The organism is Floridaenema evergladense BLCC-F167 (genome assembly GCF_041929205.2).
GTDB lineage: Bacteria > Cyanobacteriota > Cyanobacteriia > Cyanobacteriales > Aerosakkonemataceae > Floridanema > Floridanema evergladense.
Genome location: NZ_CM171625.1, coordinates 220,001 through 277,671, shown reverse-complemented (window position 1 = coordinate 277,671; position 57,671 = coordinate 220,001). Strand labels below are relative to the sequence as shown.

The following is a 57,671-nucleotide window of genomic DNA, read 5'->3' as shown; positions in this document are numbered from 1 at the left end:
AGGAGTAAATCCAATAAACAATGCTACTCCTAATAGATTAAATATTAGTTGAGCATTGGCAATTTGACGTGGTACATCAGCCCCAAAAGAAATCCATTGTGCAAGTTGCGCTAATTGAGTGGCAAATATTAGCCCTAAAGCAGCAGTAATTAAGTTAAAAAACAGGTGAAAAACACCTGTGCGTATGGCAGAACTACCTCTACCAATTGTGGCAACAATAGTATCAGAACAGGTACCAATTTCTGCACCCAACATTAAAGCAATTCCTGCTGGCAATGAAATCAAACCTTGACTAGCTAGAGTAACAATAATTCCCACAGTGGCAGAAGAAGATTGAATTAAAACTGTGAAAAGTGCCCCAATAAGTGCGCCTTGTAATGGGTGCTGTCCCAATGTTTGCATCCAATTAATGAAAGTTTGCGATTTTTCTAGAGGTTCCATTGCATCACCCATTACCTCTAGACCAAAAAATAGTAACCCTACGCCAAATGTAACCATTCCAATGTGTTTTTGACTTTCGTTTCTACCGAAGAAAATCAAAATAGCACCAATTAATAAAGCGATCGGTGCATATTGATTAATCTCAAAAGCAATAATTTGTGCACCGATAGTTGTGCCAATATTAGAACCCATTACTACGCCTAGAGATTGGACAAATGTTAATAGTCCAGCGCTAACCATTGCAATTACCATAATGATGGTAACTGATGAGGAGTCTAATATTGTTGTAGCGGCTGCACCTGTTAACACTCCAGCAAAAGGATTGGTTGTGAATCTACTTAGAATTCTTTTGGCGCGATCGCCTGTAACTTCCTTTAACCCATCAGCCATTCGGGTTACACCATACAAGAATAGCACTAGTCCCGCTAATGCACCCATGACCATTTTAGTAATATCTATTTTCTCTTCTTCTTTACCTTGTGATTCTCCATTTTCTGCCTGTTTACTCTCTGTTTGTGGCGCTGGTTGTGCTTCATTATCTGGTTTTTGTGCGTAAGCTTTCAGTTCCAAGGTTGGCGGGTTAAATGCAGTAAATTCGTGGTTTTTTACGGCAAAACCAACTACTAAAGCTGCTACCAAAATACTGGTTATTAAAAATCTTTTGATTGGGCTATTCTGATTAGAAAAAAATTGCATATATATACCTCAAACAAGGTTAGTACATAGTGAATTTATCCTGAATTTTTCTTGAGTTCAGGATTGTGTTTTTCTTGACTTGACACCAAAAATTTTCTCTGTCTTTTAAATTGCTGACTTACATCTTGAGAGGTATATTTACCTTAAATTTGTCCGGTTTAATCAAAACTTAAAATTTTATTAAATGTAAGTTAATTTATTTATTAAGAATGTTTGGGAGTAACCATTACTATGATACTGTCGTTAACGGAAAGTGACTCTATCGCTAAATTTTCCTAACTTTGACAAATGAGCAAATTTTTTAAGGTAGTTGTATTGGGTGCGATCGCAAGTAGTTTATCTTTAGTTGTTTGCCAACCTGGGGCAAATCACTCTTTTTCTGCTGATTATACTCCACTAAAACCGCAGTTTTTGGTTGGTGTAACTGCTGATGAAATCATAAATTTGGCACTCCAAAAGCCCAAAAATATCTTAGTCCAAAAAGTAGGAACTTCGGAGGAATTACGTTTTCAAAAACTGATGCAATACGCTCAAGAGCAGAACTTATCTAATCTCTCAATGAGCGAAATTATGCAGGAAGTTGCTAAATCTTTCCTTGGCACACAGTACAAAGCAAATTTATTAGATCAACAAAAGCCAGAAACTTTACTTGTCACGCTAGATAAGTTTGATTGTGTTTTATTTGTCGAAACAGTTTTAGCGATCGCTCGCGGAATAGCAGTTAAAGATTACTCTTATCAAACCTTTGTCAATCATCTCCAAAACCAACGTTATCGCAACGGAGAACTCCCAGAATATTGTCGTCGCTTACATTACTTCTCTGATTGGATTATTGATAATCAAAACCGGGGAAATGTGCAAAATATTTCTTTAGAATTAGGCGTTATCAGTCAGAACAAGACTATCAATTTCATGAGCAAAAATCGCAACCGATACCCGCAAATGGTTAACAATGATGCTAATTATCAATGTATTGTGAAAATGGAATCTCACTTAGCTGGATTCAATATTAATTATATTTATAAATATCGTATTAGTCGCGTTTATTCCCAACTCCAACCAGGAGATATTATTGCTGTTGCTACCAATATTCCTGGTTTAGATTTCACCCACACCGGATTAGTTTATCGTTATGCTAACGGCAGAGTTGGTTTTATTCACGCTTCACCAGCGGGAACGGTAACAATTGCCCGCGATCTACAAAGATATGTGAGAAACGTCAAAAATTCAATGGGGATTGTGGTGGTGAGAGCGATCGATCCACGCCATCTCCAGCACTAAAACTACATTGATTTAGATGAATTACAGCAAATTAAAAAAGCTATTGTCTGTCGAGAAAAAGAGATTCTCCTCATTTGTAAAGTCAAGGAAATAGAGGAGACAAAAGAACCAACTCAACAAAGTAAATTTCACCAAGCACTATTAAATTCTGGATTAGTGACAAAAATCAAACAACCCTCTTCCACTCGACAAACAGAACGAAAACTCATTCAGGTACAGAGTAAACCTGTTTCTGAAACAATTATTAAGGAACGTCGCTAGATAGCATTCCAGCCTCAACAGTATTTCTGAAGTAAATTTTTGTTGATGGCTTTTAATAAGATTTGTTAATTAAAATTGACAAAAAGCATTTGCTTTATAAAAGAAAATCATTGATCCCCAATAGTTGATTCTTTTGGACGGTAAGTATTATAGTTTTGTATACTAGAGTTAATAAAACGTAAAAAATAAAAGTAAAAATCGACGGGTAAAGTTAGCAAATTTTGCGGAAGTATTACCCAGAGATCATTACTATTCTTGTGATTGGGTGAAATAAAGGCGTTCCTAAAGGAAGCCATTTCATAAAAAAAACTTTTCGTTTCAACAGGCAGACATAAGCGTGAGTCAACATCAACTAGCTGAGTCAAGAAGGTATAATCCACAAGCGATCGCTAATTACTACAAAAAACGTCCTTGGTTAGCAATATGGCGGACTTTAACCGTAATCTGGATGTTTGCCGGGTTTATTTTAGGGTTAAAGTTAGATGAATGGTCGGGGCAAGTAGAGGAGAATAAGTCAAGACGAGCCTGCCAGTTACGGGAAATTCTTACTCACCTGGGGCCGACATTTATTAAAGTAGGTCAAGCACTCTCAACAAGACCAGACTTAATTCGTAAAGACTTTTTAGAAGAGTTAGTCAAATTACAAGATCAATTACCGCCGTTTGATACTGCGATCGCCTTTACAATTATCGAAACCGAATTAAAAAGACCGATAACAGAAGCATACCCAAGTATTTCACCGCAACCAGTCGCCGCCGCCAGCTTAGGGCAAGTTTATCGCGCCCGACTCAAAACAGGTGAAGAAGTAGCAGTTAAAGTTCAACGTCCTAACTTGCTTCCCGTTATAACTTTAGATTTATATTTAATGCGTTGGGCAGCAAGTTGGTTAGCACCTTGGCTACCTCTTAATTTAGGGCATGACTTAACCTTAATTGTCGATGAATTCGGGACAAAGCTATTTGAAGAAATTGATTACTTAAACGAAGGGCGCAACGCCGAAAAATTTGCGGCTAATTTCCGCGATAATCCAGAAGTAAAAGTTCCGGTGATTTACTGGCGCTATAGTTCTCATCGGGTGTTGACTTTAGAATGGATTCACGGACTTAAACTCACTGACACCGAACAAATCGAAAAACAGGGACTCGACAGCGATGCGATTATTCGGATTGGCGTAACATCAGGATTACAACAGCTATTAGAACATGGATTTTTCCATGCCGATCCGCACCCAGGTAATTTGTTTGCTATCCCGCCTCAATGTCCGGTTGATGCAGAAAGACAACCTGCTAAATGGGTGCAGGGTGGTCAAATGGCTTATATTGATTTCGGGATGATGGATCAGTTAGAGCAGGAGACAAAAGAGACTCTGGTTGATGCTGTGGTACATCTAATTAATAAAGATTACGAGCACTTAGCAGAGGATTTTGTTAGACTCGGCTTTTTAACTCCAGAAACCAATATTTGTCCGATTATTCCAGCATTAGAAGCGGTGTTGGGCGATGTGATGGGCGAAAGCGTCAGGAATTTTAATTTTAAAACGATTACCGATCGCTTCTCGGAATTGATGTATGATTATCCCTTCCGCGTTCCCGCTAAATTTGCCTTAATTATTCGTTCTTTGGTGACGCAAGAAGGTTTAGCACTGAGCATCAATCCTAATTTTAAGATTGTGGAAGTTGCTTATCCTTATGTGGCGCGAAGATTGTTAACTGGAGAAACTCCTCAGTTACGGCGACGTTTGATTGAGGTGTTATTTAAAGATGGTAGATTCCAATGGCATCGGTTAGAAAATCTAATTGCGATCGCGCGGACAGATGAAACTTTCGACCTCTTCCCCACCGCCCAACTCGGTTTACAATATCTCCTCTCTGATGAAGGTAAATTCCTCCGTCGTCAATTAGTTCTGGCTTTAACAGAGGACGATCGACTGCATACCGAAGAAGTCCAACGTCTATGGAATTTAATTAAGACTGAAATTAAGCCATCCCAAATTTTTAACGCAGCTTTAGGCGCATTGGCAGAATTTTCAACCCTACCATCTGTAGAAGCATTGGCAGCTTTTTCCGGTCGCCAAACTTTACAGTAAAACATCCTTTGCCTGATAAAATTTAATCTCAGAATTAATAGTTTCGGGAGTGATTCGTGTTCATAGTTCAAGACCCCCCCTACTTTCTGCTAGTAGCTGGAATGCTAGCAGGACTTACATCAGGTTTAGCTTTTGAAGCAACACTTAAAGAATTGGTACAAGAATGGGCGAGAACTCGTTCCTCTCGAATTATTGCCAAATTACAAGGAACGCAGTTACAATTACCTTTTTTCGGAATTTGTATCGGAGTTTGCGTTTTTCTAGGCTCTGGGTTAGAAATTTTTGGCTTTCCTACTTGGCTCTCTTACGCAATTTCTATCCCACTGACAGTTTTTATGGGTTGGCTAGTTTGGTTCCAACTTGGCAAACTTTTAATGCAGTTAAACAAGGGAGGATCGAAAGCTTTAGATTTAGATTCTTTCAGCTAAATTTTTCCTGAAAGCTTGGGAGAGAATTAGGGCTTGCTGAAAAAAGGTAAAAGGTAAGATATGCAAAAGTTTTACCAACCCCCGCTTAATAAGGGAGGGCTAAGAAAGAGCCAGACTTATAACTAGCAACTTGAGTTATTAGTCACTCAGTTAAAAAATTATTGTAAGTCAGTCATTTTAACTTGTGGTTAAGGACTGGCTTTTTTATACAAAATATTAATTTTGCAGAAAAGCTATAAGACAGCTGTTATCCTGACAAAAGATAAGAACTTGCAAGTAATCTTTATTTAGCAAGTTTTGGACTCTGCCAGTGGGCAAAAAATCAGTTTTTTAACCAGAATAAGGGATTAAAATGAAAGAAATCCTGATTTTTTTGGGTTTAATTATAGGAACAGTATTACTAAACAATATTGGTAAAAAATTTTTAAGAGAACGATGGAATTTGTGGCTAGGTTATGGAATTCCAGCTTGCTTAATAATCCTGTTTATGTGGAATGTTTCCGACCCAAAATTTCCATTTGGTGACTTTACTAAAGCTTACTATACAGCCGGAAGATGGGTAATCGAAAATCCTTTAAGTTTGTACAAAGGTAAAGGGTATAATGGGTTTGTGAATATTCCTATCATTGCCTATTTATTTATACCTTTGGCTTTCTTAGATAAATTTAATGCTCAAATGGCTATGTTAGTACTGGGCATAATAGTAGTTGTTGCAACTTACTTTTATCTAGTAAAGCAAACAGGTATTACAGGCTGGAAAAAAATCGTTTTGTTGGGGATGTTTGCGATTAACGGGCCTTTATACTATAGTCTGAAGCAAGGAAATACTACGCATTTTATGCTGTTGCCTTTGTTGGCAGCAGTTTTTTTATTGGCAGAAAAGCGGGAAATTTGGGCTGGAGTTTTATTAGCGATCGCATCACTAATAAAATTACCTTTGCTGCTTTTTGGTGGGTATCTTCTGGCGCGGCAAAAATGGCAAGCACTCGCAGGTTTTACAGGAACTATCCTAGCAGTTGTAGGAGCGTCGATACTAATTTTTGGTGTTAATATACATAGAGTTTGGTATCAAGAATCCATCCTACCTTACATTGGCAAACCAATCAGTAGATATAATGTTCAATCAGTAGATAGTTTCTTGATTCGTCTGGTAGCTAGTCCTAGCGTACTGGGAACTGGAACTCCCATAGAAGTAGATTGGCGTTTCAAAGTAGTGAGATATTTATTGTTAGTTTTACTGATAGGCGGATCGATTTGGATATGTTGGCGTTCCCAACAGCCAATTACTTCAGAAACGGCGAATCTAGAGTTTTGTATAGTTCTTTGTTTGGCAATTATTATCAGCCCAATTTCTTGGACACATTACTATGTTCTATTACTTGTACCTTTATCTTTATATGTTTGCGATCGATTACCCATTCCTCAAAATCGCCTCTGGTTAGCTTTAATGGGAATAGCCACAATATTAGTATCATTACCTGTCAAAAGTGCTGGTGGTTCCAACAACCCAGTTTTTCGGTTCTTCGTTTCCAGGCTATTTATCTCTCATTACTTCTTTGGCGGAGCTCTCCTATTGGGAATATTATTAGCTGCTAGGTGGTACGGTTGCGATCTCTTACAATTAGATCGAGCTACTATAAATTCTCCCGCTTAATAGAGATAGTAACGGCAACAGTTAACCTTCGATCCAAAAATTATTGCTATTGATAAAAAGAGAAATTCACTATGAATGAAGACTCACTATCATCTCAAGAAAAAACTCCCTCAACTGTTGACTCTAGCAATAAATTAGCCTGGGAAAAGGTTCTCCTAACTGACTTTAAAATCCCGACTTATATATATTTTTTGCTTTTATATATATCCTCATTACTGGTTACAGGATACGTTATTTACTCTAGTAACCAAGCTTTACAAATACCGCTAGTTTATCAACTCAACGATCCTACTTTATTTGCTAACGATCCCTTTGGCGATACTCTGTCTTATTACGCATCTATGCTGTGGCGAATAATTGCCTTACTGGTGCGTTTTATTCCCCTAGAACCATTATTTTTAATCTTATTTATAGCTGAAAGGCTGTTAGTAATATATGCAGCTTATAACTTAGCGAAAGCTTTTGTGCCTAACTCTCAATTAGCTGCTGTAGGTGCAATGGCGTTATTCGCCTTAGTTATTGAACCAATTCTGGGTTCTGGTACGATCGTCACAGCCAACTTTGAACAAACTGGCTTATCAATACCTTTCTTTCTCCTAGCAACTGCATCATTCTACAAATTTCAACCGATTCGTTGCGCGATTTGGACAGCAATTGGTTTTAATTTCAATAGTATGTATGGAACATACGCTCTCACATATTTTGGCGCAGTATTCCTCCTCGATTCTCAATACTTAAAAGCCTGGAAAAAATGGCTTTTAGCATTCGGTTTATTTTTAATTTTAGCTTCTCCAGCTATATTTCTAACCATTTCTGCATTCGGTCGTAGTGCTAGTGATAATAAATTATGGCTAATAGCTAGTGCAGTGCGTTTTCCTTATCATCTTTATCCCTTGACTTGGGATAAAGGAGTCTTTGGGAGATTTTTTACTCTAATTATTTTAGTAATTACTCTCCTTTATCAAAATAGAAACAAATTGCCTCAACTATTCAAACATAGTGTAATTTGGGCTGGGGTAAGTATTCTTTGGTTGGGATATGCTTTTGTTGCTGCTTACATTGCCAAATCACCTTCAATGCTGGTGATGCACCCAGCCAGGGCTACTGACTTATGGTACTGCTTTGCCGCAGTTGCTTTAGTTTCAGTTTGTGCGGCAAATTTAGCAGAAACCAAAGGTTGGAAAAGGAGAGCTATTTTAGCCGCCGCTTTTGCTGGCACTATCTTAATTTGGAATCCCATTATTGGCCCTTATATTCTGGCAGTTGGCATTATTGCACTGATTTTACACCCCGTTTCTTACTACCTTTTGTGTCGAGTAAGTGCTAATCGGATCGCTTTCTTACTAGCTATTTGGGTTTTGTTGATAGGAGTACAAAATTTCCAAACTCGCCTAGCAAAAAGCAATTCTTTTATAGGTGCTTTGATTTCTCAACCTGCACCGCCAATGCAACAAGTAGCTAATTGGGCAAATACTAAAACTTCCCCTGATGCCGTATTTTTAGTAGATCCGAGTTGGGACAGTTTTCGCGGTTTGGCAAAACGTTCAGTTTTTGTTACTTGGAAAGATGGCTCAGCAATTCTTTGGGATCGCCCATTTGTCAATACCTGGGCAGAAAGATTGAAGGCTTTAGGGCTGGATATCACCCAACCTGGATTAACTGAGGGTAAAAGTAGACAAAAACTGAAAGTTTTGTATCAGAAAATAAACGACCAAGATGTAAAGCTTCTTCAGGCACACTTCCCAATCAATTATTGGATAGTACCGCAGAAAAAAGCCTCTGAGTTTCCTACTATTTTTGAGAACAAATCTTACAAAATACTGGAAGTTAAATAGACACTATGAAAATAATTTTTTGATTCGATCGCTCATCTGTTGCCAGATATTATTTGTTTCATCGGCAAATATTTGCGTGGGTTTTGGTTCGTTAAGATAACGGTAATATTCCCACAGTTCTTGATAGGGCGCACCTGGTTTCATGGCAATACCAGCCCAATGGATATACTGTAACCGTTTTTCCCCATCATAAAGGGCGCGATCTTTTTCTTGAAAATGTTTTGAACCTGCCCAACTACCAGCCCCTCCTCCGGGAATTTTAACCAGATTAAACCTTTGGGGAATTGCTTTGAGAACTATATAATTGAGAATTGGTTGATCTGTTACTTGTCGAGAAAAGTCAAAATATTCGCGATGTTGGGAACATTCACGCAATAGATCGTACATTTGAGTTTCGGAAATTGCGCCTTTTTTGGATGCCCAAAAACCACTGTTGAAGACATCGCTTAACTGTTCTTCGGTAAATATTCCCTTTTCTCTAATGTCGGGGGAAAAAATATCTTGCAGTCCTCTACCTGCGTGGTGATAGTCACAGCAGATAAAGCCATATTTTGACAAGTAATCTAATACGTTAGCGATTTTCTCAAATACAATAATGTCTGTATCAATGTAGAGAAATTCATCTAATGGGCCAAACCATGCTACTAATTTTCGCATTTTGTTGGGTAGGGCGAGAAAGTCGCGATCGAAGATTTCGGCAATTTTATTAGTGAATTGGTTAAGAAAATCTAGGTCGGGAAAAATTTGGACGTTGTGTTTTTGAACCAGAGTTGCTGCTACATTTTGGTAATTGTCATTAAAGGGAATTAAAAATACTGGCACTTCTGGGTCGTAGTAACGGATGCTGTTTAAAAGTGCGATCGCATTTTCCCCTACTTTATCATTTGCCACAATATAAATACCACGACTCATGTTTTTTTCCTCAAGGTTTTAATCCTAATTTTCGCAATACTCTGGTTGCTAGACTAGGAGGCGGGTTGTATGGTTTTATTTTCGATGTAAACTGAGGTCGTTTTTCTGGTTCATGCAGATAACGATAATGTAAAAAAATCTCCCGGTAGGGACACTCCAAATTTTCTCCATCGCAAAGTCGATTAAATAGTTTAGTAGAAACCCCAATGTAATGTAGATAAGTTAATCGATTCCCCCGGTCATATAACACATTATCCCGAAACTCAAAGTGAGTAGAATTAGCAGCACAACCCGTTGTTTGACTCTTGGGTAAATTTAGCGATAAGTTATAGACTGGAATGTTAGAACGCATGATCATATAGTTCAACACCGATTGATTCGGCGCTGACATATACAAAACTTCCGCTTCTCCTGCGGCTAAATGTTCAACTATTTGTTGTAACTTTTCTGAAGTAAATAAGCCTCTTTTTCCAGCATAGAATCCCGCGCAAAATATCTCCGATTCCAGGCGATTTTTAGGAAAAACTTCTAACAATTTATGGCTGTTGATATTGTAGATATGTGATAGGTCTTTGTACTGAAAATCATAGACCACAAAATCCTCTTTCTCTAAGGTATTGAAAATCAAATCTAGAGAATTCAATATCAATACATCAGCATCAAAATAGGCAAATTTCTCAAAAGGTGCTTCTGGGTCAAAAGCACAGTAGCGACGATTCATGCCAATGCGATTAACGCCTTTAATTCCCTTTTTTTGCCAAATTTGCAACGCATTGGGATGAGTTTTCCATACTTGATAGGAAAAATCTTCCCAACGGGCAAATAAATCAGGGTTATCTAATAAGGTAACGTTTTCCCTTTTAGCAATTTCTGCACGTACCAGTTCCAGATTATCATCATAAGCAATTACACAAACTGGTATTTCTTTGCCTACGTTAACTTCTATACTGTTAAGCAAAGCCACCATTTGGTGATAGACTTTATCATTAGCTAGGGTATATATCCCATTTTTCATGTACTTTTCCTACTTTGAAACAACAAAAATTGCTAATTCTACTTGAGTTTTTCTATCAAATCTGATAACCAATTAAGTAGATTTAATTTGTGAAGAACGATCTGACGAGCTTCGGCTATGGCATCTTTTGCTTCATGCCAAGCATCGGGCGTAGCAGTTACCTCCTTAATATAAGCTATGCCTTTTTCGTCTCGACTTGGTAATCTGAGAAAACTTCCTGGTGGTAATAGTTTATCAGCCGCAGAGCCACCATAATAAATCGGTAAACACCAAGCTAATAAAGCATCCCAAAGCTTTTCACTCACATACCAATCATTAAGAGCATAGTTTTCGATCGCTAGGCTATAGTAATAGCCACTCATTCCATTCCATTTATTACCTATTTTACCCTGACTACCAGCCCATGCTGGTAAATCTTTGCCATAGAGATCAAATTCTAGATTACTTTCCTTTAATAACCGCAAAAAAGCTAACCGCTGACGATGTTCCGCAGTTCGAGAAATACCAGAAGTAATCCAGCTGCACGATCGCACTTTCTCTGGTGGTCCCATTTCCTCTAATTCCCGAAAAGAATTAGAATGATACCAAATTGCAGGCATATACTCAGGAATCGGAGCAAAATCATCCGGCCCAGACACATAACCGCAGTATAATTGAGCCAATTGGTATTCTGCAATTCTTTTAGCTTTCTTTTCCTCAAAGGGAGGCTCTCGCACTAAAGAAATAATTCTTTCTTTACCGAATCCTTGCAACTTTGCCTGGATTTCCGCTTGACGAAGTTCTCGCTGTTTTTCCCTGCGATTAAACCTTTGCCAAAATCCGGGTTTTTCTGGGTTTAACCTGGGAAATTCCGTAAAATTGTATAACAGCAAAAAATCAGGATTCACAGCAGTAGCCTGGATTTGAATATTACCCCATACACCAAATGGATGGGGCGATTGTTGCCACAACCAATCTGTTGGCATTTCCCCAGGATAACTAGTTAGCATCCCTACTATTTTTCTGTTCATAACTTCTATATCTGTTGTCTAGCTTAATAATATAATATTTAAACTTGCTTTCTTCTTCAACTTGAATAAGTATAAAGAAATGCTGTCGTTTATTTAAAAAAATTTGCTTCTTTAATTAAAGGGAAACCACAATCTTAGGCGTTCATACTGGAGTTTAGTTATGTTTGGAGTAACTGTCAACCATTTTTATAAAGAAAATTATCCTCCTTTTGTCAAACAATCTACTAAATTTGCCGCCTCACTTCTAAAAAACTGCCCAGAAGTGACAACGGTGATTGTAATTGATGGCTCAGCCACAGAAGATGAGGAGTTACGAAACTATTGTGAATCAATAGGTATTAACTACCTACACGGGGGAAAAATTTTATCATTTGCCGAAGCCTATAACTTAGGTGTCAGCCAATTAACTGAATCTTGGGTAGTGACAATGGCATCGGATATTTACGTATATCCAACTACTTTTACTACTTTCCGAGAATTTATAGAAACTCATAAAGACAAGGAAATCGGATGTCTCATTCCTTATTTATCACGGTGTGATTTTCCCGTCCAACGCACTACTCAGAACCAGCAAAGATATTCATGTTATTCACCAATCATGTCCCTAAATATGAATGTTTTCCCTAAAGATGTATATGAGAAATCCGGCGGAATTTCTACTAATTACACAGGTAACTTTAATGATGTTGACTTGACTCTTAAGTTGCAAAAAATGGGTTTAAATATTTTCTTAGTCGATAACTACGTTCAGCATTATGGTAGGCTAACACTCAGACATGGTACTAACGTAGATGCCCATTCTGATTGGAAAATTTTCTACGCAGATTACCCAGAACTCAAAGGCAATAGTGAACTTTGGAGTTTAAGATTGGATAAATTTTTGCGTCATCCAATCTTAAAGTTAGTATTTCGCATTGCTATGAAAGTGAAGAATAAGGAACTCAGAAATAAATTGCATAACTGGGTATATGACATGATTCCAGTACTGCAAAAGGTTTAAAGGTTAATTAACTCTCTTGCAAAGGTAGCTACTTTAAAGGTAGTTTAGTAATGTGTTCAAATAACTCAATACTATTGAGCAAACTAATTGCAGAACTATAAGACTCTTCGAGTAGTTCTTTTTGTTCTTCTGGAGTGTCTGCTAAGTCGTCTGCAAGCAAGCGCAGGGTGCCAATCATCGAATTAAGACGAGTACGCACATCGTAAGAAAGACGATTGTAGATTTCTTCATTCCGTTGTATTGCTTTTTCAGGATGTTCAGCAAATTGCATCGCATATAATTTTGCGTAGTAGCCAGCTTTATTCAAAAGTTCATCGTGGGTGCCAACTTCTACTACCATTCCTTTATCGAGTACAGCAATTTGATGCGCTTTTTGTACAGTAGAAAGGCGGTGGGCAATAACTAAAGTGGTACGATCGCGACTGAGATCTTCAATAGCTGCTTGTACCAAACGTTCTGAAACAGTATCTAACGCACTTGTAGCCTCATCAAGAATTAAAATATCAGGGTCTTGCAACAGGGCGCGAGCAATAGCAAGACGCTGACGTTGCCCACCAGATAATCTCATACCACGCTCACCAATAATTGTGTTGAAACCTTCAGGAAATGTCATGATAAAATCATAAGCATTTGCCCTTTTAGCAGCGGTAATAACTTCCTCTTCCGTCGCCTCAAGTTTGCCATAAGCAATGTTATTCCGCACTGAATCATTGAACAGGAAAGTATCTTGGCTAACAATCCCCATAGAACTGCGGAGAGATTTCAAATTATACTCTCGTAGATCCATACCATCGATCGTAATACAGCCATCTGTAGGGTCATAAAATCTTGGTAAAAGGTCTGCTAAAGTCGATTTTCCAGCACCAGAAGAACCCACTAAAGCTAAAGTAGTGCCACGAGGTAAGAATAATGTTACATCCTTGAGTACCAAGTCTTCATTACTAGGATATTTAAAGTAAATGTTTTGGAAATTAATTCCTTTTTCGATTCCCTTAAACGGTAAAGTACCATTAATCATAAACGGCTTATTATCCCGCCTCAGAAAGTCATAAACTAAATCTACGCTAGCCGAAGTATTCGCTAATTGACTTCTGGCATTATTCAATTGAGTAATATAAGGTAAAAGTCGGAAAAGAATTAATAAATAAGTCAGGACAACAGCGGAAATGGCGCTTATTTTATCAGCAAAAAATAGCCGTCCTAAAATTACAATTATCATCAGAGCAACAATCCCAGTTACTTCACTAATTGGGCCAATTGCTCCTTCATTAGCTTGGGATTGAAAATCGGCTTTTTCTCGATCGCGAATTAACCTCTCTAACAGTTTATATTCCCTATTTTCATTTCCCGTTGCCTTAACTAATCGGATTCCACTTAGAACTTCTAATACCCGAATAGAATAAGCTTTCGACATTTCCGAAAGCTGCTTACCAAAAGCTTTAGAGCGTTTGATTGAGAATTGGTTAATCAATGCAACTAATGCTAATAAAAACGTTGAAGCAATGGTTAATTGCCAGGAAATAGCTAGTAGCAATCCTACTAATACTAAAATTGTAATAACAATACTAATAACCTTAATTATTGTCCCAACTGTAGCAACCGCACGACCAATTTCTCCACCCAGACGATTGATTAGGTCTCCAACTTTACTCTTTGCATAGAATTGAAGATCCACATTTAGTAATAAATCCAATCCTTCTTCTCGCATATCAGCAGCAAGCTTTCTAGTTAGAGAACTTGATACCAAGCTTCCACCATAGTTAGCCAGATTCTTTAAAATAATCACTAACAAAATTGTTATCGCCATTATTGCCAGCCGATAACTAGCAGGCAAATTAAGATTCTCAAAAGGCGATATAACTTTGTGAATCAGAGGCGGCGCTCCCTTTAAATTTATTTCTTGACCGAGAACATTTAACAGTATTGGTACAATTAGAGTTGTACTTACACCATTAAACAAAGCGCCAGAAAATCCCAAAACAATTGTCAGTAAAATCCACAGAGGATATTTCCGAACATATCTTATAAGTAATTTATGTCTAGACATGAGCTATCCGTAATTTGATTAAATCTTGTACAATCTTTAACTGGTAGCTTACTTGATTAGGCTATTGGTTTAAAATGGAACAATTCGGTGAGGAAAGGGAACTCCTGAACTCCTGAACAATATTTTTGTTATCTTGTCCCAGGAAATCGTTGGTAGCCCTTGATTACTTGCTAAGAGCATTTTTCTTCATTAAGATTCCCCTTTTATTTCAACTTTTTCGTAGTAAACCTGTACGCTCACTTAGCCAGTTATTTTAATTGCAAACTAGCAATTAAATTGGAGAGTACAGCCGACATACTATCAACACTGTAGTAAGTTATACACCTCTCTCTTGCTTGCTTTCCCTTTTCGTTGGCTGCTGATAAATTGTGGAATATATACTCAATTTGCTGGGCAATCTGGTCTGGAGAATTTGGTTCTACAAGATAACCAGTTCCACCGAGTATTTCTGGAATATCTCCTACTTTAGTTGTTAAAACTGGCTTTGCCATTGCCATACCATCGGTTAATTTCAGTGGAAATTGCGCCCTTGCTGCCAGACTATCTCGCTGCGGAACTACTACAATATCAGCAGCAGCTAAAACTTCCGGCATTGTTTCTACAGAGCATCTAGGTAGTTTAATTATCCAACGCCCCCATTGTTGCATTAATTTATCATCATAATCATCGTAGGGGCTGCCACCAACAATTACCAATCTTAAATCTGGTTGATTCAGTTTTTCCAATGCCATTAATACATCTTCTACTCCTTTGTGAGGTCTTGGTGCCCCCGGAAACATTAAAATTCGATATTCACTAAGGTGGTAACGCTCTTTGCTAATCGTGGGATTATACTTGTGGGGGTCAAACATTTCTGTATCTTTGCCGTTGGGTAAATAGATTCCGCCAAAACGATTTTTGAGAAACTCAGTGTCTATAGTAATAGCATCGGCTTGGAAAACTAGTTTTTCCGTCCATTTGATATATAAAGGATGATCGGCATATTTCAACAACCCATCTTTTTTAAAGATATCCCTATATAAATTTTTTAAACTAAATTCATATTTCCACTCATCTCCTCCATACCAACTTAGTTCCCAGTCATCCATATCTAAAATTAAAGGACGATGTTTAAATAATCTTTTAATTAAAGCTACTCCAAAACTCGTAGGCTTCGGTTTGACTGCATATATAATATCGCCATCAATTTTTTTTAAAATTAGGGGTATTTGTTTAAATAATTCTGGATATTTGCTACCTGGTAATGAGAAAACAGACATACTTGTAGGAGGAATGGCGTACAATTCCTTCCCAAAGTTAAAACCGACAACTTCTACTTCATAATTCAGTTTTTTTAGTACTTGTCCGAGTAAAAATGCTCGGACTACTCCACCACCAGCAAGGTCACTAACAACCAAGGATACTTTTAATCCCATAAATTCCTCTTTGAATACAATGATTATTTCTGTCTTTGGGGGTTGTTATTTGAATTTTTTCCAAGTTTAGTTAGTTGAGAGAACATAGCTATGATTTTTTCTGAACGAGGCCCTCGGTATTTTTCATAAATTAAAAAGTTGGGAATTACTTGTCTAATTCTATAAATTGATTTTAGTAAATTTGGATTATTTATTTTAAATCTTTTGTCCCAAAAATAAATTGGATAATTGGTAATTTTTATCAGTCTTTCAAAGTTTTGGGTGTCTTTTTCACGAATAGTATCTTTAATGAGAAAATCTAAACCTACTTCGCAAAGCGGCACTAACTCCGGGTGTCTTTTATACACCGTTTCGTAAAATAAAATGTAATAATTTTTCATGTAAGACCATTTATTAGTTCTATTAGTCTGATGTTTGGTGTAAAATGCTCCGACTATAGGCGTGTAAATAAAATCAACTCCTGCTATTGCTAAATCTAGGGGAAAATCGCGGTCTTGCAAAGCTTTTAGGCTTTCATCAAACATCTTTTTTTGAAAAACATTTCGATTGAGCAGTAAACATTGCTGCAATACGGGAAATGGAGAATCAGCTAAAAAATCTGGAATAAGTAAACGCTGGATTAACTGCTCTCTGGTTAAAGAACCAACAATATTTAACTGTCTGTCGGTAATATTTTGTTCTTTGTCTAAATATACTCGTTCATAATCAGTGTAAAATACACTGTTGCTTTGATTTTTTCCTTCTTTATGGCTCAATTGAAACCTAATTTTGTCCTCATTAATCCAATCATCTGCATCTAAGAATTGAATCCACTCCCCTTGGCATTGTCGAAACCCGTAGTTACGAGCTGAAGATACCCCACCGTTTTCTTTGTAGAAGTACTTAATTCGGGAATCTCTGGTTACTAAATGCTCTGATACTTCTCGAGTGTTATCAGTTGAGCCATCATCTATAATCAGACATTCTAAATCTGAAAAGGTTTGATTGAGGACGCTATTAACTGATTTTTCTAAATACTTACCTTGATTGAAACAAGTAATGATAATTGATACTAGGGGAGTCATGATTCAATCCATCCTTTGGACAGAGTTTTTTTTAGTTGTGACGTTTTTGATGCCAATTCCAGGCATGGGCTATGATATCTTTGATGTTGCCGTATTGAGGTTGCCAGCCTAAAATTTTACGGGCTTTTTCGCTACTTCCGACTAACATTGGCGGATCTCCGGGACGACGATCGCACTCGATCGCTTTAATCTCTTTCCCTGTGACTTTTCTAGCAGCATCGATCGCTTCTTTTACCGAAAATCCGCTGCCATTGCCTAAGTTAAATATGTTAGAATCTCCATCATTCAACAGATACTCTAAACCTAAAACATGAGCATCTGCTAAATCACAAACGTGAATATAATCCCGAATACAAGTGCCATCAGGAGTGGGATAATCTGTGCCAAAAATTGAAACTGATTCCCGCTTACCTAAAGCTACCATTAAAACTAAAGGTAACAAGTGAGTTTCGGGGTTATGATCTTCACCTAACAAACCATTAGGATCGGCACCAGCGGCATTAAAGTAACGGAAGGAAACAGATTTAAAATCATAAGCAACATCGAAATCTGCTAAAATCCGTTCTACCATTAACTTACTTGCACCGTAAGGGTTAATTGGGTCTTGAGGATGATTTTCGGGAATCGGAATTGTTTGGGGAACACCATAAGTAGCGCAAGTAGAAGAAAACACAAATTTCTTCACGTTAGCTGCTACCATTGCTTCTAAAAGTGTCAGGGTTCCTACTACGTTGTTGCGATAATATTTCGCCGGATCGGTTACAGATTCACCTACATAAGCATAAGCAGCAAAGTGCATCACTGCGGCGATATTTCGACTAGAGAATAAGTTATCTAGTAAAGCGCGATCGCCAGTATCACCAACGATTAACTCCACCTTTAACGCATTCTCCACAATATCTCGATGTCCATAGACTAAATTATCCAAAATCACCACATCATAGCCTGAATTTTGGAGTGCTTGGACTGCATGAGAACCGATGTATCCGGCACCACCTGTAACTAGAATAGTAGGTTTGGTTTGTGACATTTTTTCCTAAATGTAACTAATCTATTAATTTCAACCGACCAGCTTGCAAATAATCAAAGATGTGATTAATTTGACGGCGATCTTCTTCAGTAATTTGTTTGTCAGAAAGTATAGCTGAGGTAAGCTGCATATACTCCTCTCGACTAACTTGACCTGAAATTAAGATCTGGTCGATTATTTGCTTAAGACTAACAGTAGACTTGCCCTGGAAGTTTCCTCTCATGTATGAAATTGACCTCTTTTATAGTTTGCCCATGTCTTGGCAGTAAACTACCACTAAGGCCAAAAAAATATTTGCAGCCGATCGATTACTAAAGCAATCATACTGCTTTTTCTTGTTGAGGCAAATTAGCTGCGTTCATTTTACTTACTACTGAGGTACCTTGGTATGCAGGTTCATCGACTCTCTGCACTTTCGGACAATTACATCTTTCTATTGCACGATCGCCAAACGAATACTGCTGCTGTAGTCGATCCAGCAGAAGCTGCGCCAGTATTGCGGGCACTGGAAACTCTGAATGCCAAGTTAGTTGCTATTTTTAATACTCACCACCATCACGATCATGTAGGTGGTAATCAGCAGTTAATAGCAAGTTTCCCCGATGCTTGTGTTTATGGTGGTGCGGAGGACAAAGGGAGAATTCCGGGACAACAGGTATTTTTAGAAGAAGGTTCTCAGGTTACTTTTGCCGATCGAGTAGCTTCCGTTATTTTTGTTCCTGGACACACTCGCGCCCATATAGCTTACTATTTTCCTCCCACTATTGCGGGTGAAGTTGGGGAATTGTTTTGCGGCGATACTTTGTTTGCTGGTGGTTGTGGCAGACTTTTTGAAGGTACTCCCACGCAAATGGTTGATTCTTTGGGGAAACTACGGAATTTACCGGACAATACTAGAGTTTGGTGTGCCCATGAGTATACTTTGAAAAATCTGCAATTTGCTTTAACTGTAGATCGGACAAATTCGGATTTACAGGCTAGATATGATGAGGTAAAAACGGCTCGCGATCGCCATCAGGCAACTGTACCATCAATGTTAGGAACAGAAAAGCAAACTAATCCCTTTTTACGTTGGGATAATCCTAATTTACAATCAGCAGTGAAGAGTCAAGACCCGATACAAACCTTTGCCAAACTGCGGGGAATGAAAGATCACTTTTAAAATTAATCAGATTTAGCGAAATGGGGAAGTTTTGCCCAATTGCGATCGTTCCCCACATTTCGCTAATATTGTAAGTTCGGATATATTTTACCCAGGCTCCACAGGAAGGCTCATGAGCAAACGAGTTCAATTAGTTTTATTACAAGATGTCAACAAGCTGGGCAGATCTGGCGACGTTGTGGATGTAGCCCCTGGCTATGCCCGTAATTATCTCATTCCCAGGCAATTTGCGACTCACGTTACTCCCGGAATTCTCAAACAAGTAGAAAGACGTAGAGAACTGGAACGTCAACGCCTTGCGGAACTCAAAGAACAAGCATTGGAGATCAAAGCTGCGATCGAAAGAGTCGGTAACTTTACCGTGCGGAAGCAGGCCGGGGAAGGAGATGCTATCTTTGGTAGTGTGACCAATCAGGAAGTTGCAGAAATCATTCAGCAAGTTACTGGTCATGAAGTCGATCGTCGCGGTATTACTTTACCCGAAATTCGCAAGACTGGTACCTACAAAGCAGAAGTTAAAATTCACCCAGAAGTATCTGCCCAAATAGAGATTATAGTTCTAGGAACTGCAAGCTAATTTAGGGTTTATCATTGGTCATTAGTCATTTGGATCTTCTTTTGCTCAATGGCTAATGGCTGACTATATAATTAGCCAATATTAATTATGGTTGACTCTATTAATTTTCCGAGTGTTGGCGATCGCTTACCTCCCCAAAATATCGAAGCTGAAGAATCGATTTTAGGTGGAATACTAATCGATCCCGAAGCAATTAACCGGGTTGCCGATCTGTTAACTCCCGAAGCTTTTTCTTTAGAAGCCCATAAAACTATTTATCGTGCTACATCAAGTTTACATAGTCAAGGTAAGCCAACAGATTTATTAACAGTAATGGCTTGGCTTGCCGATCGTAAATTATTAGATAAAATTGGTGGTCAAAGTAAGTTGGTGCAGTTGGTCGATCGCACCGTCAGCGCCGTTAACATCGACCAATATGCCAAACTCATAGAAGATAAACATATCCGTCGCAAATTAATTCATGTCGGTCATGAAATCACCCAATTAGGTTACGATACAGCTAAAGAATTACCAATTATTCTTGATGAAGCCGAAGAAAAAGTTTTTGGCATTACCCAAGAACGACCCCAACAAGGTTTAGTATCAATTGGAGAAACAGCAGGTTATATCTATCAAGAAGTAGAAAAGCGCAATCAAGACTCAGCAATTTTACCCGGTTTAAGTTGCGATTTCTACGATTTAGATGCCATGACAGGCGGTTTTCAGCGTTCTGATTTAATCATTGTAGCTGGCAGACCTTCGATGGGAAAAACCTCATTTTCAGTCAGCATTGCCCAAAACATCGCCGGAAAACATCGATTACCAATTGCTATTTTCAGTCTAGAAATGTCGAAAGAGCAATTAGTGCAAAGAATGTTATCTAGCGAATCAGAAATTGAGAGTAACCGTTTGCGATCGGGTAGAATCAGTCAAAACGAATGGGACTCTTTAAGTAGTGCATTAGGAGTATTAACCGAACTCCCAATTTATATTGATGACTCAGCCATTATCACAGTCACCGAAATGAAAAGCCAAGCCAGACGCTTGCAAACAGAAATTGGCGGAGAATTGGGATTAATATTAATAGATTACTTGCAATTAATGGAAGGAGGCGGCGATAATCGAGTCCAAGAATTATCCAAAATTACTAGAAGTTTAAAAGGTTTAGCCCGTGAATTAAACGTACCAGTAATCGCCCTATCTCAGCTAAGTCGAGGAGTAGAAGCCAGAACAAATAAACGCCCAATGATGGCAGATTTGAGAGAAAGTGGATCGATCGAACAAGACGCAGATTTAGTAATTATGCTCTATCGTGATGAATACTACAACCCAGACTCTCCCGACAGAGGCGTAGCAGAAATCATCATTACCAAACACCGCAACGGCCCAACCGGAACAGTAAAATTACTCTTCGACCCGCAATTTACCCGTTTCCGAAATATGGCTTCATCTCATCGGGGATAGGGGACTGGGGACAAGGGCGAGTTTTGAGTTTTGAGTGATGAGTTTTAAGTTATTAATTCAAAACTTAAAACTCATCACTAACGAAGGGACAAGGGGACAAGGAGAATTTTTTACCTTTTGCACCTCTGCCCTTCTGCACCTCTGCCTTAACTACTGTATTTTCAACAGTTCCACATCAAAAACCAGAGTAGCGTTAGGGGGAATAACTCCACCTGCGCCACGAGTACCGTAACCTAATTCTGGGGGAATAATTAATCGACGGCTACCACCAACTCTCATGGTGCTGAGTCCTTCGTCCCAGCCTTTAATCACTTGTCCCATACCTAATTTAAAGGAAAAGGGCTGATTGCGATCGCGCGAACTATCAAACTTCTTCCCATCCTCCAACGTGCCAGTATAATGGACGAACACCGTCTGACCAGCGTTCGGAGTAGCGCCAGTACCCTCTACCAACTCCAGATACTTTAGACCAGAAGGTGTTGTCACGACTTCTTTATCAGAATCAGCACTTGATGGATTAGACATAATATTACTCGCAAATAAAGTACCTTGAGATGCTGTAGCCACCAGCTGTTGAGTTCCCGTCAATTCATCAGCTAAAGCTGGTTTTTGAGGACTGCTAAGTTGCGCCACCAGCAAAATTAACCCACAGACCAGCATAACTACACCGCTGATCACAATTGCTTTCAAAATTCTTCCTCCCTGAAATCTTTGCAGCTGCGATCGCATCCTATCAGTTTTCTTAGCGCCACAGCTTATTTTCCAAATCACGCACCTGACGTTCCAAACGGTCAATCCTTCCCCGCAACTCATCCACTTCCGACTGACGCGCCACACCCAAATCCTGCATCATATTTCGCATCTGGCGTTGCATCTGCGCCTCAAAATTGCTACCTTGATCTGACTTCAACTGATTCATCAAATCATCAACAAACGCCTTCGCCTGGTCAGGATTAATTTTACCTTCCCTAACCCATTGATCGCTGACTTCCCGAATTTTTTCTGCCATTAAAGATGTCGTACCTACGCCTATCATCAATAGCTGCTTCAGCCAATTATTGCTGTCCATGCTCGTTTCCCACTTCCTTGCTCAAAAAAAGCAACTGAAATATCGCCAATGTAGTTATGCTGGAGTTTGTGCATTCCAACACACAATTCCATTGTGTCATCCGATTTGAGATTTGAGATTTGAGATTTCAAAACTCAGAACTCACAATTCTGTCAAGCATGAGTTAATGGAACCTTTGAGCCAGTGATTGACACTCCTGGGCTATCAAGGTACGAGGATTCTTGGTTCATGGAGGTTGTCAACATGAAGCTTAACAGTAAACTCTACCCCAAAAACAACTTATAAGCCGGATTTTGACTTTCATCCCAATAACGATATCCCAAGGTATCAAGAAATGCTTGCCACTCTAGCATCTCATCAGGTGGTACTTGAATTCCTACGACTATTCTGCCGTAATCCGATCCATTATTGCGATAGTGAAATACGCTGATATTCCAATTCGGACTCATGGAATTAACAAATTTCATCAATGCGCCGGGACGTTCAGGAAATTCAAAACGGTACAATAATTCATTGTGTGCGAGTGGAGAACGTCCGCCTACCATGTGACGCAAATGTAATTTAGTAAATTCATCATTTGTTAAGTCAATTGTTTTTAATCCATGCGCTTCAAAAGTTTCTACCATTTTGGCAGCATCGGCACGATTTTGTACTTGTACACCGACAAAAATGTGAGCAATTTTTTCATCTGCAATGCGATAGTTGAATTCAGTTAAACTGCGTCTTCCCATACATTCGCAAAACTTGCGGAGACTACCAGGAGTTTCAGGAATTGTGACAGCAAAAATAGCTTCACGATTTTCACCTAGTTCTGCTCTTTCGGCGACAAAACGTAGACGATCGAAATTCATATTAGCACCACAAGCGACAGCAACTAAAGTTTGTCCTTCAATTTGTGCTTTTTCGACGTAAGCTTTAGCACCTGCGATCGCTAATGCGCCAGCTGGTTCTAAAATTGATCTTGTATCCTCAAAAACATCCTTAATTGCCGCACAAGTATCATCAGTATTCACCAAAATAATATCATCTAAATATTCCTGACACAGGCGAAAAGTTTCCTCTCCCACTTCTCGCACTGCTACACCATCAGCAAATAAACCAACTTGCGATAATTGAACTCTTTTACCTGCTTTCAAAGACTGATACATGGCATCAGCATCCACAGGTTCTACACCAATAATTTTAATATCTGGACGAATGCGTTTTACATAAGCACCAATACCAGAAATTAAACCACCACCACCAATTGCCACAAAAATAGCATGAATTGGTTTCTGATATTGTCGCAGAATTTCCATGCCGATCGTACCCTGTCCAGCAATCACATGAGGATCGTCAAAAGGATGAATAAAAGTTAACCCTTTTTCTCCTTCCAACTGACGCGCATAAGCACAAGCTTCATCAAAAGTATCGCCATATAAAACTACTTCTCCGCCTCTAGCTTTCACCGCATCAACTTTTACTTGCGGCGTAGTTACTGGCATCACAATAATCGCTTTTGTTCCCAATTTTCTAGCACCAAGGGCAACACCTTGGGCATGATTTCCCGCAGATGCCGCAATCACACCTTGCGCTAAAATATCTGGCGGCAATTGTGCCATTTTGTTATAAGCACCTCGCAATTTAAAAGAGAAAACAGACTGCATATCCTCCCGCTTTAGCAAGATTTTATTGTTTAGTCTTTTAGAAAGATTAGGAGCGTATTCTAAAGGAGTTTCTTGGGCAACATCGTAAACACGGGCGGTAAGAATAAGTTGGAGGTAGTCGCAGAACATGGCGAAAGGGCATACAAAGGACACATAGAGTCCAATTTTACCAAATTACAGAAAGCTAGAGTAGACATGGCTTGAGGTAAAGCGACTTGGGTGCTATTTAGAGAAATTGTTTGGATCAATTAAGAAAGAGGTAATTGACGCGGAGATAGAAGAATATAATTGTTTAAAATTTTGAATATCCTACAAAAATATAGCAAGCGAGTAATTACATAAACATTTCTACGAAAGAAGGAAAATATTTATATAATTCTGCATAGGATTTAACATCTTTAAGGGGGATACAAATTCGCTGCACAGCATTGCAATCATCTGTAGGCATTTGGCTATCTAGATACTGGATTTCTTTAAGTGTAAGATTCGGTACATTTATTTCATAAGGTTCATCTAATTTGGTTACCTGAAAATTTTTATTAAATTTACATTGTTCTGCCAAATTACAGTAGCTATGCTCAAAAAGGAGCCATCCAATTGTTAACATACGAGAACCGTCAGCATAACGAAAATCAAAAATTTGCTTATAATTAAGCTTTTCATCGGCTGAACGGGTTGAGTTGATGGTAATAATACTTTGTTCTATTTGATTATGAATTATTCTCTTATACAAATTTCCAAGTCTTTTCCCAGTCAAATCAATCGATTCTAGGTTAATGGGTATTTTCTCTTTAGGCAGTCTTTCCTGTAACTTATCTTCTCTAAACTGAGCTATCTGTTCTATAGTCAAACCTTCTTCTCCAGGTCGTTCTGGTTCTGCACTAACTGTAACAATTAAAACACTGCCAGATACTAATTTGCCTATAAGAGTATCAATATCATCTAGGATTGTTTTTTCTAATGGGCTATCATAATCAAGCCATACAATAGATTTTTTATTCCATTCAATTGTCGGAAGAACTTCATAGGAAGCTCCGTACTTGATTTTTATACACCCAAAAGGTTTATTATATTCAAAACGCTCTTTAGCGTGCTGATCTTTTTCTATACTTATCATGTCTTCAATATGTAAGGATTTGTGAAAAAGAATAAAGTCACTAAAGTAAGTTGATCCAAAACCTACATATCTATAACTTGTAAGTTCTCCGAATGGACTTAAGCATCGGAGTGAATCGCAGATCATCTTTCTTTCTACTGCTTTTGCAGGACGAAGACGGTAATTAATTTTTGAATAACTACCAGCCATTATACTTATCCTTCGTTATGTAAATAGTAATCAAAGGTTTTTTCACCAACCTCTTTATAGGATGAAACATTTAATAGTTCTTTGGCTAGTTCAATTTCTTCTATTGGTTTACTATAGTGTATGTTGCCACGCTTTTGACGAAGTGGAATTGCCGATTGCTCAGGGATTTCAAAGGTAGGACTTGTATCTGCTTCAAACACAGAATGAAGTGAAGTTTGCAAGTATGCTTGATCAAGTAAGCTCTCAGGTATTTCACCACGTTCTACGCGGCTCTTTTCGTCTGCCATTTTCCTCAAAAATAGAATAACAGGAGCCGTTAGTTGATATATTTCTTGTTTGATGGATCTGTAAATTGGTGAATCGTAATCAATCCCTGTTTTTGTCGTCGTCCAAGGTAAATAAGCAGCATCATCAGACTCGAAAAAAGCATAACCTCTAAAGAATGCAAAATCAGCATGATATTTTGGGAAGCCATTTTTTGTACCCCAGCCCGTTATTTCCGTTTGGTCAGCTTCAAGAACCATACGTTCATTGCAGAATATATACCATCCACCTTCATTTAGCTTCCTATCTGATACGCCCGCATATAACCTAACCTGAACTGGTGTGTCTATTTTATGGCTTCCAAAATAATGAAACTCTTTTTCAAATTTTGCAACTTTAATCTTGTCCGAAGTACGAAAATTAAGGGGAGCCGGATGCAGAGTCTCATCATTTATACTAATGCTTAAGCCTTTTTTTATTTTTAATGAATATGCGATAGTTAATTCTTGCTTCAGTTGAGATATAAAATTTTCTAATCCTAATTCCTCCGATACGCTTTCATGCAAATTTTCAATTAATATTTGAGTTCCAACGTCACTGAATGTAGAATTGCTATTTTCTTGAACGTCTAAAAATTCAAATGTCCATTCAGGCTTATTTTTCCATTCTTCTACATCTTCTGCGACTACAAATTTTGAGCTAGAAGTAGTTGATTCAACTCTAAATTTTTTTCCGATCTTGAAAAACGCTCGCTTCATCCCAATTCCAAATCTTCCGATTGATTTTGGTGTTAATTCAGCATCACTGGGTCTTCCAAATTTGAAAGCATACTCCTCTGCCTCCTTTACCTCTATTCCTCCACAATTATCTCGAATTTCAAATTTCTCTTTGTTAGCTAAAATTTTTATCCAAAGCCCTTCATAATTTTCATTACTCTGGAAATGAGTTGCGCCATCTACCGAGTTATCAACCAAATCAATAATAGCTCGAATAAGTGGGATATCTCGCACCAACATATATATGAATAAATCTTTAGTTGGTTCGGCATGAATTACCCTTTTATGATCACTCATTTGATTTCACTTCTTTCTGAGTACGCTTTTTCTGGCGTAACTAGTTTTGCAAAAAATAATCTCCCTAGAGCAAATAGTAGTTTTTAAACATAACTTCAACGTAACGTGAACATTTATGTTCAATCTTATCTTATGCTGTCCACTTCAAGCAAATCTAAATTTTACTTAACACTTCTGCTGACAAAAAATAGTAGGGTGCGTTAGGTCAAGCCGTAACGCACCATCAAGTAACAAAATTTTGCTGCATTAACGCAATGTAATGCACTCTACAATTTATGGGGTTGCCATTAGTGCAACAGGTCGCGGAGGAATTTCATTATAGTGGGAGTCTATCCAACAAATGGGTAGAGGTTCGCTGGAAGGAAAAACCAATTCTGATTTCAGGAATATTTCCGGTTCTTGCATTTCTTCCCCGCAGTGAAATTGACCTGTAACTTCGGTTTTACAAGGGTTATAGAGATCTACGATCGTCAATATTTCAATCAAATCCCCGGTTTGCTTCTGTTTGAGAAACATAACGCCTCCAGGTTAAATACGCCTCTATTTATTAGATATCACATTTTCCATAGCAAAGATATTAAATTTTGTCAATGGTAAAAATGATGAAAAGAAAACAAATCAATTGAGTTTTTACTAAGGGTTTACACTGAGTTAATCAGGTAAGGCAAAACCTGTGCGAGGATCGCGAATATACAAACCAAGAACTAAAGAATTCATCACTGTATCCCATACTGGAATTAGCTTTTCTGCTTGATCGGCCCAAAAATCGAAGGTAATTAAACATTGCACACCAGAACCTAAACCAATGCAAATTCGGGAGAATGCTTCGCGGTTTTCGTTGGGGTCAATAAATTTAATTTCTGTCCAAACAACACGGGCAGTTTGACGTTTGAATTGGATGATTTCTCCTTGTGCGATCGGATTCCGTTCATCATCTCGAACAATCTGCTTTAATAGGTGAACTAAGGGAAAATCTGACCAATCCCCTTGAGGTAATAAATTAAAAGAAGCTTCTAAACGACAATCATCATTTGGTGGCTTTTTATCTAAAAACCGAAAAGACTTTGTATCTGGTTCAAAATGCCAATCTTCAGGAACATCGAAGCGCAACGCCCCTCTTCCAGCAACAAAGATGCGAGTTCCTGGTGTTGATTTCCAGTTATGATCTTCTTTTAACTCGATGGTTTGTTTGATCCATTGGAGATCGTGCTTTTTACCTTTCTTAGCCATAAATACTCCCTTGTTCGCTTCTCTATATTGTGCCGTAGGTTGAGCGATTCGTTTAGAATACGAGCATTGCACTACTCATTCAAAATTCTTATAGCCTCATTCCAGTCTAATATGTAACTAATAAAAATGGAAAAAACTTCTAATTTGCTAATTAAACTGAGTCGCCGCTTATTTACAGATCCTAGTTCACAGGAAGAATTTGTTACAGCATTAACTCAACCTCAACCTTTCCATCCTTGCATTCTTTGGTGTCGAGAAAAACCGGATGAAGTGCCTTTTTTAGTTGAAACTCCGACAGCTTGGCAACCAAAATTTATTGATAGATTAGCTTTAGATAGTAAACCGGGGCAACATTCTTTACACAATGAAGGTTATTATTACTGCTTAGATTTTTCTTCGGTTTTTGCTGCTTCTGTTCTATTAACAATTCCCTCTCCAGTAAAGGTAGTGTTTGATATGTGTGCTGCGCCGGGAGGAAAGGGAATTTTTGCTTGGCGACTTTTCCAACCAGAATTATTAATTAGTAATGAGGTGATTGGTAAGAGGTTGGGAATGTTGATTTCTAATTTAAAAAGATGTCAAATTCAACCATTTGTTGTTATAAATAGAGATTCTAGTGTTTTAGCAGAAAGCTTTGCTCAAACTAGCGATCTAGTGATTGTTGATGCTCCTTGTACGGGACAATCTTTGTTAGCGAAGGGTGAAAAGGCGATCGGCTGTTTCCATCCAGCTAATATTAATCAATGTGCTAATCGCCAAAAGAGAATTATTGCTAATTCAGCGAAAATCGTAGCGCCGCAGGGGTATTTAGCTTATATGACTTGTACCTATTCACCGGAAGAAAATGAGGAAGTTTGCGAATGGTTAATTAAGAAATTTCCGCAATTTGAGGCGATCGCAGTTGAGCATTTAGAGGATTATCGATCGCACTTAACTAACCTCCCCTGTTACCGAATTTTCCCACAAGATAAATTAGGTGCTGGTGCGTTTACTGCCTTGTTTAAAAACACAGAAACCGGGATAAAAAATTTGCTTAATTCAGATATTTTAGAAAACTTTACTATTATGAAACTTCCCAGTTAAGAGAATTAACAGAAAAAATTATTGACAACGTGAGTTTCGGGGAGCAATTTGGGAATACTGAGAGCAGGAGTATAAAATTGTTCAAATAACTACCATGATTCAAGTATTGCCAGCGTGTCAAAACCTCCAAGAACAAGTTGAATTAATATTACAACTGTTGCATCAGGAGGCATCTTTGCGATCGCAGGATACCACCGCTGTAGAAGCTTCCCTGCGAAAGGCGATTTCTCCCAAGTTTGAAATTGTGTTTGCGGGTGCGTTTAGTGCGGGGAAATCCATGCTAATCAACGCTTTGCTAGAAAGGGAGTTGCTTTACAGTGCGGAAGGGCACGCAACGGGAACCGAATGTTATATCGAATACGCGGAAACTGAGGATCGAGAACGAGTTGTTTTAACATTTTTGAGTGAGGCAGAAATTCGCGAACAAGCGTTAACTTTATGTAAAAAATTAAGTTTATCTGCACCGCAAAACATCAACCAACCAGAAGTAATTGATTTGCTTTGTCAAGGATGCCAAGCAATTGTTCAGCAAGAAGGTGGCGAAAGTAAATCGGAACGGGCGAAACAAGCAAAAGCGCTGTTATTGTTATTAGAAGGATATGTAGCAAATCGGGAACATATTCATACTTTGAATAACGCTACTTATTCAATGGAACAGTTTAATTTTTCTAACTTAAAAGAAGCTGCGAGTTATGCGCGACGGGGAAATAATAGCGCAGTTTTAAAACGTATTGAATATCACTGTTATCATCCCTTATTGCAAGATGGTAATGTGTTAATTGATATGCCGGGAATTGATGCGCCAGTCAAGAGAGATGCAGAATTAACTTATCGGAAAATTGAAGATCCAGAAACTTCGGCGGTTGTCTGTGTTTTGAAACCTGCATCGGCGGGTGATATGACAACGGAAGAAACGGAATTGTTGGAAAAAATGCGAGCAAATCCGGGGATTCGCGATCGCGTTTTCTACGTTTTTAATCGCATCGATGAAACTTGGTACAATAGCCAATTAAGACAACGCTTAGAAGATTTAATTCATTCGCAATTCCGGGAGACACCAAAGGTTTATAAAACTAGCGGTTTGTTGGGATTTTATGGCAGTCAAATTAAGGGAACTAGTGGGCGCGATCGCTATGGTTTAGATACCGTCTTTGTTGAAAGCGTCAAAGGTTTAAATGGACAAGAAGAAACGCCACAATTTGTCTATGCTTTTAATAATTATTGTGGCACTTCCCGCAAATTACCCAGTAATTTTCGGATTTCCATTAATGGCTATGAGTCACCCAATGAAAATTATGTGCGTATCCTTTCCGAATGGGGAACACCATTAATTAATCAACTAATTCAAGATAGCGGAATTGATGAATTTCGAGATGCCATTACTCGTTATTTGACTTTGGAGAAACGTCCTCAACTCTTTGCTAGTTTGGCTGATGACTTGCAACCTGTATGTATTAGTCTGCGAAAACACTATTTATCGCTATACCGAGAATTGGATAGTCAGCCTCGCGAAATTGAAGCGATGAAAGCGCAGGAATTAAGCAGATTAAATCAGCAGTTACAACAAATTGGACAGGAATTTCGCCAACATATAGCGGATGAAATTAACCAAGTGGTGACAAATACTTGCCAATATTTTGAAGATGATTTTAATAAGTTGCAATCACGGATGATTCGCCGTTTAGATGAGTTGTTGGATAGTTTTTCTGTGAGATCGGCTTATCAACGAGCAACTTTGAGTCATCCCCGCAATGCTACTGCGCCTTTGTTAGCGGTTTTGGTGGAAGCACTTTACTCTTTATCTAATCAATTGGAAGATATTTTAGTTGAGTCTTCCCAGGAAGTAATTGCTAGTTTTTTCCAACGTTTAGTTGAGCGAATTCGGAAGTCTGATTATTATCGCAATTTGTACCGACTTTTAGGGAATGATGGTGGTATTGAGCAACAGTTGAAAGTGTTGGAAAAACAGATAACTCAAGCTTTGATCAGTGAGGCTAAGGTGGAGTGCGATCGCTACGTGCGAGAAAGTCCTCGGTTTTACGACGAAGGAACTTTTTCAATTTATCAATTCCGCCAAACTTTACTACAAACTTCTCAAGGTTACGACTGCGAAAGCATGGTAGAAGCAGAACCAGCAATTCGTCAACTTTTAAAGTTAGACTTTGAACCCAAAGTTTCCACCACAATTAAGCGCAACTTCCGCCAAACCATCAACCAAACAATTAACACCCAATTGTTACCAATGGCGACTTACCAAGCAGATGAAATCCTACAACAATATAATCAAGCGCGTACATATTTAGAGCAAACTTTGGCGAAAGAAGCTGAAGAAAAAATCACCCGAAATAATCGATTTTTGCAAGAAGTTAAACAAAAAATCGAGGAATACAATCAAGCAATTTCTGGCATTAACGCTTGTTTACAAGCCATGCAACTGTATGAAAAAGTTCTCCCAGAAATCCGCGAAACAGATTTCATTCCCGTTGTTGTAAACGAAGAAGTTACAGAAACTTCCGAGTAAACAGTATGTAGGGTGCGTTAACTGAGATCTTGCACCAGGAGGCGGAGCCTCTATTTCTCGTTACCAGGTTCAACCTGGTAACGAGGGTTGGGAGGTTCTACCTCCATACTCTGCAAGATCTGAGTTAACGCAGTGTAACGCACCAAAACCCTAAAATAATGACCTTTTTACTGAAACAATTTGATGGTGATTATGAGTAATAAATTTCAGCTACTAGACAGAGATGATGATGTAGTTTCCTTTGAACAAGACAAAATGTTGAAAGTTGGTCAACTTAAAGAGGAAATTTGGCAAAGATTTTCTCAGTTTGCTAGAGATTCTTTCAATTACGGTCGAATGGACTTACGTTTGGAGCATTATTCAAAATTAAAGTTAATTTATGGTCTGTTCAATGAAATTAATTGGAAATGTTCGCCAAGTGAGGGAATAGATTGTGAAGTTTTAAGGCTTGGTGCTCAAAATTGGCAAAAGGGTAAACTTACAATACAGGTTGTTTTAAAATTTTTACCTCCCCTAGATCAAGAGAAATTGCGATATGTAGAGGCTAAAAAGATGGATGACAAACTGCGGGAAGCAAACGTCAAACGTTCTGAAATTATGGACATAAAAGTTATCTTAAAGTTTTGTCCAGATACTCCAGAAATAATCGAACCAGAATCGCCACTTGACGATTTAAGACGGATGATGAATGAGAATAGTAAATAGGACAATTACAAGTTCAGGAGATTAACATGGAATACAATTACTATTTGCCAAATTTTAGCGATGATGATGTTATTCAACTTTCAAATGGTCTATACAAAGTTGGTCAATTAAAAACGGCTATGGAGTTTGCAACCAATGACCAAAACAGGCTACCCCATTCACTATTTTATGCTTTACGAGACAAAGGAGTAATATTAGAAAATTTAGTTGTAACACAGAAATTGTTTGTTGATGGTTTAGATGCTGAAGCTTTAAAAGTTGGTGCTAAAGGTTGGCAAAAGGGAAAAATTCGAGTAAGAGTTACTTTAGAATTTGAACCTGAAGAACCAGAAACTAATGAACCGGAATCACCTCTTGATGATTTAAGACGAATGATGAATGATAATAGTTAGTAAGAGTAAGTAGTAAGTGCTGAAGCACTGAAGCATTAAAGTACTTACTACTTACATTTATTGTAATGGTTGATAAGATGAGTAAAACTCCTAGAATTCCTATTCCTCCAGAAGTTAGGAAATATGTTTTTCAACGGGATAAATATCAATGTCAGAGTTGTGGAAAAACTAGTGCTGAGACTGAGTTAAGCATCGATCACATTATTCCTCTTGCTACTGGTGGATCTAATGATATTAGTAATTTACAAACGTTATGTTGTAATTGCAATCAGCGAAAAAAACATCATTTCGATCCTCGGTTTCGCCGTCATTTCTAATCGGAAAATATCCCCGACTTTTTGAAAAAGTTGGGGATATTTAGGGTTAATTATCCGATCGCAACTTGATTAGTTTCTACAACAGTTGCTCCATTAACTTGACGAGCTACGTTAACCAGACTTAATTTTCAATATTAGTTGTTTGAGAACGATCGAGAATCTATAAAAACCTATTTCTCAAGAAGGAATTCACTTGGGAAAAAACGATCGCTGTTCTTTAATAAAAAAATTGATAAAGGGAACAGTTTGTTTTTTGGCATTAAGTTGCTGTTCCCTGTCAAATATTACCAAATTGGATTAGGCAACAATTCCGACCGCTCGCAAAATATACCAGAGAATTGAGTTAACAATACTTAATGCGATCGCGCCGATAATCGCACTACCAATTCCCCAACGTAAACGAAATCCCTCAACTAACCAAGCAGCTAAACCAAAGACAATAATACTGCCAATTAGAGGAATCAAACCGATGCTAACAACAGCTGTTGTAGCTCTAAACCAATTTGGGAATATACCCCAAATTCCGCTGAATGCACCAATAATTGCTCCCGCAATTAAAGCAATCCAAGGGTTGTCTACCTCAACGCCCGTAGGTAGCTTTGAGATAATTAATAAACTAACCGCAAGCACTACAACCGAAATCAAAAATCCAATCATTAAGCACTCCTTGTTATTAGCAACAGAAATCCATCATGTTAATATGAGCGACAATTTGGTAACACCTATATCTATACCTTAATTGTCAACGTTTCTTCCAACTTTCTTATCATAGACATTTCTTCATTGCTAGTCCCTACACCGAAGAAACCTTTTTCCCGAACTGCTTCTGCAACTCGGCGTGCGATCGACAAAATCCAGTTCTTGAATTCTCCTGCTTGCATCGGTGTCACTTTGGCTGCTAAAATCTTTGCCACTTCTTCAAAATAGGTTAAAGCTTGCTGACGGCCTTGAGAAGCATTATCCAAATTCTGAAGATATGACAGCAATTCTGTCTGTTTTTGTAACATTAATGCTTCACCTTCCAAACCTCTCTTTGCGTCAGCTTGGTTTAAAGAAGCAACTAATGATTTGACTAAATCATTTGTAATATCTTCCCGTTGTTGTTCCGTAACCATAATCTCCAACGCCGCCCGGAGTTCTTTTAGAAAAGAAACCGGATCGGTTTTATCAGCTAAAACCAATGCTGCAATTGCTTGCCAAGGCGCTTGCATCAACATTGACCATTCACTATCAGTAAAATATTGTTGTGCCATATTTAACCACCTCAAACTGAAAGTTTAAGTATTAGAGTACAAGCAAAAAATAGCAGAGCAAAATAAAGAAAAGATTAAGAAAGAAATAGTAAATAAATTTACTTGGTTTGAAAGATGTTTTGTACCATTTTTTTATTAGTGTTAGCAGCAGCTTTGTCAAGTTCTGCAACTTCGTTAGCATCAAGTTGCCAACCTAAAGCACCAAAATTATCCTTTGCTTGTTCCACAGACTTTGCCCCAGGAATGGGAATAGTTCCTTTACAAATACACCAATTAAGTGCTATTTGTGACATGGTTTTATTTCTACTTTCAGCAATTTCTCTTAAACAATCTAAAAGCGGTTGAATTCCTGGTAATATTTGACTAAAAGCTAACCTGCGAATTCCTTTAGGTAAAGCCGTTTTTTGGGAATATTTCCCCGTCAATAAACCCAAAGCTAAAGGACTATAAGCAATTAATTTAATTCCCAATTCATCACAAACATCTTTTAATCCCAATTCAGTAATAGGATAAGTTGATAGTAATGAATATTGCACTTGTAAACTAGTAATTGGAATTCCTCGATCGGCAAATCGCTGATGTACCTTTTTCAGTCGTTTTGAACCGTAATTAGATAAGCCAACTCCTTTAACTAATCCTTGTTCATAAAGGTCAGCTAAACCATCCAAAAGCGCCCATTCTTGCCAAGGGAAATAATTAGCTGTAGACCAGTGCATTTGCACCAAATCTATATTTCTTCCTAAACGTTTTGCCGAAGCTTTACCAGCATTAACCATTGATTGACGAGTTAATCTCCAAGGATAAGCAGCTAATTTAGTAGCAATACAAATATTTTCTTGATTGATGCCAGAATAGGTTTGAGAAAACTTTCCTAAAAGCGTCTCGCTGCGACCATTTAACTTACCAGTTCCGTAAGAATCTCCGGTATCAAATAAAGTCACGCCGTTACTAACACAAAAGTTAAAAACTTGTTGCAATTGATTATCCATGCTGGGTTCATATCCCCAAAGCAGACGATTTCCCCACGCCCAAGTTCCACAGCCCATAATTGGAAGATTCAGGTTTTGATTTTGCATATTGACTCGCTGTTGCATTTGTTAAAATATTAACTACGATCGCACCGATCGCTACTATATAATAAACTGTTGTAAACTAAACTTGGAAAAAATCTACTTTTATAGCCCTGAACTTTCAGCCAATACCCGTGAATTACTATCAAAAACATCCTAACGCTTTTTCACTCAATTACCTCAGCGATTTGCGAGGAGAAATTCTCGCTTGTCCTTATTTCGCCGTCAACAACCTCAACCGTGATTTCATTGGTACTAAAGGTTTTTCAGTAGTGTTTCATCGGTCAGAAATTGCCGAAGTTGAACAAAAATTCCCCTTTTTTAAACCTTATTTAGACCGAGCCTTAGAGCCTTCATGTAATGCTTTTTACCTGAATCCGTTGCTACTTCAGGAAGGTTCGCGTGTCGATCCACATATCGATCGCTCTCTCCGATCGTACTGCAAAACCATTGAACCGCCAATGTGTGTCAGCGTACTTTACGTACAAGTACCAGAAAATTTGCAAGGAGGAGAATTAGTACTACGAAATCATAAACAACAAGTCGGACAAATTAAACCCCAAGTTAACACATTGGTTTATTTTCAAGGAGATTTAACCCATTCTGTAAATGCGGTAAAATCTTCTGGAACTCGTTTAAGTTTAGTTTGCGAGCAATATAGTTTGAGTGAAAAAAAATTGCAAGACATTCCAGAATTTACAGTAGAATCAAGAGCAATGAAAGTGAAAAAGAAGTAATCAACAAATAACGCTAAAATTTAGTCATAGTCGCAATAATACCAAACCCAAGGCGATGCAAGATCTAAGTTAACCGTTGAATCTGTATCCAGTAATGCTTCCACATAGGGCAAAATAAATAGTTAGATAATTCTAGTCAAGCTCAGTCTGTTGTTTTTAAATCGGATAGAGCTAAACAGATAAGTGAAAACCGTTTTGTTGGAGGATTAAAATTGGCGACAGCAGCAGAATACGAAAGTATGATTACATCACTGCAATGGGATGGGTTAAGAACGCTATGGGATAACATCGAGAATCGCAACACCCCAGGATGGGAACCGGGGAAAGCTTTTGAGTACCTGGTTCTACGAGCATTTCAACTTGATGGTGCAGCGGTAAGATGGCCTTACAGAGTGAACCTTTTTGGGGAAGAAGTTGAACAAATTGATGGTGTTGTCCATTGTTCTGGACTTTCTTGTTTAGTTGAAAGCAAAGACTTTGCAGACAGAAAACCAGTTAATATCGATCCTATTGCTAAACTCCGCAATCAACTTTTACGTCGTCCCGCAGGTACAGTTGGATTAGTTTTCAGTCGAACTGGCTTTACAAATCCAGCACTTATACTATCATGCTTCTCCATTCCACAGGCAATCCTGCTGTGGAATGGAGAAGATATAAAATATGCGTTAGATAATGAAAATATCTCTGAAATATTAGTCCTGAAATATCGTGCATATATAGAAGATGTACAGCCTGATTACAACGTTAGAGAGAGATATATCCCATGATAGCTTACATTGTTTGCGAAGGGCCTTTCGATGCAGAATTACTTAAAACTGTACTGCCAAAAAAATTACTCAATGATGTGCCAGTGGTTTCGGCTGGTGGAGTATCTGCTGTTAAGTCACTTGCGCGATCTCTAGTGGTGCGTCGGCAAGTACCAGTTATCATTGTAGTTGATGCAGATTCAGTAGTACCAGAATTAGTTCAAGAACGCCTCAAAGATATTGAGGAAATAGTTGAAAGCGTAGCTATTAACACACCAGTTAAAGTAGTGCTTGCGGTGCCTGAAATGGAAACTATATTTTTTCAAGATGCCATCTTTCTTTCACGGCTACTAGGATACAGCCCTCCTCAAAATTTACTTGATTTAGCAGTTTTTAAACCTAAAGAAGCTTTAGGTCAATTGCTTTCTGAATCAGAACCAAGCAATCATATATCCCCATTAGAAATTATTGCTCGATTATCTAATGAAGATATTGATATTTTACGCAAAGCTCCGTTTATTCAAGAAATAATTAATTTTCTTGAATTTGTACGTGAAACAACAAAAGTTCCATCTTGACAATGCACCAACCTAATAACACCTATGTACTTATTCAGCGATTTTAGCCAAGGGAGATCGATCGCACTTAATTGTTCAGTTCTGTTTACCAAATGCTAGTAGAACTGAGAAATAACATCTGTATTCGGAGAATCACTTAAAACAAATACCAATGCCACTCTCATTTTGAGATCTTGAGAAGCTTGTTTACGGATGTAATTATCAAGGCTTTCTTCTCCGCAAGAGAAACTTGATCGCTTATGTTTGCGGCTATCAAGTAGTTCGATCGTTAGTGCCATTTTCCATTACTTGTTTATAACGCAAAGCCGCTGTTTTCAGTGCTTCATTAGGCGACGGAGGATTGAGCAAAGCATTGACAAAAGCTTCGCTATCTTCCAAGTTAAGTTTGAGAGTTTGGTGCTGTTCAATCACTTGAGAAGCTGCTGCTTGAACGCTGGCGATGACAAAATCTGTCAAGGTAAGTCCTTCTAAATCAGCCGCTTTTTGCCAAATAGCTTTAATTTCTGGGCTGACACGCGCTTCTAATCTGGCTGATGGTTGCGATCGGCTAGTTCTTGGCATGGCGAACTAATGGTGGTAGTTTTCTTTATTTTACGGCAAAATGCCGTATTAGAAAATTTCATCTTAATTGGTTGAGCTTAATAGTTCCATTGGTTGAGAATAACAAACTGATTTTCAATGGCATAGTTTGCTGCTTCAAGGTTAGCGATCGCCTGTATAATCGCTTGGTAGCTCATGTTTTTAACCGGATTGGGGTCTTGAAACACAGCCAAGATACCGGGATGCACTGGATTAGCTTGATGAAGTTCTTGAAAGTCACTACAGTTACGGGTTAGTAGCACTCTTTCTTGTATTCTGGCATAGTCGAGTACAGCTGAATCCTCTCGACTCATTAAATCCGCTTCATTAACAGTAAGCACATCATGACCTGCTACCCGAAGTAAATTGACTAAATATTTTGCCTGTGAATCTTCATCAAGAAGCAATGATAGGCTCAAGTGAGACTCCTTTTTCTTCCAAGCGGTAGCGTTCTTCGTCGGACTCTAACTTAATTAATTCTTGGTGAGTTTCACAATAACGAATTACTTCGTAAATAGCAGGTAGGGGTAAGTCCCAATTTTCGGCGGCTTGTTCTTTCGACATCTGATTAGCGATCGCATCTTGCCAAACAGTTGAAGCTAGAAGTTTGCGCCCTTTAATATAAAGTTGCCGTCGCCAGGGATGAGGACGTGCTACTAAATATTGCCAATCTTCCTCCCGTGCAGAAATTTGCAAAGATTGAATGATGGCGCTGACAAGTGTGAGGCGATCGTTCGCTGATAGCTTGAAAGCCTGTTCTATGAGTTCTTGTACAGACATAGGAATATTCCTGCAAATGCTAATGTTTAAATTTTAGTATGTGCGATCGCTTGACCCAAAGTAATATATACGTTACTGTAAAAAATCTATTTATTATCTAGTAATCTAGCAATCTTAATATTTTTAAAAGCATCAATGATTACAAAAAGTATTTGGTTTTATGCTTAATAAAGCCTAGCACAAGTATGAGCTCACTCTATTGATTTAGCAGGGGTTCACAAGGGCAAGGAAGAGAGCAACCGATGGGCATTACTAACTATGGTATAATGTTCCACTGTAGGAAAGTTTGAACTACAAGTACATAATCGCAGTTATGAACTTAGCCAATTTTAATCTTTTGTCTGTCTTAGTCACAGGTAGCGCTTATTAAGTATTTACTTATGATGTATGCACCATCTTTATCAAAAAATATGGGAGTGACAGTATATGGATAACATATTCCTGAAGCAAGAGGATTTTGATAGAATTTTTTCATCTCAACTTAAGATTACTACTTATTCACAAAGTATAGAAAGTTTATTTAGGGAAAGAAGCCTCAATAAAATTAAGTATGACCCTTACTATCAAAGAAATTACGTTTGGAATCCCGAAAAAGCAACTTTTTTCATAGAAAGCATTCTGCTGGGAACTGAAATTCCTCCAATCATACTATTTGACAATGGTTCTATCAAGGAGGTAATTGACGGTAGACAAAGATTTGAGACAATTCTTCGCTTTCTCAAGAAGGACTTAAAACTCACTGAAAAAGGTTTACATGAGCTTAAAGATCTCAACAAAAAAGCATTTGATGATTTAAGTAATGAAATTCAAGATATCTTTCTCGACTCTACATTAAGAGTGTTTGAATTTACCGTAGTGAATGAACCAAAATTAGATAATGATTTAGAAGATAAAATCAAAAAAGAAATTTTTTCGAGGTACAACTCTGGTATAACTCCTCTCAAAAAAACAGAACTTGATAATGCAACTTATTTAAATGACCCAGTAACTAAGCATTTTAAAGAAATGTTAAATAAAAATGTAGAGTTAACAGAAATAACGTATCAGCTTTTCTTGAAACCTGCCAAAATAGAGGATAATGATAAATCTAAAATTCAGAAAATATTGCCCTTTGTGCGTAAACAGTTAATTCTTGCTATGCTTCCTATTAGGAGTTATGCTTCCAGCCAGTCTAGGGCAGAAACTATTGATAAATTATATGAGTTTATATCTTCAAACTCTGAACCAAGAGAGGTGAGTAGTAAATTTTTCAAAAAGATTATACTTGTAAATAAAATTAATTGTTTTCTAGCGAAAAGATCCGTAGAATCTAATCGCTTGGTTTGTGAGTGTTTATTGTGGGCATTATCAGTTTTAGAAAAGGAGAATGTTCACTTAAATGAAGAAACTATTTTTTCTGATGATTTTGCAGATTTAATTGCTAAAAATTTAGACAACTTTACTCCTGAAGGTTCACATTTTTATACCCCTACACTTTTGAGATATCAAACGATAGCTGACTTCTTTAGTGAAAAATTAAATATTAATTTTAGCAACTATCTTGGAGGTGGGAAGCCAAAAATAAACGACTACAATCAAGATGCCACTTTGGTTAAGGTAAACCAACTAGACACTCTAAGGACAACAAAACCCGACCCTCAAAGAGTAACAATTGATGACTTCTTTTCAAAACTTAGAAAAAAGAGGCTTCTTCTACGCCCACCTTACCAAAGATCTGAAGTTATTAATATTCCAAAAGCATCTGCTCTGATCGAAAGTATTTTACTTGGGATTCAATTACCACCAATATTCATCTTTAGTCGAAGTGATGGAGTTTGGGAAGTTATTGATGGCCAACAGAGACTTCTCTCAATACTTGCTTTTACAGGAGGGTCTTATGTGGATGAGCAAGGTAATGAACAAAAATCTAAGAATGATAGGTTTGCCATGAGACAATTGAGAATTCTTAGACAATTAGAAAAGAAAAAATTTGAAGAGTTGGACATTAATTTACAAGACAAAATATATGATTTCCCACTTTTGGTTGTTGAAATTAATGAAAAAGCCAATCCTCAGTTCCAGCCAGTCGATTTGTTTATCAGGCTAAATAATAAGCCATTTCCCATTCCTGAAAATTCTTTTGAAATGTGGAATGCTTGGGTCAAGAAAGATTTGATTGATGAAATAAAGAAGAATACATCTAAGCACAAAAGCTGGTTCTATATCACTCGCGGTAAAAATGATTATGGGGATAGGATGTTAAATGAAGAGCTATATACTTTGCTAGTTTATATTGATTATCATAAAACAAGTGGCAAAGGCAAATCTGTTGGTGTTCTTGACATACACTTGAGGAATAATTCAATAAATGCACGGATTAAGGATAAGCGAGACGTTACAAAACTTCTTCAGAGTGCTTCTACAGATATAGAATCCCTTCAATTATTTCGAGAAAGCATTAAGCATATAGAGAGTTTTATTAGGGTATTAAAATTAATCCTACTTGATAGAGATATAGATAATGGTGATCTGAATAATTTCCTGGGAAATGAACTTAATTCAATCTTCGATGCAGGCCGAGAATTGCAAGTTCTTGTAAGAAGGTTTCAAGATTTTTATATGCTTTGGTATATTCTTTCTGACTTAAACTATCAAATGGCTAAGTTTCATAGGAAAAAAATTAAACAGCTTTTAAAGGAAATATTCATTTACATGAAGAACCCAAGCAAAGCTGATCCTGAAATAATTATGAAGGGATTTAACGAAAGATTAGAAATAATGAAAAGCGACTATACCAAAGAAGATAGACGGCTACGATTAACAGAGGAAGAAAAGAAATTACTAATTAAAAGTCAAGGAAATCGTTGTGCCTTGACAAATGCACCTATATATTATGGAGATGAATTACATTTCGACCATATTATACCCTTGGCAATAGGGGGTTCAGATACAATCGATAATATCCAGGTAACATATCCAGATGCTAATAGGCAGAAAGGTGCTAATTTTCCACAACAGTTATCATTAAAATTTGATGAAAGTCAACCTCTATAGGTCTTGCAGAATTGGCCACTAGGCCAAGAACCAAGCACAAACATTACCATTATTCTTTTCTCAACTGCGCCACAAAGCGGCTTCTAAAAGAGTAATTTCCAAACCAGTAATCACCTGATGATCACTTAAACTTTCAGCAGCCACTATCAAGCCATTTTAGCCAAGGGTGATCGATCGCACTATCACCGCCAATTAACTGGATCGTTGTAAATTGCGATCGCACTAGACAATTATTCCTCACTAAAACCACCAGTGCGAAAAGCGATCGCAACTACAGTTTTTAACACTAGTCATCACGCTTCATTTGCCAAGTCGCACCAAGTCCAGCACCCAGTCCGGCAATCAACCCGGTACTCATACCTTGGATAGTTGACATCAGAGGAGTTTGAGTTATGCACTGTTTGCTGGGAGAATCAGCTAACCAACAGCGATTGCTTTCCGCCCAGCTTGCAGTTCCCCCCAGTACCACACCAACCGTACTACAAGCCAAAATATATAAGAAGAAGCGATTAACTTTTTTAATTTGGGGGCGTTGCTTTTTTCTATCCATAGAAAGATGTAATTTTGAAAACTACTTGTCTAATCGGCTTAATATATTCTGCCCTTAAAAGCGATAAATGTTATCGTTCTTTTATTAGCAAATCTAAAGTTACAACAGTGAAAAACCGTTTTAATATAAGCAAATCTGATAAATCTCCGGTTGAGCACATGGAGGAACGACAAAAATCCAAAGATCAAATCCTTTACTGCTTAAAAATGCAGGGGTCACAAACTGCCACCACCATTGCCAAACAACTAGGAGTATCGCCAATGGCTGTCCGGCAACATTTACAAGTGCTACGTGCGGAAAAATTAGTGACATACTACGAAGAACGTCGCCCCCAAGGTCGTCCGGTTAAGCTTTGGCATTTGACAGAACATTCTACCAGCCAGTTTCCCGATAGTCACGCGGATTTAATGGTTGATTTGTTGCGAGGAGTGGAAACAGTTTTTGGCAGTTCTGGATTAGAAAAACTTTTGGCAGAACGTGCGGGACGACAAATTCAAGCTTACAGTGCTAGAAGTGTTGAGATTGCTAATGATAAAGATTGGACTCAAAAGGTAAAAGCGATCGCCCATTTGCGCGATCGGGAAGGCTACATGACGGAAGTAATTCCTCAACCCGATGATGCTTTATTGTTGGTCGAAAATCACTGTCCTGTGCGATCGGCAGCTAGTAGTTGTGAATTATTATGCCGTTCTGAATTGGAAGTTTTTCGTGCGTTATTAGGCACTAACGTTTCTATTCAAAGAGTAGAACATATTTTGCAGGGCGATCGACGTTGTGCCTATCTAATTAAAAAAATATAATTTTAGGTGATTGGTAGTGTGTGGATTACCAACTACCAATTACCAACTACCCACTACCTCTTAACTAACTAATCGATCCGCATATTGTAAGGCAATCGAGCATAAACATTAAGCGGATCGTTGAGATTTACTAAAACTTGTAATTCTCCCTGCAACTGTTGATAAGTTTGTGCAAACGGGCCAAACTTCATTACTGTATTTACAGGCTGTTCTTCATTAGAAATACCAGGAGCATAGCTAAACAGATTTTTCAAAATTCGTTCTTCTAAAGAACCACTCCTACTAAATTGTTTTAGCTCCCAATCATCACCTAATTTGGCTTCTTTAGCTGCATATTTAACAGCTTCATTGATGCCACCAAGTTGATCAACTAACCCAATTTGTTTTGCTGCAAAGCCTGACCAAACTCTGCCTTGGGCAATTTCTTGAACTCTGGTAGGTGGTAACTTGCGAGAATCAGCAACTTTGCCAATAAACTGATAGTAGATTTGGTTAACTGAGGTTTGAAAAACTGCCAATTCTTCCGGGGTTTTCGGACGAGAAACTGTTTGGGAATCAGCGAAACGCCCCGTCTTCACCACATCCCAAGTTACGCCATTATTGTTAGCTAACTTTTGCAGGTTTGGTAACAGTCCAAATACACCAATAGAACCAGTAACTGTGTTTGGTTCAGCAAAAATGCGGTTGGCATAAGTGGAAATCCAATAACCACCAGAAGCAGCATAATTCCCCATTGAAACTACTACTGGTTTGACTTGACGAGTTAATTTTACTTCTCTTTGAATAATCTCGGAAGCGCTGGCACTTCCACCGGGACTATTCACCCGTAAAATTACTGCTTTGACATCTTTATTTTGTCGCAGTTGGCGGAGTTGTCTGGCAAGGCGATCGCCTCCTACCTGCCTTAAAGTGCCTTCTCCGCTGACAATTTCTCCTTCTGCATAAACAATGGCAATTTTATTTTTTGATGAGCGTTCTTGACCGACTTCGGCATCAGGAACTCTGGCATAAGTGTTCAAACTAATTTGGCGGAAAGTTTTTTCTTCTTCCTCTTCATCACTACCAGTTAGTTTTTTTAAGTCAGTTACTACCTGGTCATAATAAGCTACTTTATCTACTAAGCGGCTTTTTTGGGCTTCATTTGGTAATAGTAAACCTTTACTGTCTGCGATCGCCTGAATTTGTTGCGGAGTTAATTGGCGACTTTTACCAACTGTGGCACGATAATCACCCCAAATATCATTCAACAATCTTTGGGTTTGTTGACGATTTTCTGAACTAAATTCTTTGAGAATAAGTGGTTCTACAGCTGACTTGTACTTACCAACCCGAAGTATTTGTATTCCTACACCATATTTCTCTAAAGCACCGCTGAGAAACATGGTTTCTGAACGTAGACCATTAATTTCTACACCACCCAATGGATTAACTATGAGGGTGTTTGCTACTGAAGCTAAATAATAATTAGGCTCATCCCAGTCTACATTATAGGCAATAATCTTTTTCCCAGTAGCTTTAAAGTTTTCTAGTGCTCTTCTGACTTCTTTAAGAGTAGCAAAACCAGAAATTCCTCCTTCTGATTCTCCATTACCATCCAAATAAATAGCTACAATTCGTCGATCTATTGCTGCTTTATTAATTGTTTTTAAAACTGTACGGAGAGTCAGTGAATTGTCTCTTTCTCCTGATACAGCTTTTTGCAACAATTCACCTGTACCTGAGCCAGGATTAGTATCAGTAATTCTGGTAGATAAATCAAAAACTAAAACTGATTTATCTTTCACTTGTGGCCCTGTATCTTTTATTGCTGCCGAAATCAGCAAGAAAATTAATCCTCCTGTACATAGACCAAAGAAAATCAGGATACCGAGGAAACTGGCAAAGGTGTATTTGAAGAAATCACGCATTTTAGTTGTCAATTGTTAGTGATTAGTCGTTAGTTGTTAGTAGTTAGTTGTTTTGCTACCAACTACTAACTACCAACTACTAACAACTATCCTAATCTTTTTAGGGATTTTGAGTGTTTCAAATCTTTGAGAGTGGCGTTACCTGTGCAAAACAACACTGTGGTGATTTCTGCGATTAACACTTGCACTAGTTCGTGTAAAGCTGCTTCTGAGACAGCCGCAGCTTGTAAAAACGGCATTGCTAGACCTGCGAGATCTGCGCCGATCGCGATCGCTTTCGCCACCTCCAAGCCATCGCGCAAGCCTCCAGAAGCGATTAACGGCACGTCAGGCGCAACTTCACGAACGTTCACAATACATTCTGCCGTAGGAATGCCCCAATCGGTGAAAGTTCGCCCCAAACGTCGCTGCATTGCATCTTGTGCCCTTTCGCTTTCCACTTTTGCCCAAGAAGTACCACCTGCGCCTGCTACATCGATCGCAGCTACACCCGCATCAATTAACTTTTGTGCCATTTCTCCTGAAATCCCATTTCCCACTTCTTTGGCGATCACAGGTACGGGCAATTTTTTACACAACTTAGCAATTTTGGCTAACAATCCCCTAAAGTTAGTATCTCCTCGCGTTTGGACGCATTCTTGCAAGGGGTTTAAATGTAAAATTAGCGCATCTGCTGCTAATAAATCGATGACTTTTTCGCATTGATCGATGCCATATTCATAGTTTAATTGTACGGCTCCCAAGTTAGCGAACAAAAGTGCATCTGGGGCGTGCGATCGGACTGCAAAAGTTTTCCCCACCTGCGGATCTTCCACTGCTACCCTTTGGGAGCCTACACCCATTGCAATATTATAATGTTGCGCTATTTTTGCCAAACGCTGATTAATTTCCCCCGCAAATTCTGTCCCTCCGGTCATCGAAGAGATTAGCAAAGGTGCAGCTAACTTCTTACCCAAAAAACTAGTTGTCAAATCTATTTCATCGCGATTAATTTCTGGTAAACAACAGTGAGTAAACTTATATTTTTCCAGACCATTAGTAGTTTGCTGAAATTGTACAGATTCTTCCAGACAGATTCGTAAATGGTCTGCTTTCCGTACCTGAGTTTCTGCCATAAATCTATTTAATCTATTTGATATAGGACAGCAGTCTTATTAATTATAATTCTTATTTATGTTAAAATTTTTGCCTTACTTTAAGGTTTAATTAACTCTACACCATCTTTACCATCCAATTCTTGCAAATAAACTTTTACCTGTTCATCTTTAGCAGTTGGCAATTGTTTCCCAGTAAAATCAGGTTGAATAGGTAATTCTCGATGTCCCCTGTCTACCAACACCGCCAAAAAAATTGATTCTGGTCTACCATATTCAATCACAGCATTTAGTGCAGCGCGAACAGTTCGCCCCTTATAAATTACATCATCTACAAGTACGATCGTCTTTCCCGAAACATCAAAAGGAATATCAGTTTTTAAAGGAGTTCGCATACCAATGCGATCAAGATCGTCTCGATAAAAAGTAATATCCAAAGCACCAACAGGCACTTCTATTTGTTCCAACAAATTAATTTGCTTTGCCATCAAATGCGCCAGAGGCACACCCCTAGTATAAATCCCCAACAAAGCCAACTTAGACAAATCAAGACACCTTTCCACCACTTGAGAAGTCATGCGGTTAACAGTGCGTCTTACTTCTTCCGCCGAAAGTATTTCAATCACCTTACCACTCATATAAAACTACTTCTCTTCCTCTTTCCTTCCTGTCCTTCGTGCCTTCGTGGTTCAAAAAATTTTTGTCCCACATCCAATAAAACTGCTATAAATTAGAGATTTTAGAAACCTCTAAAACCTCTAACTTGCCACTAATTTCGCAATTGCACAGGCATAATCAAATGAGTAGCTTTTGCACCTCCCAACGGTTGTAAAACCACCGGACTAGTAGCAATATTCAACTGCATTTGTACTTCCTGAGTACTAATATTCCGCAAACTTTCCATCAAATATTTCACATTGAAAGCAATCTCCATAGTGTCACCAGAAAACTGAATTGGAATAGTTTCTCTTCCACTACCTACATCTTTAGCTTCAATAGATAAAGTCATTTGCTGATTACCACTATTCAAAGTAGCCTTCACAATTTGATTTTTCGGATCTGTTAAAACCGAAATCCGTTCCAAAACGCTCAAAAACTGCTTTCTTTCCACAGTTAAAGACTTAGTAAATCCTTGAGGTAATAACTGACGATAAGCGGGATATTGTCCCTCAAGTAAGCGAGAAGTAATGCGTTGTTCCAGCCATTCAAAAACTACTTGACCTTGACCAAAATGGAGAGAAACAAGTTGTTCGGGAGATTCAGAATTTGCTGATTGTCGCGATCGCAAAATTCTTTCTAATTCTCCCAAAGCTCTAGCGGGAACTGTAGCACTTAAATCTAAATCTTCATCATCTATATCTGCTGCTGCTTCCGATTGATTAAAAGTCTCAACCATTGCTAACCTATGACCATCAGTAGCAGCAAATTCTAAACCTTCATTGTCAAACTTTAAATGGACTCCGGTTAATATTTGTTTAGTTTCATCTGCACTAGTAGCAAATAGAGTACCATGTAAACCTTCGATTAAAGTTTCCCCGGATAAACTAACAGTTTGGGCATCTTCAATAGAGGGTAATTCGGGAAATTCTTCTGCACTCATTCCTCGGACTTGGTAACTTCCAGAAGCACAGGTTAAAGTTGCGATCGCAAGTCCCTCATCATCACTTACGGTAATCTCACCATCCGGTAAACGGGAAACAATATCGTTTAGCAACTTAGCTGGTAGCGTAATAATTCCATCTTCCGCTACTTCTGCCGCAAAGCTAGTTTTAATCCCCAAAGTTAAATCAAATCCAGTCAAGCTGACTCGCTGCGTTTCGCTGTCTGCTGTCAACAAAACATTTGCTAACACTGGATGCGTCGGGCGCGAGGGAACTGCACGACTGACTAAGGAAAGGTGGGTGTTAAGGTCATTTTGAGAACAAATGAATTTCATCGTCGTTAGGGAAACTTTGCTCAGAACGAGATCCTATCATTTTTGGCTGATTGTTGCTGCTCTGGTTAATTGAGTAAAAATACTTACACTACTCATGTATTTTTATATAGTTTATTAACAATTCTCTGTTTAACCTGTGGAAAATGTGGAAAAACCCTAAAGATATTTGTCATCTCTATTTTTCAGATTTATGATTCTGTGGAAAACTTGTGGAAAAAACCCCTAAGTTTTCCACAGAGTATTTATACTCAAAGCTTTTTAGTCTGACATCCCGACTTTTTCCTAAATTTTCTCCAGAATAATATATGGGCGAGTTTAGCGTGATTTTTTAACAGCCCAGGAATAAAATTGATATGATCTGTGGCGGTGGAGCGATCGCCAACCTATAAATCCATTGGATCGATATTCAATTCTCGCAACTTCTGAGCTAGGCGTTCAGCCCGTTGCTCCGCTTGTTCCTTAAGTTGGCGTTCCTGTTCCTTAAGTTGGCGTTCTTGCTCTACAACTTCTTCCGGTGCGGGGATTAATTCTCCTTCTCTTGTAAACAAGCGCAGCATTGACTCATGAACCCCTAACCACAATCCCAACTGCTCGCTCCACAACCTCCCTTGTTCGTTTGGGACGAGTTCTTGATATCGTCCATCAACTAGATGAAACCCTTTGAATTCAAGCGTTTTAGGGTCAAACCAAAAATAATCGGGTGTCCGAAACGTATCCTGGTACAGCTGTTTCTTCAAACCCCGGTCAATATTTGCCGTCTTGGGAGAAAGTACCTCTACAATTACATTGGGATACTTGCCATCTTCTTCCCAAACTACCCAACTTTTGCGCGGTTTTCGCTCAGTTCCTAAAACTACGAAAAAGTCAGGCCCTCGGAATTTCTCTGATTTGCGTTGACGGGGACTATAGTAAATTGTCAGATTACCAAAGGCATAAAAGTCTTGCCTGTCGCGCCATAACCATTCCAGGCATTGAATTAACAAGATGAATTGTCGTAAATGGAGTTCGTTTTCCAAGGGTGGTTCATCACTGAGCAAGTCACCTGGAGGAAATATAACATCCTCTAGGTCATCAGATTCTAGATCGTCATCGAAGATTTCTAAGTCTTTGGCAACAGTCATGACTAGAGATAGTTGAGCAATCCTGCCCTCAGTTTAGCTGGAATTTTTGGGTTGTGCGATCGCTTATCCGCGACTTGCTAGGTTTATGCGATCGCTCAACTGCCGCAAAGTTTGTGCCATACTCGGATCTTTATCTCGCAATTGGGCAATTTTGTCACAACTATACATCACAGTTGTATGATCTTTTCCTCCGAATTCTTCACCAATTCGAGGTAAACTCAAATCAGTATGTTGGCGCATTAAATACATTCCAATTTGTCTTGTTACACTAATTTCCCTACGGCGAGAATTACCTTTTAAATCATCAATTGACACATTAAAAGCATCGGTAATTACCATTAATACTGCTTCTGGAGTTACCATTACTTTCTCAGTTGGTGGATTTAAAATTGGTGCTATATTTTCCACCGTCATGGGCAACCCAGAAATTGACATATAAGCCACAGCCCGAATTAACGCACCTTCTAATTCCCGGATATTAGAAGTGTAATTACTAGCAATATATTCAATTACATCACGAGGCAATCGCATATTTTCATATTCGGCTTTTTTTTGCAGAATTGCCATTCTAGTTTCTAAATCTGGGGTTTGAATATCAGCAATTAACCCCATAGAAAATCGAGAACAAAGTCGTTCTTGTAAACGGGGGATTTGGTTTGGTGGGCGATCGGAAGCTAAAACCACTTGTTTACCAGCTTCGTGTAAAGTATTAAAAGTATGGAAAAATTCTTCTTGGGTATATTCCTTACCTTCAATAAATTGAATATCATCGACTAAAATTACATCAGCCGCCCGATAATGTTCTCGAAAACTTTGCATACTATCTTTACGAATTGCCGCAATTAAATCATTAGTAAATTGCTCAGTGGAAACATAAAATATTTTAGAATCAGGGGCAATTTCTAAACGGTAATGACCGATCGCTTGCATTAAATGAGTTTTTCCTAAACCAACTCCACCACAGAGAAATAAAGGATTAAACTCTCTTCCGGGAGATTCTGCAACGGCTAATGATGCAGCGTGTGCCATGCGATTATTTGGCCCAACTACAAATCGAGAAAAGACGTGCTTAGGATTAAGCGTACTTGGTTTTAGTCGATGCCTTTCCACATTTTCGGCAAAAATTTCCGCAGTTTTTGCCTCATCTGGTAGAGGCCAAAAAATTTGTGAGTCACCATTAGTAGCACTTTCCTTACCTTGGTCAATAGTAAAGTAAATTTCTACCGGATGACCTAAAATGTCTTGTACCACATCTGCGATCGTCTTGATATAGTACTTCTGAAGCCAATTCCGCGCAAATGGGTTAGGTGTGCGAATCACCAAACAGTTATTTTCCAGCTGTTCAGCCGCTGCGGTTTTAATCCAAGTTTCAAAAGTGGGGCGGCTTAATTGTACCTGCAACCGTTCCAATACTTGACTCCAGAGACTCTCAAGACGAACGTCCACAAACTTTTCCCCTAGTGCTAACAAGCAAAAATTAATTATGCCATTCAGCTTAACAACTCTACAGTGACAGATCTAAGCTAACCAAGGTTAATCAGATTCGTGCAGTATAAGAATTAGATGCTTGATGTGACAAAATCATGAGATTGGTCAATTTTTCGGGAAAAAAACCAACTATTCAGCTAGTGTTGCTTATCTTAGCAACCGGGGTAGCATTTTTAACAGGTTGTTCTCAGCCTTCGGCTTTAAAGAGAGAACCTGATTTATCCGATAATCAAAATCAAAACTCTCCTTCTCCAGTTTCCCAAACAAATCCTATAACTTCCAACTTTGTGGTAGAAGCAGTGGAAAAAGTTGGCCCAGCAGTGGTAAGGATAGATTCTTCTCGCAGCGTCAGGAGAGATGTAGCTGAGGGGTATGGAGATCCATTTTCTCGCCCATTTTTCGGCGCACCTCCACCTTCTCGAAGAGTGCGACAAGGAACGGGATCGGGTTTTTTGATTAATGCTGAAGGACAAGTACTTACAAATGCTCATGTGATTGATGGCGCGGATACAGTTAAGGTAACGCTTAGTGATGGTCGTAGTTTTGCGGGTAAAGTTTTAGGTGAAGACAAAGTAACTGATATTGCTGTAGTAAAAATTAATGCTAATAAGTTGCCTACGGTTGCTTTAGGTAATTCAGAGAGGTTACAACCAGGAGAATGGGCGATCGCAATTGGCAATCCTCTAGGTTTAGATAAAACTGTTACTGTCGGTGTAATTAGTGCTACGGAAAGAAGCAGTTCTCAAGTAGGAGTTCCCGACAAACGCATTGGTTTTATTCAAACAGATGCTGCTATTAATCCTGGTAATTCTGGCGGACCTTTGTTAAACTCTCGTGGTGAGGTTGTTGGCATTAATACTGCAATTATTGGTGGTGCTCAAGGTTTAGGTTTTGCAATTCCCATTAATAAAGCTCAACAAATTGCTCAACAATTAATATCTACAGGTAAAGTTGAACATCCTTTTATTGGGGTGCAAATGGTAAATCTAACTCCCGAAATTAAAGAAAGGTTGAAAGTTGCTAGTAATGGGGAAATTAATATTACTGCCGATCGCGGAGTTTTAGTGATTCGTACTGTTAGTAATTCTCCCGCAGCTAAGGTAGGAATCAAGCCAGGAGATATAATTCAAAAAGTTGCCAATCGTACTGTCACTAAATCCGAACAAGTACAGGAAGAAATTGAGAAATATAAAGTTGGCGATCGTTTACCAATCCAAATCCAACGTAACAACCAAACTCAAAATCTACAAGTCCAGCTTAGTTCGCTTCCTGCTACTACAACAACAGAAGATGAACCTTAAAATAGTTAGTTACTTTTCTAGTAATCTTAAATTATCATGACTGAAATCTTGCAAATCTCCCAACTTGGTAATCCCATCTTACGCCAACAAGCCCAACCAATTGATGATGTTCGTGATGAACAAATTCAAAAACTAATTGATGATTTGATCGATACTGCTGTTGCTCAAAACGGCGTTGGGATAGCTGCACCCCAAGTAGCGCGATCGTATCGTTTATTTATTGTTGCGTCTCGTCCAACCCTCAGATATCCCAACGCCCCCTCAATGACTCCAACCGCAATGATTAATCCGCGAATTATCGGACATTCCACAGAGGTAGTAAAAGATTGGGAAGGTTGTTTAAGCGTTCCCGGAATTCGCGGTTTAGTTCCTAGATATCAGACAATTGAAGTTGAATATACGACGAGAGATGGCAAGTTAGAAAAACAAGAATTAACTGATTTCGTTGCCCGAATTTTTCAACATGAATCCGATCATCTCGACGGTTTGGTATTTTTAGATCGCCTAGAAACTACCAAAGATATTATCACCGAACAAGAATACCAAAAAATCATCCTCTAAAATAGGTTTGTTGTAACGACTTCAGTCATTCTCCTTCCTCAAGAGGAACACTAAAGTGTTTGCAACAAACCTGATAATTTACATCCTTTCTAACACTTGAATTCCCAGCAAAGACAATCCTAATTTGAGAGTTCTAGCAGTTATATCGCAAAGAATTAACCGCGAACTTCTTTGCGTTTTTTCTGCTTTCAATACCTCACATTCTTCATAAAATTTGTTAAACTTTTTGCTCAGTTCATACAAATACTCACAAAGACGATTAGGTAATAAATCTTGTTCAATAATTTTGAGAATTTCGCTCAGTTGTAGCAAATGTTTTGCTAATACTAATTCTTCCTCTTTTTGCAATAACACTTTAGCTTCTTTTTGTAATTGCTCAAAGTCTATATTACCCTTACGTCCAATGCTACGAATTCGCGCATAAGCATAAAGTAAATAGGGTGCAGTATTCCCTTCTAGAGAGAGCATTCTATCAAAACTGAAGACATAGTTGCTATTACGATTTTGGCTTAAGTCAGCATATTTAACCGCACTAATACCAATTATTTGGGCAACATTAGCGATAAATTCTTCAGATTCTTGGCGATTATCTTTTTTTAGTCTAGCTTCTAAGTCGGCGCGGGCGCGATCGATCGCTTCATCCAACAAATCTTTTAATCGTACAGTGTCCCCAGAACGAGTTTTTAACTTCTTGTTATCTTCACCCAAAACTAGCCCAAAAGGAACATGAACTAACTCTAAATTATCAGGAATCCAACCAGCACGTTTTGCCACTTGAAAAACCTGTGCAAAATGATTAGCTTGTCCGGCATCAGTAACGTAAATAATTCTCTGAACGCGATCTTGAAGAATCCGATAACGTAATGCAGCTAAATCAGTAGTGGCGTAGTTATAACCCCCATCAGATTTTTGCACAATTAAAGGCAAAGGTTGACCTTCTTTGTTGCTAAATCCCTCTAAGAAAACGCATTTTGCCCCTGCATCTTCCTCCAGTAATCCTGTCTTTGTCAAATCTTCTACAACATCTGCCAATAAAGGATTATAAAAAGATTCGCCTCTTTCAGTTAATTTGACATCTAACCAATCATAAATTAGTTGAAATTCTCGCCGTGATTGTTCGCAAAGTAACTGCCATGCGTGACGCGAATCTTCTACACCAGATTGTAATTTTACAACTTCTTTCCTTGCCGTTTCTTGGAAAGTTTCATCTTCATCAAACCGCTTTTTAGCCTTACGGTAGAATTCGACTAAATCCCCCAAATCAACTGCATTAGCGGTAGTCAATGCTTCCGGGCAAACTTCTCTCAAATAGGCAATTAACATTCCAAATTGAGTTCCCCAATCTCCCACATGATTGAGTCGAAGAACATCTTGCCCTTGAAATTCCAGAATCCGAGCTATACAATCACCAATAATCGTTGAACGTAAATGTCCAACGTGCATTTCTTTGGCAATATTAGGACTGGAAAAATCAACAATTACTCGTTGAGGATTTGGAGTTGGAGAAATTCCTAACCGAGAATCTGTTTGAATTGTATTTATTTGTCCTTCTAAATATTCTGGTTTAATTGTCAAGTTAATGAAACCAGGCCCAGCTATTTCTGGATTCAGACAAATATCTGCTATGTCAAGATGCTGAATTATGGTTTGTGCGATCGTTCTTGGTGCTTCTTTCAATTGCTTAGAAAGTCCCAACGCAGCATTGGATTGATAATCACCAAATTTAGGATTGCTAGCAGAAACCAACATCGGATCTACTTCAGCATAATCCTTGCCAAAAGCTGCAATCAAGGCTTTCTGAAACTTTGTTTTTAATTGTTCAATAGTAGAATTCATAGAAATTTTTGCTGGCAACCTAAGCAATTTGTCTTTTAATTCATGGTATTCATATCCAGCCTCATACTCACATCTAACCAAGTAGAACGAGTAACAGGTGCGCTGGTGGAAATATAGTCTATCCCAGTTTCGGCTACAGCACGGATATTTTCTAGAGTAATATTGCCTGATGCTTCAATTTTAATTCGCTGATTACACTGACGGATAATCTCTACCGCTTGGTACATCATATCCAATGACATATTATCTAACATGATAATGTCAGCGCCATATTCTAGCGCTTCTTTGATTTGATCGATATTTTCCGTTTCCACTTCAATAGTTAATGGGTAAGGAATTTGAGAGCGAATTTTGGCGATCGCATTTCCAATCCCACCAGCCGCCTGAATATGATTATCCTTAATCATCACTGCATCATCCAAACCCATGCGATGATTCACCGCACCCCCAAGCTGCGAGGCGTACTTCTCCAATAATCGCAAACCCGGTCTAGTTTTGCGAGTATCGACTAATTTCACTGGTAAATCGGCAATTTTATCTACATACTGTCGAGTCAGAGTCGCAATCCCACTCAAGTGCATAACTATATTTAAAGCCACCCGCTCTCCCATTAACAAGGCATCAGCAGGGCCATGTATTCGTGCAATCACGTCCCTTTTCTCGCACCAAGTTCCCTCCGCAACTATTGGTACAAAGCGAACTTGCTGACTCATAAACTGAAACACTCTAGAAGCAATGGGTAATCCAGCAATCACCCCTGTTTCTTTAGCAATCCACTCCGCCCTTCCCACTCGTACCTGTCCTGATAATAGGCTTTGCGTAGTGCGATCGCCCCGACCCAAATCCTCCAACAACCAATTCTGTAGAATAGAATCCAAAACCAACCAAGACGGTAAAACAGCAGTTGTATTAACCACTTAATTTTTCCTCTGTAACTTTTAGTCTTCTGGAGTTAACTTAACTCAAAACCCTCTCCAAAAGCCAATCCTGACCTTCCCCAAAAAAGTTTTCTCAAACGGTTGACAAACCCTGTAGGGATTGGTAGATTAGTAAAGCGGTCGAGAGAAAGCCAAACGCAAGTGAAGCACTCAAGACGCGCCCGAACCTAGAAAAAAGTATAGTTTGAAAGCCAAAAAAAGCCAAGCTCGTCAAGAAAAATATTAAAGATACGAGTCAAGAGTAATCAAATGGAGAGTTTGATCCTGGCTCAGGATGAACGCTGGCGGTCTGCTTAACACATGCAAGTCGAACGGGTACTTCGGTACAAGTGGCGGACGGGTGAGTAACGCGTGAGAATCTAGCTTCAGGATGGGGACAACAGAGGGAAACCGCTGCTAATACCCGATGTGCCGGAAGGTGAAAGATTAATTGCCTGAAGATGAGCTCGCGTCCGATTAGCTAGTTGGTAGGGTAAAAGCTTACCAAGGCGACGATCGGTAGCTGGTCTGAGAGGATGACCAGCCACACTGGGACTGAGACACGGCCCAGACTCCTACGGGAGGCAGCAGTGGGGAATTTTCCGCAATGGGCGAAAGCCTGACGGAGCAAGACCGCGTGAGGGAGGAAGGCTCTTGGGTTGTAAACCTCTTTTCTCTGGGAAGAAGAACTGACGGTACCAGAGGAATCAGCATCGGCTAACTCCGTGCCAGCAGCCGCGGTAATACGGAGGATGCAAGCGTTATCCGGAATTATTGGGCGTAAAGCGTCCGTAGGTGGCGCTTCAAGTCTGCCGTTAAAACCAGTAGCTTAACTACTGACAGGCGGTGGAAACTGAAGAGCTAGAGTGTGGTAGGGGTAGAGGGAATTCCCAGTGTAGCGGTGAAATGCGTAGAGATTGGGAAGAACACCGGTGGCGAAAGCGCTCTGCTGGACCACAACTGACACTCACAGGACGAAAGCTAGGGGAGCGAAAGGGATTAGATACCCCTGTAGTCCTAGCCGTAAACGATGGATACTAGGTGTTGTGAGTATCGACCCTCACAGTGCCGGAGCCAACGCGTTAAGTATCCCGCCTGGGGAGTACGCACGCAAGTGTGAAACTCAAAGGAATTGACGGGGGCCCGCACAAGCGGTGGAGTATGTGGTTTAATTCGATGCAACGCGAAGAACCTTACCAGGACTTGACATGTCGCGAATCGAAGTGAAAGCTTCGAGTGCCTTCGGGAGCGCGAACACAGGTGGTGCATGGCTGTCGTCAGCTCGTGTCGTGAGATGTTGGGTTAAGTCCCGCAACGAGCGCAACCCTCGTCTTTAGTTGCCAGCATTGAGTTGGGCACTCTGAAGAGACTGCCGGTGACAAACCGGAGGAAGGTGGGGATGACGTCAAGTCAGCATGCCCCTTACGTCCTGGGCTACACACGTACTACAATGCGACGGACAAAGAGCAGCTAAACAGCGATGTCAAGCAAATCTCGGAAACCGTGGCTCAGTTCAGATTGTAGGCTGCAACTCGCCTACATGAAGGCGGAATCGCTAGTAATCCCAGGTCAGCATACTGGGGTGAATTCGTTCCCGGGCCTTGTACACACCGCCCGTCACACCATGGGAGTTGGCCACGCCCGAAGTCGTTATCCTAACCCTTGTGGAAGGAGATGCCGAAGGTGGGGCTGATGACTGGGGTGAAGTCGTAACAAGGTAGCCGTACCGGAAGGTGTGGCTGGATCACCTCCTTTTTAGGGAGACCTAACCTAACTGTGAGCAGAAAAATTGTGATCAGGTCACAGATGAGGTCATACCCAGGTCGAACGAGATTGGTCAGGCTTTCAAACTATGTTCAGGTTGGGTGAATGGGCTATTAGCTCAGGTGGTTAGAGCGCACCCCTGATAAGGGTGAGGTCCCTGGTTCAAGTCCAGGATGGCCCACCTGAAACCCAAAGTGATTGTGGGGGTATAGCTCAGTTGGTAGAGCGCTGTCCTTGCACGGCAGATGTCAGCGGTTCGAGTCCGCTTACCTCCACCAAAAAAAATAGCGAAAAAAAGCGGAAAAAGACTTGTCTAAGTAAAAAAGAAAATGATAGACTAGCTCGAGTGAGTCTGCGATGAAGTTAGCACCTCCATTGGTGAAGCACCAAAGAGAATGCTGGCGACATCAGCCAGTGAGAACCTAGAAAACTGCATAGATGAAGAGAAATAGGAAACATTGTAGCAGGTAGATAATTACCAATAGTTTGTGTTACAAGGTCAAGCTATCAAGAGCTAACGGTGGATACCTTGGCACGCAGAGGCGAAGAAGGACGTGGTGACCGACGAAACGCTCCGGGGAGCTGGCAGCAAGCATCGAGCCGGAGATATCCGAATGGGGCAACCCTTGATACAACTGGTTGAATCCATAGACCAGA

51 protein-coding genes, 2 tRNA genes and 2 rRNA genes (2 of these 55 running past the window's edge) are annotated in these 57,671 nt (G+C 38.9%); 25 read left to right on the top strand and 30 right to left on the bottom strand.

The annotated features are described in order from the left end of the window. On the bottom strand, positions 1–1,137 hold the 5' portion of the coding sequence (locus tag ACE1CA_RS01240) for a Na/Pi cotransporter family protein (RefSeq protein WP_413278842.1). Its footprint begins 135 nt before the window's first position; only the first 1,137 of its 1,272 coding nucleotides appear in the window; the start codon lies at positions 1,135–1,137; its stop codon lies beyond the left edge, outside the window. A gap of 288 nt (positions 1,138–1,425) precedes the next feature. Between ACE1CA_RS01240 and ACE1CA_RS01235 the strand changes: the two genes are divergently transcribed. The 5 genes from ACE1CA_RS01235 to ACE1CA_RS01215 all read left to right on the top strand — a co-directional run bounded on the left by ACE1CA_RS01235 (position 1,426) and on the right by ACE1CA_RS01215 (position 8,682). Further along, positions 1,426–2,418, top strand: coding sequence for an N-acetylmuramoyl-L-alanine amidase-like domain-containing protein (locus ACE1CA_RS01235; protein ID WP_413277777.1), 993 nt, complete (start codon positions 1,426–1,428; stop codon positions 2,416–2,418). A gap of 598 nt (positions 2,419–3,016) precedes the next feature. Then, positions 3,017–4,765, top strand: coding sequence for an ABC1 kinase family protein (locus ACE1CA_RS01230; protein ID WP_413277778.1), 1,749 nt, complete (start codon positions 3,017–3,019; stop codon positions 4,763–4,765). 101 nt (positions 4,766–4,866) lie between these two features. Further along, a complete protein-coding gene (locus tag ACE1CA_RS01225) occupies positions 4,867–5,193 on the top strand; it encodes a hypothetical protein (RefSeq protein ID WP_413277779.1) in 327 nt (108 codons plus the stop codon). 352 nt (positions 5,194–5,545) lie between these two features. Continuing rightward, on the top strand, positions 5,546–6,847 hold the full coding sequence (locus ACE1CA_RS01220) for a glycosyltransferase family 87 protein (RefSeq protein WP_413277780.1): 1,302 nt from the start codon (positions 5,546–5,548) through the stop codon (positions 6,845–6,847). Positions 6,848–6,918: 71 nt separating this feature from the next. Next, the gene (locus tag ACE1CA_RS01215) at positions 6,919–8,682 is read left to right on the top strand and encodes a DUF6798 domain-containing protein (protein ID WP_413277781.1); all 1,764 of its coding nucleotides are present in this window, start codon (positions 6,919–6,921) and stop codon (positions 8,680–8,682) included. Between the two features lie 3 nt (positions 8,683–8,685). On the opposite strand, the gene ACE1CA_RS01210 is transcribed toward ACE1CA_RS01215, so the two are convergent. The 3 genes from ACE1CA_RS01210 to ACE1CA_RS01200 are packed head-to-tail and all read right to left on the bottom strand — an operon-like array spanning position 8,686 to position 11,619. Continuing rightward, positions 8,686–9,594, bottom strand: coding sequence for an Npun_R2821/Npun_R2822 family protein (locus ACE1CA_RS01210; RefSeq protein ID WP_413277782.1), 909 nt, complete (start codon positions 9,592–9,594; stop codon positions 8,686–8,688). A 10-nt stretch (positions 9,595–9,604) separates the two neighbouring features. Further along, positions 9,605–10,609, bottom strand: coding sequence for an Npun_R2821/Npun_R2822 family protein (locus tag ACE1CA_RS01205; protein ID WP_413277783.1), 1,005 nt, complete (start codon positions 10,607–10,609; stop codon positions 9,605–9,607). Positions 10,610–10,647: 38 nt separating this feature from the next. After that, entirely contained in the window at positions 10,648–11,619 is a 972-nt protein-coding gene (locus ACE1CA_RS01200; protein ID WP_413277784.1) for a glycosyltransferase family 10 domain-containing protein, read from the bottom strand. 160 nt (positions 11,620–11,779) lie between these two features. Here ACE1CA_RS01200 and ACE1CA_RS01195 point away from each other — a divergent pair, with 160 nt between their 5' ends. Next, on the top strand, positions 11,780–12,619 hold the full coding sequence (locus ACE1CA_RS01195) for a glycosyltransferase family 2 protein (RefSeq protein WP_413277785.1): 840 nt from the start codon (positions 11,780–11,782) through the stop codon (positions 12,617–12,619). A gap of 28 nt (positions 12,620–12,647) precedes the next feature. On the opposite strand, the gene ACE1CA_RS01190 is transcribed toward ACE1CA_RS01195, so the two are convergent. From ACE1CA_RS01190 to galE, 4 genes are all read right to left on the bottom strand, one after another. Continuing rightward, entirely contained in the window at positions 12,648–14,666 is a 2,019-nt protein-coding gene (locus ACE1CA_RS01190; protein WP_413277786.1) for an ATP-binding cassette domain-containing protein, read from the bottom strand. Between the two features lie 248 nt (positions 14,667–14,914). Next, on the bottom strand, positions 14,915–16,081 hold the full coding sequence (locus ACE1CA_RS01185) for a glycosyltransferase family 4 protein (RefSeq protein ID WP_413277787.1): 1,167 nt from the start codon (positions 16,079–16,081) through the stop codon (positions 14,915–14,917). A 23-nt stretch (positions 16,082–16,104) separates the two neighbouring features. Beyond that, positions 16,105–17,145: a glycosyltransferase family 2 protein gene (locus ACE1CA_RS01180; RefSeq protein ID WP_413277788.1), complete on the bottom strand. Its 1,041-nt coding sequence runs from the start codon at positions 17,143–17,145 to the stop codon at positions 16,105–16,107. A 31-nt stretch (positions 17,146–17,176) separates the two neighbouring features. Next, positions 17,177–18,175: a UDP-glucose 4-epimerase GalE gene (galE, locus tag ACE1CA_RS01175; protein ID WP_413277789.1), complete on the bottom strand. Its 999-nt coding sequence runs from the start codon at positions 18,173–18,175 to the stop codon at positions 17,177–17,179. Positions 18,176–18,563: 388 nt separating this feature from the next. On the opposite strand from galE, the gene gloB reads away from it, so the two are divergent. The 3 genes from gloB to dnaB all read left to right on the top strand — a co-directional run bounded on the left by gloB (position 18,564) and on the right by dnaB (position 21,357). After that, complete coding sequence (gene gloB, locus ACE1CA_RS01170) at positions 18,564–19,337, top strand: hydroxyacylglutathione hydrolase (RefSeq protein ID WP_413277790.1); 774 nt, start codon at positions 18,564–18,566, stop codon at positions 19,335–19,337. 112 nt (positions 19,338–19,449) lie between these two features. Further along, positions 19,450–19,914, top strand: a complete 465-nt coding sequence (rplI, locus tag ACE1CA_RS01165) for a 50S ribosomal protein L9 (protein WP_413277791.1) — start codon at positions 19,450–19,452, stop codon at positions 19,912–19,914. Positions 19,915–20,001: 87 nt separating this feature from the next. Further along, complete coding sequence (gene dnaB, locus ACE1CA_RS01160) at positions 20,002–21,357, top strand: replicative DNA helicase (protein WP_413277792.1); 1,356 nt, start codon at positions 20,002–20,004, stop codon at positions 21,355–21,357. A 150-nt stretch (positions 21,358–21,507) separates the two neighbouring features. On the opposite strand, the gene ACE1CA_RS01155 is transcribed toward dnaB, so the two are convergent. From ACE1CA_RS01155 to ACE1CA_RS01125, 7 genes are all read right to left on the bottom strand, one after another. Then, positions 21,508–22,047 (bottom strand): FKBP-type peptidyl-prolyl cis-trans isomerase, encoded by a 540-nt coding sequence (locus tag ACE1CA_RS01155; protein ID WP_413277793.1) that lies wholly within the window; start codon positions 22,045–22,047, stop codon positions 21,508–21,510. Between the two features lie 52 nt (positions 22,048–22,099). Continuing rightward, positions 22,100–22,426: a phasin family protein gene (locus tag ACE1CA_RS01150; protein ID WP_413277794.1), complete on the bottom strand. Its 327-nt coding sequence runs from the start codon at positions 22,424–22,426 to the stop codon at positions 22,100–22,102. A 263-nt stretch (positions 22,427–22,689) separates the two neighbouring features. Beyond that, positions 22,690–24,201, bottom strand: coding sequence for a threonine ammonia-lyase, biosynthetic (gene ilvA, locus ACE1CA_RS01145; RefSeq protein ID WP_413277826.1), 1,512 nt, complete (start codon positions 24,199–24,201; stop codon positions 22,690–22,692). A gap of 205 nt (positions 24,202–24,406) precedes the next feature. Continuing rightward, entirely contained in the window at positions 24,407–25,378 is a 972-nt protein-coding gene (locus ACE1CA_RS01140) for an O-methyltransferase (protein WP_413277795.1), read from the bottom strand. Between the two features lie 5 nt (positions 25,379–25,383). Next, on the bottom strand, positions 25,384–26,715 hold the full coding sequence (locus ACE1CA_RS01135; protein WP_413277796.1) for an ATP-binding protein: 1,332 nt from the start codon (positions 26,713–26,715) through the stop codon (positions 25,384–25,386). Positions 26,716–26,988: 273 nt separating this feature from the next. Beyond that, positions 26,989–27,231 (bottom strand): acetyltransferase, encoded by a 243-nt coding sequence (locus ACE1CA_RS01130; protein WP_413277797.1) that lies wholly within the window; start codon positions 27,229–27,231, stop codon positions 26,989–26,991. Between the two features lie 135 nt (positions 27,232–27,366). Next, positions 27,367–27,945: a hypothetical protein gene (locus ACE1CA_RS01125; RefSeq protein ID WP_413277798.1), complete on the bottom strand. Its 579-nt coding sequence runs from the start codon at positions 27,943–27,945 to the stop codon at positions 27,367–27,369. 126 nt (positions 27,946–28,071) lie between these two features. On the opposite strand from ACE1CA_RS01125, the gene ACE1CA_RS01120 reads away from it, so the two are divergent. From ACE1CA_RS01120 to ACE1CA_RS01100, 5 genes are all read left to right on the top strand, one after another. Beyond that, the gene (locus tag ACE1CA_RS01120; protein WP_413277799.1) at positions 28,072–29,028 is read left to right on the top strand and encodes an RsmB/NOP family class I SAM-dependent RNA methyltransferase; all 957 of its coding nucleotides are present in this window, start codon (positions 28,072–28,074) and stop codon (positions 29,026–29,028) included. A gap of 94 nt (positions 29,029–29,122) precedes the next feature. After that, complete coding sequence (locus tag ACE1CA_RS01115) at positions 29,123–31,549, top strand: dynamin family protein (RefSeq protein WP_413277800.1); 2,427 nt, start codon at positions 29,123–29,125, stop codon at positions 31,547–31,549. 192 nt (positions 31,550–31,741) lie between these two features. Continuing rightward, positions 31,742–32,254, top strand: a complete 513-nt coding sequence (locus ACE1CA_RS01110) for a KGK domain-containing protein (RefSeq protein ID WP_413277801.1) — start codon at positions 31,742–31,744, stop codon at positions 32,252–32,254. A 26-nt stretch (positions 32,255–32,280) separates the two neighbouring features. Further along, positions 32,281–32,646 carry a KGK domain-containing protein gene (locus ACE1CA_RS01105; protein WP_413277802.1) on the top strand — a complete coding sequence of 122 codons (366 nt, stop codon included), beginning with the start codon at positions 32,281–32,283 and terminating at the stop codon, positions 32,644–32,646. Positions 32,647–32,723: 77 nt separating this feature from the next. After that, positions 32,724–32,963, top strand: a complete 240-nt coding sequence (locus ACE1CA_RS01100; RefSeq protein ID WP_413277803.1) for an HNH endonuclease — start codon at positions 32,724–32,726, stop codon at positions 32,961–32,963. 297 nt (positions 32,964–33,260) lie between these two features. On the opposite strand, the gene ACE1CA_RS01095 is transcribed toward ACE1CA_RS01100, so the two are convergent. From ACE1CA_RS01095 to ACE1CA_RS01085, 3 genes are all read right to left on the bottom strand, one after another. Continuing rightward, on the bottom strand, positions 33,261–33,620 hold the full coding sequence (locus ACE1CA_RS01095; protein ID WP_413277804.1) for a phage holin family protein: 360 nt from the start codon (positions 33,618–33,620) through the stop codon (positions 33,261–33,263). Positions 33,621–33,691: 71 nt separating this feature from the next. Next, positions 33,692–34,216 carry a hypothetical protein gene (locus ACE1CA_RS01090; protein ID WP_413277805.1) on the bottom strand — a complete coding sequence of 175 codons (525 nt, stop codon included), beginning with the start codon at positions 34,214–34,216 and terminating at the stop codon, positions 33,692–33,694. 98 nt (positions 34,217–34,314) lie between these two features. Next, positions 34,315–35,310: an aldo/keto reductase gene (locus ACE1CA_RS01085; protein WP_486517606.1), complete on the bottom strand. Its 996-nt coding sequence runs from the start codon at positions 35,308–35,310 to the stop codon at positions 34,315–34,317. 110 nt (positions 35,311–35,420) lie between these two features. Between ACE1CA_RS01085 and ACE1CA_RS01080 the strand changes: the two genes are divergently transcribed. The 3 genes from ACE1CA_RS01080 to ACE1CA_RS01070 all read left to right on the top strand — a co-directional run bounded on the left by ACE1CA_RS01080 (position 35,421) and on the right by ACE1CA_RS01070 (position 37,347). Beyond that, positions 35,421–36,023: a 2OG-Fe(II) oxygenase gene (locus tag ACE1CA_RS01080; RefSeq protein ID WP_413277807.1), complete on the top strand. Its 603-nt coding sequence runs from the start codon at positions 35,421–35,423 to the stop codon at positions 36,021–36,023. 212 nt (positions 36,024–36,235) lie between these two features. Further along, the gene (locus ACE1CA_RS01075; protein WP_413277808.1) at positions 36,236–36,790 is read left to right on the top strand and encodes a hypothetical protein; all 555 of its coding nucleotides are present in this window, start codon (positions 36,236–36,238) and stop codon (positions 36,788–36,790) included. Then, positions 36,787–37,347, top strand: a complete 561-nt coding sequence (locus ACE1CA_RS01070) for a toprim domain-containing protein (RefSeq protein ID WP_413277809.1) — start codon at positions 36,787–36,789, stop codon at positions 37,345–37,347. The genes ACE1CA_RS01075 and ACE1CA_RS01070 overlap by 4 nt, the downstream gene beginning before the upstream one ends. A 252-nt stretch (positions 37,348–37,599) precedes the next feature. On the opposite strand, the gene ACE1CA_RS01065 is transcribed toward ACE1CA_RS01070, so the two are convergent. The 3 genes from ACE1CA_RS01065 to ACE1CA_RS01055 form a co-directional block, all read right to left on the bottom strand. After that, on the bottom strand, positions 37,600–37,908 hold the full coding sequence (locus ACE1CA_RS01065) for a type II toxin-antitoxin system TacA family antitoxin (RefSeq protein WP_413277810.1): 309 nt from the start codon (positions 37,906–37,908) through the stop codon (positions 37,600–37,602). 77 nt (positions 37,909–37,985) lie between these two features. Continuing rightward, entirely contained in the window at positions 37,986–38,345 is a 360-nt protein-coding gene (locus ACE1CA_RS01060) for a DUF5615 family PIN-like protein (RefSeq protein WP_413277811.1), read from the bottom strand. Continuing rightward, positions 38,323–38,706, bottom strand: coding sequence for a hypothetical protein (locus ACE1CA_RS01055; protein ID WP_413277812.1), 384 nt, complete (start codon positions 38,704–38,706; stop codon positions 38,323–38,325). The genes ACE1CA_RS01060 and ACE1CA_RS01055 overlap by 23 nt, the downstream gene beginning before the upstream one ends. A gap of 426 nt (positions 38,707–39,132) precedes the next feature. On the opposite strand from ACE1CA_RS01055, the gene ACE1CA_RS01050 reads away from it, so the two are divergent. Beyond that, entirely contained in the window at positions 39,133–41,739 is a 2,607-nt protein-coding gene (locus ACE1CA_RS01050) for a GmrSD restriction endonuclease domain-containing protein (protein ID WP_413277813.1), read from the top strand. A gap of 286 nt (positions 41,740–42,025) precedes the next feature. Here ACE1CA_RS01050 and ACE1CA_RS01045 read toward each other — a convergent pair whose 3' ends face one another. Continuing rightward, positions 42,026–42,289, bottom strand: coding sequence for a hypothetical protein (locus ACE1CA_RS01045; RefSeq protein ID WP_413277814.1), 264 nt, complete (start codon positions 42,287–42,289; stop codon positions 42,026–42,028). A 107-nt stretch (positions 42,290–42,396) separates the two neighbouring features. Between ACE1CA_RS01045 and ACE1CA_RS01040 the strand changes: the two genes are divergently transcribed. After that, positions 42,397–43,089: a helix-turn-helix transcriptional regulator gene (locus ACE1CA_RS01040; RefSeq protein ID WP_413277815.1), complete on the top strand. Its 693-nt coding sequence runs from the start codon at positions 42,397–42,399 to the stop codon at positions 43,087–43,089. Positions 43,090–43,157: 68 nt separating this feature from the next. Here the strand turns inward: ACE1CA_RS01040 and sppA are convergent, their stop codons facing one another. From sppA to dnaA, 6 genes are all read right to left on the bottom strand, one after another. Next, positions 43,158–44,996 carry a signal peptide peptidase SppA gene (sppA, locus tag ACE1CA_RS01035; protein ID WP_413277816.1) on the bottom strand — a complete coding sequence of 613 codons (1,839 nt, stop codon included), beginning with the start codon at positions 44,994–44,996 and terminating at the stop codon, positions 43,158–43,160. An 86-nt stretch (positions 44,997–45,082) separates the two neighbouring features. Then, complete coding sequence (gene fni, locus ACE1CA_RS01030; protein WP_413277817.1) at positions 45,083–46,111, bottom strand: type 2 isopentenyl-diphosphate Delta-isomerase; 1,029 nt, start codon at positions 46,109–46,111, stop codon at positions 45,083–45,085. 80 nt (positions 46,112–46,191) lie between these two features. Beyond that, positions 46,192–46,728 carry a bifunctional pyr operon transcriptional regulator/uracil phosphoribosyltransferase PyrR gene (gene pyrR / locus ACE1CA_RS01025; protein ID WP_413277818.1) on the bottom strand — a complete coding sequence of 179 codons (537 nt, stop codon included), beginning with the start codon at positions 46,726–46,728 and terminating at the stop codon, positions 46,192–46,194. Between the two features lie 131 nt (positions 46,729–46,859). Then, the gene (dnaN, locus tag ACE1CA_RS01020) at positions 46,860–48,026 is read right to left on the bottom strand and encodes a DNA polymerase III subunit beta (protein ID WP_413277819.1); all 1,167 of its coding nucleotides are present in this window, start codon (positions 48,024–48,026) and stop codon (positions 46,860–46,862) included. Between the two features lie 383 nt (positions 48,027–48,409). Next, complete coding sequence (locus tag ACE1CA_RS01015) at positions 48,410–49,147, bottom strand: Uma2 family endonuclease (RefSeq protein ID WP_413277820.1); 738 nt, start codon at positions 49,145–49,147, stop codon at positions 48,410–48,412. A 63-nt stretch (positions 49,148–49,210) separates the two neighbouring features. Continuing rightward, on the bottom strand, positions 49,211–50,593 hold the full coding sequence (gene dnaA, locus ACE1CA_RS01010) for a chromosomal replication initiator protein DnaA (protein WP_413277821.1): 1,383 nt from the start codon (positions 50,591–50,593) through the stop codon (positions 49,211–49,213). Positions 50,594–50,730: 137 nt separating this feature from the next. On the opposite strand from dnaA, the gene ACE1CA_RS01005 reads away from it, so the two are divergent. Together ACE1CA_RS01005 and def are read left to right on the top strand one after the other, a co-directional pair. Beyond that, on the top strand, positions 50,731–51,936 hold the full coding sequence (locus tag ACE1CA_RS01005; RefSeq protein WP_413277822.1) for an HhoA/HhoB/HtrA family serine endopeptidase: 1,206 nt from the start codon (positions 50,731–50,733) through the stop codon (positions 51,934–51,936). Between the two features lie 36 nt (positions 51,937–51,972). After that, positions 51,973–52,497: a peptide deformylase gene (gene def / locus ACE1CA_RS01000; protein ID WP_413277823.1), complete on the top strand. Its 525-nt coding sequence runs from the start codon at positions 51,973–51,975 to the stop codon at positions 52,495–52,497. 78 nt (positions 52,498–52,575) lie between these two features. Here def and argS read toward each other — a convergent pair whose 3' ends face one another. Then, positions 52,576–54,333: an arginine--tRNA ligase gene (argS, locus tag ACE1CA_RS00995; RefSeq protein ID WP_413277824.1), complete on the bottom strand. Its 1,758-nt coding sequence runs from the start codon at positions 54,331–54,333 to the stop codon at positions 52,576–52,578. 35 nt (positions 54,334–54,368) lie between these two features. After that, on the bottom strand, positions 54,369–55,250 hold the full coding sequence (gene nadC, locus ACE1CA_RS00990) for a carboxylating nicotinate-nucleotide diphosphorylase (RefSeq protein WP_413277825.1): 882 nt from the start codon (positions 55,248–55,250) through the stop codon (positions 54,369–54,371). Between the two features lie 267 nt (positions 55,251–55,517). Here nadC and ACE1CA_RS00985 point away from each other — a divergent pair. The 4 genes from ACE1CA_RS00985 to ACE1CA_RS00970 form a co-directional block, all read left to right on the top strand. Then, a 16S ribosomal RNA gene (locus ACE1CA_RS00985) occupies positions 55,518–57,005 on the top strand. A 116-nt stretch (positions 57,006–57,121) separates the two neighbouring features. Then, a tRNA-Ile gene (locus ACE1CA_RS00980) sits at positions 57,122–57,195 on the top strand. A 21-nt stretch (positions 57,196–57,216) separates the two neighbouring features. Next, positions 57,217–57,292: transfer RNA gene (locus ACE1CA_RS00975), tRNA-Ala, on the top strand. Between the two features lie 219 nt (positions 57,293–57,511). Beyond that, positions 57,512–57,671, top strand: a 23S ribosomal RNA gene (locus tag ACE1CA_RS00970) (it continues 2,721 nt past the right edge of the window). The 16S and 23S rRNA genes sit together here with 2 tRNA genes alongside, the layout of an rRNA operon.

What these genes read in the sequence shown, in the direction of transcription:
- ACE1CA_RS01235 (WP_413277777.1), top strand. Translation starts at nt 1,426, where the DNA reads ATGAGCAAATTTTTTAAGGTAGTTGTATTGGGTGCGATCGCAAGTAGT.
- ACE1CA_RS01225 (WP_413277779.1), top strand. Translation starts at nt 4,867, where the DNA reads ATGCTAGCAGGACTTACATCAGGTTTAGCTTTTGAAGCAACACTTAAA.
- ACE1CA_RS01220 (WP_413277780.1), top strand. Translation starts at nt 5,546, where the DNA reads ATGAAAGAAATCCTGATTTTTTTGGGTTTAATTATAGGAACAGTATTA.
- ACE1CA_RS01215 (WP_413277781.1), top strand. Translation starts at nt 6,919, where the DNA reads ATGAATGAAGACTCACTATCATCTCAAGAAAAAACTCCCTCAACTGTT.
- ACE1CA_RS01210 (WP_413277782.1), bottom strand. Translation starts at nt 9,594, where the DNA reads ATGAGTCGTGGTATTTATATTGTGGCAAATGATAAAGTAGGGGAAAAT.
- ACE1CA_RS01205 (WP_413277783.1), bottom strand. Translation starts at nt 10,609, where the DNA reads ATGAAAAATGGGATATATACCCTAGCTAATGATAAAGTCTATCACCAA.
- ACE1CA_RS01200 (WP_413277784.1), bottom strand. Translation starts at nt 11,619, where the DNA reads ATGAACAGAAAAATAGTAGGGATGCTAACTAGTTATCCTGGGGAAATG.
- ACE1CA_RS01195 (WP_413277785.1), top strand. Translation starts at nt 11,780, where the DNA reads ATGTTTGGAGTAACTGTCAACCATTTTTATAAAGAAAATTATCCTCCT.
- ACE1CA_RS01190 (WP_413277786.1), bottom strand. Translation starts at nt 14,666, where the DNA reads ATGTCTAGACATAAATTACTTATAAGATATGTTCGGAAATATCCTCTG.
- ACE1CA_RS01185 (WP_413277787.1), bottom strand. Translation starts at nt 16,081, where the DNA reads ATGGGATTAAAAGTATCCTTGGTTGTTAGTGACCTTGCTGGTGGTGGA.
- ACE1CA_RS01180 (WP_413277788.1), bottom strand. Translation starts at nt 17,145, where the DNA reads ATGACTCCCCTAGTATCAATTATCATTACTTGTTTCAATCAAGGTAAG.
- galE (WP_413277789.1), bottom strand. Translation starts at nt 18,175, where the DNA reads ATGTCACAAACCAAACCTACTATTCTAGTTACAGGTGGTGCCGGATAC.
- gloB (WP_413277790.1), top strand. Translation starts at nt 18,564, where the DNA reads ATGCAGGTTCATCGACTCTCTGCACTTTCGGACAATTACATCTTTCTA.
- rplI (WP_413277791.1), top strand. Translation starts at nt 19,450, where the DNA reads ATGAGCAAACGAGTTCAATTAGTTTTATTACAAGATGTCAACAAGCTG.
- dnaB (WP_413277792.1), top strand. Translation starts at nt 20,002, where the DNA reads ATGGTTGACTCTATTAATTTTCCGAGTGTTGGCGATCGCTTACCTCCC.
- ACE1CA_RS01150 (WP_413277794.1), bottom strand. Translation starts at nt 22,426, where the DNA reads ATGGACAGCAATAATTGGCTGAAGCAGCTATTGATGATAGGCGTAGGT.
- ilvA (WP_413277826.1), bottom strand. Translation starts at nt 24,201, where the DNA reads ATGTTCTGCGACTACCTCCAACTTATTCTTACCGCCCGTGTTTACGAT.
- ACE1CA_RS01140 (WP_413277795.1), bottom strand. Translation starts at nt 25,378, where the DNA reads ATGGCTGGTAGTTATTCAAAAATTAATTACCGTCTTCGTCCTGCAAAA.
- ACE1CA_RS01135 (WP_413277796.1), bottom strand. Translation starts at nt 26,715, where the DNA reads ATGAGTGATCATAAAAGGGTAATTCATGCCGAACCAACTAAAGATTTA.
- ACE1CA_RS01130 (WP_413277797.1), bottom strand. Translation starts at nt 27,231, where the DNA reads ATGTTTCTCAAACAGAAGCAAACCGGGGATTTGATTGAAATATTGACG.
- ACE1CA_RS01125 (WP_413277798.1), bottom strand. Translation starts at nt 27,945, where the DNA reads ATGGCTAAGAAAGGTAAAAAGCACGATCTCCAATGGATCAAACAAACC.
- ACE1CA_RS01120 (WP_413277799.1), top strand. Translation starts at nt 28,072, where the DNA reads ATGGAAAAAACTTCTAATTTGCTAATTAAACTGAGTCGCCGCTTATTT.
- ACE1CA_RS01115 (WP_413277800.1), top strand. Translation starts at nt 29,123, where the DNA reads ATGATTCAAGTATTGCCAGCGTGTCAAAACCTCCAAGAACAAGTTGAA.
- ACE1CA_RS01110 (WP_413277801.1), top strand. Translation starts at nt 31,742, where the DNA reads ATGAGTAATAAATTTCAGCTACTAGACAGAGATGATGATGTAGTTTCC.
- ACE1CA_RS01105 (WP_413277802.1), top strand. Translation starts at nt 32,281, where the DNA reads ATGGAATACAATTACTATTTGCCAAATTTTAGCGATGATGATGTTATT.
- ACE1CA_RS01100 (WP_413277803.1), top strand. Translation starts at nt 32,724, where the DNA reads ATGAGTAAAACTCCTAGAATTCCTATTCCTCCAGAAGTTAGGAAATAT.
- ACE1CA_RS01095 (WP_413277804.1), bottom strand. Translation starts at nt 33,620, where the DNA reads ATGATTGGATTTTTGATTTCGGTTGTAGTGCTTGCGGTTAGTTTATTA.
- ACE1CA_RS01090 (WP_413277805.1), bottom strand. Translation starts at nt 34,216, where the DNA reads ATGGCACAACAATATTTTACTGATAGTGAATGGTCAATGTTGATGCAA.
- ACE1CA_RS01085 (WP_486517606.1), bottom strand. Translation starts at nt 35,310, where the DNA reads ATGCAACAGCGAGTCAATATGCAAAATCAAAACCTGAATCTTCCAATT.
- ACE1CA_RS01070 (WP_413277809.1), top strand. Translation starts at nt 36,787, where the DNA reads ATGATAGCTTACATTGTTTGCGAAGGGCCTTTCGATGCAGAATTACTT.
- ACE1CA_RS01065 (WP_413277810.1), bottom strand. Translation starts at nt 37,908, where the DNA reads ATGCCAAGAACTAGCCGATCGCAACCATCAGCCAGATTAGAAGCGCGT.
- ACE1CA_RS01055 (WP_413277812.1), bottom strand. Translation starts at nt 38,706, where the DNA reads ATGTCTGTACAAGAACTCATAGAACAGGCTTTCAAGCTATCAGCGAAC.
- ACE1CA_RS01050 (WP_413277813.1), top strand. Translation starts at nt 39,133, where the DNA reads ATGGATAACATATTCCTGAAGCAAGAGGATTTTGATAGAATTTTTTCA.
- ACE1CA_RS01045 (WP_413277814.1), bottom strand. Translation starts at nt 42,289, where the DNA reads ATGGATAGAAAAAAGCAACGCCCCCAAATTAAAAAAGTTAATCGCTTC.
- sppA (WP_413277816.1), bottom strand. Translation starts at nt 44,996, where the DNA reads ATGCGTGATTTCTTCAAATACACCTTTGCCAGTTTCCTCGGTATCCTG.
- fni (WP_413277817.1), bottom strand. Translation starts at nt 46,111, where the DNA reads ATGGCAGAAACTCAGGTACGGAAAGCAGACCATTTACGAATCTGTCTG.
- pyrR (WP_413277818.1), bottom strand. Translation starts at nt 46,728, where the DNA reads ATGAGTGGTAAGGTGATTGAAATACTTTCGGCGGAAGAAGTAAGACGC.
- dnaN (WP_413277819.1), bottom strand. Translation starts at nt 48,026, where the DNA reads ATGAAATTCATTTGTTCTCAAAATGACCTTAACACCCACCTTTCCTTA.
- ACE1CA_RS01015 (WP_413277820.1), bottom strand. Translation starts at nt 49,147, where the DNA reads ATGACTGTTGCCAAAGACTTAGAAATCTTCGATGACGATCTAGAATCT.
- ACE1CA_RS01005 (WP_413277822.1), top strand. Translation starts at nt 50,731, where the DNA reads ATGAGATTGGTCAATTTTTCGGGAAAAAAACCAACTATTCAGCTAGTG.
- def (WP_413277823.1), top strand. Translation starts at nt 51,973, where the DNA reads ATGACTGAAATCTTGCAAATCTCCCAACTTGGTAATCCCATCTTACGC.
- argS (WP_413277824.1), bottom strand. Translation starts at nt 54,333, where the DNA reads ATGAATTCTACTATTGAACAATTAAAAACAAAGTTTCAGAAAGCCTTG.